At 66.8% G+C, this 55,825-nt stretch carries 60 protein-coding genes and 1 tRNA gene (1 of these 61 cut by a window edge); 38 read left to right on the top strand and 23 right to left on the bottom strand.

Going from position 1 to position 55,825, the window contains the following annotated elements; all coding sequences use genetic code 11:
* Positions 1-146: 146 nt before the first annotated feature.
* Both AU197_RS22400 and AU197_RS22395 read right to left on the bottom strand, forming a co-directional pair.
* Positions 147-650, bottom strand: coding sequence for a methylated-DNA--[protein]-cysteine S-methyltransferase (locus AU197_RS22400; RefSeq protein WP_064405618.1), 504 nt, complete (start codon positions 648-650; stop codon positions 147-149).
* Positions 650-2,134: a DNA-3-methyladenine glycosylase 2 family protein gene (locus AU197_RS22395; protein WP_064405553.1), complete on the bottom strand. Its 1,485-nt coding sequence runs from the start codon at positions 2,132-2,134 to the stop codon at positions 650-652. Before AU197_RS22395 ends, AU197_RS22400 begins: the two co-directional genes overlap by 1 nt.
* A gap of 168 nt (positions 2,135-2,302) precedes the next feature.
* On the opposite strand from AU197_RS22395, the gene AU197_RS22390 reads away from it, so the two are divergent.
* Positions 2,303-3,127, top strand: a complete 825-nt coding sequence (locus tag AU197_RS22390; protein ID WP_064405549.1) for a mycofactocin-coupled SDR family oxidoreductase — start codon at positions 2,303-2,305, stop codon at positions 3,125-3,127.
* Positions 3,128-3,151: 24 nt separating this feature from the next.
* Here AU197_RS22390 and AU197_RS22385 read toward each other — a convergent pair whose 3' ends face one another.
* The gene (locus AU197_RS22385) at positions 3,152-3,958 is read right to left on the bottom strand and encodes a FadR/GntR family transcriptional regulator (RefSeq protein WP_064405548.1); all 807 of its coding nucleotides are present in this window, start codon (positions 3,956-3,958) and stop codon (positions 3,152-3,154) included.
* A gap of 158 nt (positions 3,959-4,116) precedes the next feature.
* Here AU197_RS22385 and AU197_RS22380 point away from each other — a divergent pair, with 158 nt between their 5' ends.
* Entirely contained in the window at positions 4,117-5,289 is a 1,173-nt protein-coding gene (locus tag AU197_RS22380) for an amidohydrolase family protein (protein ID WP_064405545.1), read from the top strand.
* 12 nt (positions 5,290-5,301) lie between these two features.
* Here AU197_RS22380 and AU197_RS22375 read toward each other — a convergent pair whose 3' ends face one another.
* Genes AU197_RS22375 through AU197_RS22365 form a run of 3 tightly spaced genes read right to left on the bottom strand, consistent with a single transcriptional unit; the run spans position 5,302 to position 8,145 of the window.
* Positions 5,302-6,519 (bottom strand): CaiB/BaiF CoA transferase family protein, encoded by a 1,218-nt coding sequence (locus AU197_RS22375; RefSeq protein ID WP_064405543.1) that lies wholly within the window; start codon positions 6,517-6,519, stop codon positions 5,302-5,304.
* A gap of 1 nt (position 6,520) precedes the next feature.
* The gene (locus AU197_RS22370) at positions 6,521-6,940 is read right to left on the bottom strand and encodes a Zn-ribbon domain-containing OB-fold protein (protein ID WP_064405541.1); all 420 of its coding nucleotides are present in this window, start codon (positions 6,938-6,940) and stop codon (positions 6,521-6,523) included.
* 8 nt (positions 6,941-6,948) lie between these two features.
* Complete coding sequence (locus AU197_RS22365) at positions 6,949-8,145, bottom strand: thiolase C-terminal domain-containing protein (RefSeq protein WP_064405540.1); 1,197 nt, start codon at positions 8,143-8,145, stop codon at positions 6,949-6,951.
* A 110-nt stretch (positions 8,146-8,255) separates the two neighbouring features.
* On the opposite strand from AU197_RS22365, the gene AU197_RS22360 reads away from it, so the two are divergent.
* Together AU197_RS22360 and AU197_RS22355 are read left to right on the top strand one after the other, a co-directional pair.
* Positions 8,256-9,464, top strand: coding sequence for a cytochrome P450 (locus AU197_RS22360; RefSeq protein ID WP_064405538.1), 1,209 nt, complete (start codon positions 8,256-8,258; stop codon positions 9,462-9,464).
* Between the two features lie 85 nt (positions 9,465-9,549).
* On the top strand, positions 9,550-10,053 hold the full coding sequence (locus AU197_RS22355; RefSeq protein WP_064405536.1) for a hypothetical protein: 504 nt from the start codon (positions 9,550-9,552) through the stop codon (positions 10,051-10,053).
* Positions 10,054-10,139: 86 nt separating this feature from the next.
* Here AU197_RS22355 and AU197_RS22350 read toward each other — a convergent pair whose 3' ends face one another.
* Positions 10,140-10,805 carry a TetR/AcrR family transcriptional regulator gene (locus AU197_RS22350; protein ID WP_502687898.1) on the bottom strand — a complete coding sequence of 222 codons (666 nt, stop codon included), beginning with the start codon at positions 10,803-10,805 and terminating at the stop codon, positions 10,140-10,142.
* Positions 10,806-10,861: 56 nt separating this feature from the next.
* On the opposite strand from AU197_RS22350, the gene AU197_RS22345 reads away from it, so the two are divergent.
* A complete protein-coding gene (locus AU197_RS22345) occupies positions 10,862-12,295 on the top strand; it encodes a carotenoid oxygenase family protein (RefSeq protein WP_064405531.1) in 1,434 nt (477 codons plus the stop codon).
* 9 nt (positions 12,296-12,304) lie between these two features.
* A complete protein-coding gene (gene glsA, locus AU197_RS22340) occupies positions 12,305-13,597 on the top strand; it encodes a glutaminase A (RefSeq protein ID WP_064405529.1) in 1,293 nt (430 codons plus the stop codon).
* On the opposite strand, the gene AU197_RS22335 is transcribed toward glsA, so the two are convergent.
* Positions 13,586-15,187: an adenylate/guanylate cyclase domain-containing protein gene (locus AU197_RS22335; RefSeq protein WP_064405527.1), complete on the bottom strand. Its 1,602-nt coding sequence runs from the start codon at positions 15,185-15,187 to the stop codon at positions 13,586-13,588. The genes glsA and AU197_RS22335 overlap by 12 nt on opposite strands.
* Before the next feature lie 45 nt (positions 15,188-15,232).
* On the opposite strand from AU197_RS22335, the gene nucS reads away from it, so the two are divergent.
* Both nucS and AU197_RS26720 read left to right on the top strand, forming a co-directional pair.
* A complete protein-coding gene (nucS, locus tag AU197_RS22330) occupies positions 15,233-15,904 on the top strand; it encodes an endonuclease NucS (protein ID WP_064405525.1) in 672 nt (223 codons plus the stop codon).
* Complete coding sequence (locus AU197_RS26720; RefSeq protein ID WP_082696802.1) at positions 15,904-16,200, top strand: Rv1322 family protein; 297 nt, start codon at positions 15,904-15,906, stop codon at positions 16,198-16,200. Before nucS ends, AU197_RS26720 begins: the two co-directional genes overlap by 1 nt.
* Here AU197_RS26720 and mce read toward each other — a convergent pair.
* Positions 16,197-16,679, bottom strand: a complete 483-nt coding sequence (gene mce / locus AU197_RS22325; protein WP_064405523.1) for a methylmalonyl-CoA epimerase — start codon at positions 16,677-16,679, stop codon at positions 16,197-16,199. The genes AU197_RS26720 and mce overlap by 4 nt on opposite strands.
* 83 nt (positions 16,680-16,762) lie before the next feature.
* Here mce and AU197_RS22320 point away from each other — a divergent pair, with 83 nt between their 5' ends.
* Genes AU197_RS22320 through AU197_RS22310 form a run of 3 tightly spaced genes read left to right on the top strand, consistent with a single transcriptional unit; the run spans position 16,763 to position 19,279 of the window.
* Positions 16,763-17,944: an acetyl-CoA C-acetyltransferase gene (locus AU197_RS22320; protein WP_064405520.1), complete on the top strand. Its 1,182-nt coding sequence runs from the start codon at positions 16,763-16,765 to the stop codon at positions 17,942-17,944.
* Positions 17,945-17,988: 44 nt separating this feature from the next.
* Positions 17,989-18,372 carry a DUF3817 domain-containing protein gene (locus tag AU197_RS22315; RefSeq protein WP_156434515.1) on the top strand — a complete coding sequence of 128 codons (384 nt, stop codon included), beginning with the start codon at positions 17,989-17,991 and terminating at the stop codon, positions 18,370-18,372.
* A 13-nt stretch (positions 18,373-18,385) separates the two neighbouring features.
* Complete coding sequence (locus AU197_RS22310; protein ID WP_197415626.1) at positions 18,386-19,279, top strand: tetratricopeptide repeat protein; 894 nt, start codon at positions 18,386-18,388, stop codon at positions 19,277-19,279.
* Between the two features lie 85 nt (positions 19,280-19,364).
* Here AU197_RS22310 and glgB read toward each other — a convergent pair whose 3' ends face one another.
* A complete protein-coding gene (gene glgB / locus AU197_RS22305; protein ID WP_064405516.1) occupies positions 19,365-21,578 on the bottom strand; it encodes a 1,4-alpha-glucan branching protein GlgB in 2,214 nt (737 codons plus the stop codon).
* 4 nt (positions 21,579-21,582) lie between these two features.
* Entirely contained in the window at positions 21,583-23,667 is a 2,085-nt protein-coding gene (locus AU197_RS22300; protein WP_064405514.1) for an alpha-1,4-glucan--maltose-1-phosphate maltosyltransferase, read from the bottom strand.
* Between the two features lie 232 nt (positions 23,668-23,899).
* On the opposite strand from AU197_RS22300, the gene AU197_RS22295 reads away from it, so the two are divergent.
* The 3 genes from AU197_RS22295 to AU197_RS22285 all read left to right on the top strand — a co-directional run bounded on the left by AU197_RS22295 (position 23,900) and on the right by AU197_RS22285 (position 28,206).
* Positions 23,900-26,524: a glycosyltransferase family 1 protein gene (locus tag AU197_RS22295; RefSeq protein WP_064405512.1), complete on the top strand. Its 2,625-nt coding sequence runs from the start codon at positions 23,900-23,902 to the stop codon at positions 26,522-26,524.
* On the top strand, positions 26,521-27,369 hold the full coding sequence (locus AU197_RS22290) for a virginiamycin B lyase family protein (protein ID WP_064405511.1): 849 nt from the start codon (positions 26,521-26,523) through the stop codon (positions 27,367-27,369). Before AU197_RS22295 ends, AU197_RS22290 begins: the two co-directional genes overlap by 4 nt.
* A gap of 105 nt (positions 27,370-27,474) precedes the next feature.
* Entirely contained in the window at positions 27,475-28,206 is a 732-nt protein-coding gene (locus AU197_RS22285) for an MspA family porin (RefSeq protein WP_502687900.1), read from the top strand.
* Between the two features lie 7 nt (positions 28,207-28,213).
* On the opposite strand, the gene AU197_RS22280 is transcribed toward AU197_RS22285, so the two are convergent.
* The 3 genes from AU197_RS22280 to AU197_RS22270 form a co-directional block, all read right to left on the bottom strand.
* Complete coding sequence (locus tag AU197_RS22280; protein WP_064405507.1) at positions 28,214-29,653, bottom strand: neutral zinc metallopeptidase; 1,440 nt, start codon at positions 29,651-29,653, stop codon at positions 28,214-28,216.
* Between the two features lie 67 nt (positions 29,654-29,720).
* The gene (locus tag AU197_RS22275; RefSeq protein WP_064405506.1) at positions 29,721-31,712 is read right to left on the bottom strand and encodes an ATP-dependent DNA helicase; all 1,992 of its coding nucleotides are present in this window, start codon (positions 31,710-31,712) and stop codon (positions 29,721-29,723) included.
* A 2-nt stretch (positions 31,713-31,714) separates the two neighbouring features.
* Complete coding sequence (locus AU197_RS22270; protein WP_231745163.1) at positions 31,715-32,974, bottom strand: nicotinate phosphoribosyltransferase; 1,260 nt, start codon at positions 32,972-32,974, stop codon at positions 31,715-31,717.
* Positions 32,975-33,077: 103 nt separating this feature from the next.
* Here AU197_RS22270 and clpS point away from each other — a divergent pair, with 103 nt between their 5' ends.
* From clpS to AU197_RS22210, 12 genes are read left to right on the top strand one after another with little or no spacing between them, the layout of a single operon-like run.
* The gene (clpS, locus tag AU197_RS22265; protein ID WP_064405504.1) at positions 33,078-33,392 is read left to right on the top strand and encodes an ATP-dependent Clp protease adapter ClpS; all 315 of its coding nucleotides are present in this window, start codon (positions 33,078-33,080) and stop codon (positions 33,390-33,392) included.
* Between the two features lie 7 nt (positions 33,393-33,399).
* Positions 33,400-33,984 carry an oxidative stress transcriptional regulator AosR gene (gene aosR / locus AU197_RS22260; RefSeq protein ID WP_064405503.1) on the top strand — a complete coding sequence of 195 codons (585 nt, stop codon included), beginning with the start codon at positions 33,400-33,402 and terminating at the stop codon, positions 33,982-33,984.
* Positions 33,981-35,000: a P1 family peptidase gene (locus AU197_RS22255; protein ID WP_064405501.1), complete on the top strand. Its 1,020-nt coding sequence runs from the start codon at positions 33,981-33,983 to the stop codon at positions 34,998-35,000. Before aosR ends, AU197_RS22255 begins: the two co-directional genes overlap by 4 nt.
* A 60-nt stretch (positions 35,001-35,060) precedes the next feature.
* The gene (locus AU197_RS22250; RefSeq protein ID WP_286145569.1) at positions 35,061-35,495 is read left to right on the top strand and encodes a M67 family metallopeptidase; all 435 of its coding nucleotides are present in this window, start codon (positions 35,061-35,063) and stop codon (positions 35,493-35,495) included.
* A gap of 13 nt (positions 35,496-35,508) precedes the next feature.
* Positions 35,509-35,790 carry a MoaD/ThiS family protein gene (locus tag AU197_RS22245; protein WP_064405498.1) on the top strand — a complete coding sequence of 94 codons (282 nt, stop codon included), beginning with the start codon at positions 35,509-35,511 and terminating at the stop codon, positions 35,788-35,790.
* A 10-nt stretch (positions 35,791-35,800) separates the two neighbouring features.
* Positions 35,801-36,763, top strand: a complete 963-nt coding sequence (locus tag AU197_RS22240) for a cysteine synthase (protein ID WP_064405496.1) — start codon at positions 35,801-35,803, stop codon at positions 36,761-36,763.
* Complete coding sequence (locus AU197_RS22235) at positions 36,754-37,437, top strand: rhomboid family intramembrane serine protease (RefSeq protein ID WP_064405495.1); 684 nt, start codon at positions 36,754-36,756, stop codon at positions 37,435-37,437. The genes AU197_RS22240 and AU197_RS22235 overlap by 10 nt, the downstream gene beginning before the upstream one ends.
* An 8-nt stretch (positions 37,438-37,445) precedes the next feature.
* On the top strand, positions 37,446-38,267 hold the full coding sequence (gene murI / locus AU197_RS22230; protein WP_156434522.1) for a glutamate racemase: 822 nt from the start codon (positions 37,446-37,448) through the stop codon (positions 38,265-38,267).
* Between the two features lie 58 nt (positions 38,268-38,325).
* Complete coding sequence (locus AU197_RS22225; RefSeq protein WP_064405491.1) at positions 38,326-39,105, top strand: cyclic nucleotide-degrading phosphodiesterase; 780 nt, start codon at positions 38,326-38,328, stop codon at positions 39,103-39,105.
* 44 nt (positions 39,106-39,149) lie between these two features.
* On the top strand, positions 39,150-39,932 hold the full coding sequence (rph, locus tag AU197_RS22220; protein ID WP_064405490.1) for a ribonuclease PH: 783 nt from the start codon (positions 39,150-39,152) through the stop codon (positions 39,930-39,932).
* Positions 39,929-40,537: an RdgB/HAM1 family non-canonical purine NTP pyrophosphatase gene (gene rdgB / locus AU197_RS22215; RefSeq protein ID WP_064405487.1), complete on the top strand. Its 609-nt coding sequence runs from the start codon at positions 39,929-39,931 to the stop codon at positions 40,535-40,537. The genes rph and rdgB overlap by 4 nt, the downstream gene beginning before the upstream one ends.
* Positions 40,538-40,580: 43 nt before the next feature.
* Positions 40,581-42,041 carry an MFS transporter gene (locus AU197_RS22210; protein WP_064405485.1) on the top strand — a complete coding sequence of 487 codons (1,461 nt, stop codon included), beginning with the start codon at positions 40,581-40,583 and terminating at the stop codon, positions 42,039-42,041.
* Here the strand turns inward: AU197_RS22210 and AU197_RS22205 are convergent.
* On the bottom strand, positions 42,019-42,351 hold the full coding sequence (locus AU197_RS22205) for a DUF3817 domain-containing protein (protein ID WP_064346463.1): 333 nt from the start codon (positions 42,349-42,351) through the stop codon (positions 42,019-42,021). The two genes, AU197_RS22210 and AU197_RS22205, sit on opposite strands and share 23 nt — an antisense overlap.
* Positions 42,348-42,725, bottom strand: coding sequence for a hypothetical protein (locus AU197_RS22200; protein ID WP_064405484.1), 378 nt, complete (start codon positions 42,723-42,725; stop codon positions 42,348-42,350). Before AU197_RS22200 ends, AU197_RS22205 begins: the two co-directional genes overlap by 4 nt.
* A 94-nt stretch (positions 42,726-42,819) precedes the next feature.
* Between AU197_RS22200 and AU197_RS22195 the strand changes: the two genes are divergently transcribed.
* A tRNA-Leu gene (locus AU197_RS22195) sits at positions 42,820-42,903 on the top strand.
* Between the two features lie 5 nt (positions 42,904-42,908).
* Here AU197_RS22195 and AU197_RS22190 read toward each other — a convergent pair.
* The 3 genes from AU197_RS22190 to AU197_RS22180 all read right to left on the bottom strand — a co-directional run bounded on the left by AU197_RS22190 (position 42,909) and on the right by AU197_RS22180 (position 44,056).
* On the bottom strand, positions 42,909-43,400 hold the full coding sequence (locus AU197_RS22190; protein WP_064405482.1) for an SRPBCC family protein: 492 nt from the start codon (positions 43,398-43,400) through the stop codon (positions 42,909-42,911).
* 35 nt (positions 43,401-43,435) lie between these two features.
* Positions 43,436-43,654, bottom strand: a complete 219-nt coding sequence (locus AU197_RS22185; protein ID WP_064346466.1) for a hypothetical protein — start codon at positions 43,652-43,654, stop codon at positions 43,436-43,438.
* An 87-nt stretch (positions 43,655-43,741) separates the two neighbouring features.
* Entirely contained in the window at positions 43,742-44,056 is a 315-nt protein-coding gene (locus AU197_RS22180) for a WhiB family transcriptional regulator (protein ID WP_064405614.1), read from the bottom strand.
* Positions 44,057-44,180: 124 nt separating this feature from the next.
* Here AU197_RS22180 and AU197_RS22175 point away from each other — a divergent pair, with 124 nt between their 5' ends.
* Positions 44,181-44,810, top strand: coding sequence for a TetR/AcrR family transcriptional regulator (locus tag AU197_RS22175; protein ID WP_064405480.1), 630 nt, complete (start codon positions 44,181-44,183; stop codon positions 44,808-44,810).
* Positions 44,811-44,819: 9 nt separating this feature from the next.
* Here AU197_RS22175 and AU197_RS22170 read toward each other — a convergent pair whose 3' ends face one another.
* On the bottom strand, positions 44,820-45,671 hold the full coding sequence (locus AU197_RS22170; protein WP_064346468.1) for an AraC family transcriptional regulator: 852 nt from the start codon (positions 45,669-45,671) through the stop codon (positions 44,820-44,822).
* A 24-nt stretch (positions 45,672-45,695) separates the two neighbouring features.
* On the opposite strand from AU197_RS22170, the gene AU197_RS22165 reads away from it, so the two are divergent.
* Positions 45,696-46,958, top strand: a complete 1,263-nt coding sequence (locus AU197_RS22165; protein ID WP_064405479.1) for an amidohydrolase family protein — start codon at positions 45,696-45,698, stop codon at positions 46,956-46,958.
* A gap of 33 nt (positions 46,959-46,991) precedes the next feature.
* Here the strand turns inward: AU197_RS22165 and AU197_RS22160 are convergent, their stop codons facing one another.
* The 3 genes from AU197_RS22160 to AU197_RS22150 are packed head-to-tail and all read right to left on the bottom strand — an operon-like array spanning position 46,992 to position 49,127.
* Positions 46,992-47,225: a hypothetical protein gene (locus AU197_RS22160; RefSeq protein ID WP_064405477.1), complete on the bottom strand. Its 234-nt coding sequence runs from the start codon at positions 47,223-47,225 to the stop codon at positions 46,992-46,994.
* Between the two features lie 23 nt (positions 47,226-47,248).
* Positions 47,249-48,322 carry an NAD(P)H-dependent amine dehydrogenase family protein gene (locus AU197_RS22155; protein ID WP_064405475.1) on the bottom strand — a complete coding sequence of 358 codons (1,074 nt, stop codon included), beginning with the start codon at positions 48,320-48,322 and terminating at the stop codon, positions 47,249-47,251.
* A 16-nt stretch (positions 48,323-48,338) separates the two neighbouring features.
* Positions 48,339-49,127, bottom strand: coding sequence for an SDR family NAD(P)-dependent oxidoreductase (locus tag AU197_RS22150; protein ID WP_064405471.1), 789 nt, complete (start codon positions 49,125-49,127; stop codon positions 48,339-48,341).
* 74 nt (positions 49,128-49,201) lie between these two features.
* Between AU197_RS22150 and AU197_RS22145 the strand changes: the two genes are divergently transcribed.
* The 9 genes from AU197_RS22145 to AU197_RS22110 all read left to right on the top strand — a co-directional run.
* On the top strand, positions 49,202-49,801 hold the full coding sequence (locus AU197_RS22145) for a TetR family transcriptional regulator (RefSeq protein ID WP_064405469.1): 600 nt from the start codon (positions 49,202-49,204) through the stop codon (positions 49,799-49,801).
* Between the two features lie 109 nt (positions 49,802-49,910).
* Entirely contained in the window at positions 49,911-50,558 is a 648-nt protein-coding gene (locus AU197_RS22140) for a hypothetical protein (protein WP_231745160.1), read from the top strand.
* Between the two features lie 59 nt (positions 50,559-50,617).
* Positions 50,618-51,220: a TetR family transcriptional regulator gene (locus AU197_RS22135; protein ID WP_064405465.1), complete on the top strand. Its 603-nt coding sequence runs from the start codon at positions 50,618-50,620 to the stop codon at positions 51,218-51,220.
* Between the two features lie 154 nt (positions 51,221-51,374).
* On the top strand, positions 51,375-52,907 hold the full coding sequence (locus tag AU197_RS22130) for a nitric oxide reductase activation protein NorD (RefSeq protein ID WP_064405464.1): 1,533 nt from the start codon (positions 51,375-51,377) through the stop codon (positions 52,905-52,907).
* A gap of 28 nt (positions 52,908-52,935) precedes the next feature.
* The gene (locus AU197_RS22125) at positions 52,936-53,739 is read left to right on the top strand and encodes a CbbQ/NirQ/NorQ/GpvN family protein (protein ID WP_064405462.1); all 804 of its coding nucleotides are present in this window, start codon (positions 52,936-52,938) and stop codon (positions 53,737-53,739) included.
* 13 nt (positions 53,740-53,752) lie between these two features.
* The gene (locus tag AU197_RS26790) at positions 53,753-53,881 is read left to right on the top strand and encodes a hypothetical protein (protein ID WP_255361544.1); all 129 of its coding nucleotides are present in this window, start codon (positions 53,753-53,755) and stop codon (positions 53,879-53,881) included.
* Positions 53,869-54,561, top strand: a complete 693-nt coding sequence (locus AU197_RS22120) for a hypothetical protein (protein WP_064405613.1) — start codon at positions 53,869-53,871, stop codon at positions 54,559-54,561. Before AU197_RS26790 ends, AU197_RS22120 begins: the two co-directional genes overlap by 13 nt.
* 16 nt (positions 54,562-54,577) lie before the next feature.
* Positions 54,578-55,015 carry a hypothetical protein gene (locus tag AU197_RS22115; RefSeq protein ID WP_064405460.1) on the top strand — a complete coding sequence of 146 codons (438 nt, stop codon included), beginning with the start codon at positions 54,578-54,580 and terminating at the stop codon, positions 55,013-55,015.
* Positions 55,012-55,825, top strand: partial view of a cytochrome P450 gene (locus tag AU197_RS22110; RefSeq protein ID WP_064405458.1) — the 5' portion only. 410 nt of this gene lie beyond the right edge of the window; 814 of the gene's 1,224 nt are visible here — the first part of the coding sequence; the start codon lies at positions 55,012-55,014; its stop codon lies off the right edge, out of view. Before AU197_RS22115 ends, AU197_RS22110 begins: the two co-directional genes overlap by 4 nt.

Genomic DNA, 55,825 nt, shown 5'->3' with positions numbered 1-55,825 from the left:
CCGGAAGCTAAGCCTGCCAGCGCCAATGATACTGCCCAACCCGGGCGGAAAAGTAGGACACCGCCGAACACAAATTAAGCTCTGTGGCCCCCAATTCGATTGGGGGCCACAGGCATTTGTGCGTCTGACTCCGGCGGCGAACGATGTCAGTCGAAGAGCGTCAGCGCGGGCGCGACCCGGCTCTTCTCCATCTCCAGCAATGCTCTCTTTCTGTCGAGGCCACCGCCGTACCCCGTGAGGCTGCCGTTGGCGCCGATCACCCGATGGCACGGCACGATGATCCCAATCGGATTGTGTCCGTTGGCCAACCCCACGGCCCGGAATGCGCCGGGCGTGCCGATCTGGCGGGCGATCTCGCCGTACGACCGCGTTTCCCCGTAGGGGATGGTCAGCAGCGCTGCCCAGACCTTTCGCTGGAACGCCGTACCAACCAGGTCGAGTTCGAGATCGAAGTCGGTGAGCTCACCGGCAAAGTACGCCTCGAGCTGTTCGACGGCCTCCGGGAATGCGCTTTCGTCGGCAACCCAACCTTCGCGACTCGGCTCATACGTTTGATCCACCATCCGCAGATGCATGAGCCGACCATCGCGACCTGCTAATGTCAATTGACCGACCGGGCTCGGCATCGTGCGAAATCGCAAGGCAGTCATCACTTCTCCTTCGGCGGCCAGTCGTTGACCGCATGATCGAGCGCGGTCCACAGATGCTGTGTCACGTACGAACGCCACGGTCGCCAGCGGACGCTGTGTTCGGCGAGCGAGCGCGCATCGGCGGGCAACCCGAGCTGTTCGGCGGCAAGCCGCACGCCAAGGTCGGTCACCGGGAATGCGTCGGGGTCTCCCAACCCGCGCATGGCGATGATCTCCGCGGTCCACGGGCCGATTCCGGGTAGCGCCTGCAATTGGTCACGCGCGCGGTCCCAATCGCAGCCCGCATCCAGCACCACGTCACCGTTGGCCAGCGCGCGGATCAGCGACATCAAGGACCGTTGCCGGGACTTCGGGAATGCCAGATGGGCGGGGTCGATCTCGGCGAGATGCTCGACCGGTGGGAGGACGTGTGTCAGACCGCCATTCGCATCGGTGATCGGTTGACCGTACGCACTCGCGAGGCGGCCGGCATGAGTGCGCGCCGCCTTCACCGACACCTGTTGGCCGAGTACCGCCCGTACCGCCAGTTCCTGTTCGTCGACGGTGCGGGGGATGCGTTGTCCCGGAGCCTTGGCGACCAGGGCGCTCAAGTCCGCGTCGGCGCCCAGGGCATCGACCACCACCTCCGGGTCCGCATCGAGGTCAAGCAGCCGCCGGCAGCGGGCGATCGTCGTGGCCAGATCACGGAAGTCGTCGAGGGCAACGCGGCATTGGACATGGTCCGGTTGCGGTGTGAGAGCGACGATTCCGCTGCCGTTGGGCAGGCGCAATGTCCGCCGATAGGTGCCGTCGCGCACCTCTTCGACGCCCGGCACCGCACTGGCAGCGAGGTGGCCGAACAATCCCTCGTAGGCGAACGGGGTGCGGACCGGCAGTCGCAGCGAGATGACCCCGGCACCGTCGTCGTTGCGGCCCAGGCGCGTTCGCGCGCGCTGGCGGAGTGCGGTCGGAGGAAGGTCATACACCGTTCGGACGGTGTCGTTGAACTGGCGGATGCTGGAGAAGCCTGATGCGAATGCGACGTCACTGAAGGGCAATTCGGTGGTTTCGATGAGCACACGTGCCGTCTGCGAACGCTGTGCCCGCGCCAACGCGAGCGGATTGGCGCCGACCTCTGCCTGTAGGAGCCGCTCGACCTGGCGGGTGGTGTATCCGAGTCTGGCGGCCAGTCCGGTCACCCCTTCGCGGTCGACGACGCCGTCGGCGATCAGCCGCATGGCCCGCGCAACGACATCGCCGCGGACATTCCACTCCGGCGAGCCCGGCGAGGCGTCGGGCCGGCACCGCTTACATGCGCGGAATCCGGCCTTCTGAGCGGCCGCCGCCGTCGGGTAGAACCGCATATTGCGCGCGTACGGCGGGCGGACCGGGCAGCTTGGTCGGCAATAGATCTTCGTGGTCAGCACCGCGGTGACGAACCAACCGTCGAACCGGGCGTCCTTGGACTGGACGGCCCGGTAGCAGCGGTCGAAATCGTCGTACATGTCTCTCACGATTACACGAGGCCACCGACAAGGCTGGCGGAAAACCGACATGGTCGTCGGGGGCCGACCGGGTACTGCCATGCCGCGCGGAACGGAATGCTTGACGGCGGAGTCGCGCCCGCCGTACGTTGATCCAAATAGTCGAACGTTCGAAACCCACGGAGACCGATGACGGGCGCGCAGCGGGTCGCAATGATCACGGGGGCGGCTCGCGGGCAGGGCAGGGCCCACGCCGTGCGCCTGGCCGCCGACGGCATCGACGTGATCGCGGTCGACATCTGTGCCGACATCGAGACCATTCCCTACCCCATGGGCACGCGCGAAGAACTCGAGGAAACCTGCCGTCTGGTCGAGGAGGCCGGGCAGCGGGCCAGTCCCCAGGTTGCCGACGTCCGCGAGTTCGACCAAGTCCGACAAGCGTTTTCGGCCGGTACCCATGACCTCGGCGTCGATTGTGCCGACATCGTGATCGCCAACGCCGGCGGGTGTGCCTACCCTTCCGACGTCGACGAGGCCCGCGCCTTCAAGGACGCGATCGACATCATGCTCGCCGGCGTGTGGAACACCGTGAAGGCCACCACCCCAGCACTCGTCGAGGCCGGTCGTCCCGGATCGGTGGTACTGACGAGCTCCACGGCCGCGGTCAAGGGTTTCACCGGCGGCTGGGGTGGCCTCGACGGCTACACGGCCGCGAAGTCGGGCATCCTCGGATTGATGCGCGTGTTCGCAAATGCGCTTGGGCCGCACAACATTCGCGTCAACGCCATACTGCCCACCGGCGTCGACTCCGGGATGACCCGCAACGAAGCGTTCTCCAGTTGGATCGCAACCGTCGCCGAGCGGCCGCTGGCCAACCTTCGCAACCTGCTGCCGAACGTCAACATCCTTCAGCCCGAGGACATCGCCGACGCGGTGGCATGGCTGGTCTCCGAGCGGGGCCGCTACATCACCGGCGTGTGCCTGCCCGTCGACGCCGGATTCTGCAACGTGTGAAGCGCGGCCCTTCCCGCGGGCCCGTCACTGCCAGTCGACCAGGTTATCCGCCAAGTCCGGCGCAACCTCGAAGATCGCCTGCGACGCAGTGGTCATGTGCTCACGCATGAGTTCGCGCGCCGCGTCCGGATCGCCGGCTTCGATGGCATCGGCAATGCGGATGTGATCGAAGTGCAGGCGGGTTCTCGTCATGTCACTGAAGAGGTTGGCGCCGCCTTGCGCGGTGCGGCTCGAGAAGATGTGGCTCACCGACTCGGTGAGAAGGTCGAGCGCCGGGTTCGGGCAGATGTCGCGGACCACGATGTGGAAGCGGCTGCCCGAGTCGACGTAGTCGTGGCTGGACAGCTTCTGCTCGGTCACCCGGGCCATCCCGCGGCGGCTCTCCTCGACCATCTGCGCGATCAGGTGCGGATCGGCCGAGCCCTCACGAACTCGCAGTGCGGCCCGTTCGGCCGCCAGCGGCTCGAGATAGATCATTGACTCGTTGACGTCGCGCATCGTCGCGTGGGCCAGCTGCAGATGCATCGTCATCGTCTCGCCGAAGCGTTGCGGCCCGCGGTGACCGACAACCGGACCGCCGCCGTTGCCCCGGCGGATCTCGACGATTCCCTGCAGCTCCAGCACCCGCAGCGCTTCGCGGATCGAGGCCCGGCCGACGCCGAACTCGGCGGCCATCGCCTGTTCGGTGGGAAGCGGGCTCCCGACCGACAGCTGATCCAGTGCGATGCGCCGAACGATGTCCTGGGCGATACCCAACGAGAGCTTGCCGCGACGGATCCGGGCAACCAGCTCCTGACGGGGACCGTCGGCCCGCCAGTCGTCAACCGTCATCGCTGATACCGCCTTGCCCGCAAACGCGTGAATACTCGGACATTCAGCGTACTCGTCGCAGCTCGGAAAGCTTGTGCGTCATCCAAATATAGGTATATTTGAGCAGTCGCCGTCACGACGGACATGGACGCCGTCGACGCCGGCATCGGGAGGATGCCATGCCGCTACAGGACCAGCACCAGATCATCTCCGTCGACGACCATCTGGTGGAGCACCCCCGCGTGTGGGTGGATCGCCTGCCCACGCGGTGGCACGAGGACGCACCGCAGATCAGGGACGTCAACGGCAGCCAGTTGTGGCACTACAACGGCGAGCGGTTCCCCACCATCGGACTCAACGCCGTAGCCGGTAAGCCTCGCGAGCAGTGGGGTGTGGACCCCGTGCGTTACGAGGACATGATCCCCGGGTGCTACGACCCCGCGATGCGGGTCAAGGACATGGACGTTGACGGCGTCCATGCCGCTTTGTGCTTCCCCTCGTTTCCCGGTTTCGCGGGAAGCACGTTCTTCCGCGGCAAGGACAAAGAGCTTGCGCGGCTGTGTATTCAAGCGTGGAACGACTTCCACATCGACGAATGGTGCGCCACGGCGCCAGACCGGTACATCCCGCTGGGGATGGTGCCGTTCTGGGATATCGACGCGGCGGTGGCCGAAGCCGAACGCCTCGTCGCGAAGGGCGCGCGGACGCTTTCGTTCCCCGACACCACATCGGTTTTCGGCCTCCCGTCATTCCACACCGATCACTGGGATCCGCTGTGGCAGCTCTGTTCGGACGCCGACCTTCCGGTGTCGCTGCACTTCGGTGCCGGCGGCTATGTGCCCGGCTTCTCGTTTTCCGGTGCGCCGTTCGCGCCCAAGACCATGAAAAGCAAAGCGGCCCCCTTCGCCGTGGCGATCGCCGTGTTCGCCACGAACTCCTGGTGGACGACGGTCGATCTGCTGTTGTCCGGCAAGCTCCAGCAGTTCCCAAACCTGAAGTTCTCCCTTGCCGAAGGCGGCATCGGCTGGGTTCCGTACATGCTCGAACGAACCGATTTCACCTGGGAACGGCACCGCTACTACCAGGACATCGACTTCGACGCCCGCCCCTCGGAGTTATTCCACCAACACTTCTGGACGTGTTTCATCGACGACGACCACGGGGTGGAGAGCCGGCACAAGATCGGCATCGATCGCATCATGCTGGAAAGCGACTTCCCGCACTCGGATTCCAACTGGCCGAACTGCCGTAAACGCGCCGCCGAAGCCCTGGCCGACGTCCCCGACGACGAAGTGGCGATGATCGCCGAAACGAACGCGCGCAACCTGTTTCACTTTCCGCGTTCGGCCTGATCCGGGCCGGGGTCAGGTGATGGCGCCGGCGATCTTCAGGTTCATGATCGTCTCGTCGTCGTACCCGCACGCGCGGAGCAGGTCGTCTGTGTGCTGTCCGTGTCCAGGGGCCGGCCGGAGTTCCCCGGGCGCCTCGTCGAACTGAACGGGGGCGGGCACCAACGGCAACCGGGCGCCGTTGTCGTAGTTCACCATCGTGAAGAATCCGTTGTCCCAGGCCTGCTGGTCGCTGAGCGTCTCGCGGGGTGACTGGACGATGCTCCACTGCCCTTCCTGGCTGTCGAGCACAGTCTTCCAATGCTCCAGTGGTTGTTCGGCGAACAACTCGTCCAGGAGTTCGACGCAGCGCTCGATGTTCTTGCGCCGGCACGAGGCGGTCGCGAATTGCGGATCGTCGATCCACTCGGGCCGACCGACGGCGCGGCAGAATCCCGGCCAGTACCGATCCGCTTCGAGCATGGCGAGGAAGACGAAACGGCCATCAGCGGTCCGGTAGACGTTGGCCAGGGGATTGCCGGGACGGCGGCGATCGCCCTTGACCAGTTGGTCGCGATCGGTGACATAGCTGCCCGCGATGCTCGATTGCATGGCCCACAGGCCCGCCGACAACAGCGACGCATCCACGACGGCACCCTCACCCGTGCGCTCGCGGTGGTACAGCGCGGCAGTGATACCGCCCGCGAGGTTCAGCCCCGCCTGGATGTCACCAACTGCGGGGCCGGGGAGATTGATGGGGTAGTCGTAATCGGCCGGCATGGCGGCCGTCGCCAAACCGGCACGCGCCCAGTAGGAGATGCCGTCGAAGCCGCCACGGTCAGCGTCGGGGCCCCGGACACCGTGACCGGTTCCTCTGGCGTAGATGATGCGCGGGTTCCGGGCCCGGACGTGTTCGGCGTCGATGCGCAGGCGCTGTCGGGCCGGCCCGAGGAAGTTCGTCAAGAAGACGTCCGACTGGTCGACGAGAGTCATCAACGCCTCGTATCCGTCGGGATGGGCGATGTCGATTCCCGCGCAACGCTTTCCGCGATTGAGCACCTCCCACAGCATGGTCACCCCGCCGTCGCCGGGCTTGACCCCGAACGCTGCGAGGCCGCGGATGGGGTCACCGGTCTCGGGGTGCTCGACCTTGATCACGTCGGCTCCCCAGTCGGCCAGTGCGCTGGCCGCGGCCGGGACGAAGCCGTACAGGGCCACCTCCAGCACCCGCACACCCTGCAGCACCTGGGTCACGTCAGACTCCTTCCGCACTGTCGGTGATCGGCGCCCAATGTGGCAGCAGCACCCCCGTCGCGTCGGCGCGCGTGAAGAACCGCATGCGCTGCCCCTCCCGCAGGGGCGGCGCCCCGTCGAGGTGCGCGATCAGCCGGACCGTGGGGTGTGCGGCGAGCGCGACCAGCGCGACGGTGTAGGGAACCGAGAATGCGCGGTGCACCGGATGATGCACGACCGCCCAGGAATACACGGTCGCCTCACCGTCGACCTCGCGCCAAGCCAGGCTGTCGGAAGCGCATCGCGGGCACATCGGCCGCGGCAGGTGGACCGGCCCATCGCAGGCGTCACACCACTGGACCGCGAGTATTCCGCGTTGTGCTGCTTGCCAGAATCCACCCGTGTCCGGGTCGTCGACGACAGGGGAGGGCGCATCGGTCATGGGGCGTCCTATGCGGTGGCGGTCAGCATCAGGGCGCCGGTCGCGGTCGGTAGTCCGGATGTCACGAGGCACACCTCGGCGCCGGACACCTGACTGGTCGAATCCCCACGGATCTGCCGCACTCCTTCGACCACGTGGTTGAGCCCGTGAATGTAGCCTTCGGACAAGTTGCCGCCCGCCGTGTTGATGGGCAGGCTGCCGCCGACACGCAGTGCGCCGGTCGCGGCGAACCGGCCGCCCTCGCCCTTGGCAGCGAAGCCGTAGTCCTCCAACTGGAGCAGCACGGTGATGGTGAAGCAGTCGTAGAACTGCGCGACGTCGACATCATCGGGTCCCAGACCTGCTCTGGCATACAAGGTTTCGGCGGTCCGGTTCGAAGGCTGTTCGACCAGGCTTTCTCGCATCAGCGCCGGGAAGACCAGGCCGGGTTGTTGGTGGGCATCGGCGCCCTGGGCCACCGCGCGGATCGACACCGGCGTCGAGGCCGTATCGCGCGCCCGTTCGCTGGAGGTCACCACGACGGCGCACGCGCCGTCTGTCTCCAGGCAGTAGTCGTAGAGCCGAAGCGGCTCGGTCACCGGCCGGGACTCCAGGTAGTCGGCCAAGGTCATCGGCTTGCCGTGCATCTGCGCGGCGGGATTGGCGTTGGCGTGCTCGCGACAGGCGAGTGCGATGGCACCCAGATGCTCGGGCTCGGTGCCGAATTCGATCATGTGACGACGGGCGATCAACGCGAACATCTGCCCGGGGGCCATCAGGCCGTAGGGAAGGAAGAACTCGTCGTACGAGCCGTTCCCACCGACGGGTGCGTTCTGGCGCCGCCCCCGGCCGAAGCGGGCGCCCGAACGCCCGTTGAGCGAGCGGAACACCAACACGGACCGCGCCAGCCCGGAGGCGATCGCCGCGCAAGCCTGCGCCACCATCCCGGCCGGGGCCGAACCCCCGGTGCCGGTCGATCCCCAGTAGGTCAACGCGGGCAGGCCCAGGACATCGGCGAGGTCGTTATGGCGCACGGTGTCCTGTTCGCAGCGCACGATGCCGTCGATATCGGCCGGTGACAGTCCGGCGTCAGCGATCGCTGCGGTGCACGCCCGGGCGGCCAGCGCCAGTTCGGTTCGCCCGGACTTTCTGCTGAAGTCGGTGGCGCCGATCCCGACGATCGCGCAGCGGTCACGCAGCGGATGCGGTGCCGGCGGGGCGGACATGAAAGCACCCTAGCGTCAAACACCTCAAATATGACAGTATTCGGGCTGGCCGTCGGAGTCGGCTGATACGCGACGCACACCGGCGGCACCCCCAGACTCGGAGGTTGCAGATGACCGACACCCTCGACGCCGCCGCGCCGGAGATCCCCATCGATCTGTACTCGGCGAAGTCGTTCAGCAACGGCCACCCCTTCGAGCAGTACCGGTGGCTACGGGCCAACGCACCCATCTACAAACACCCGGCCCCGGACGGCGGCTTCTTCTGGGCGGTGACGCGCAATGCCGACATCCGCCACATAGAGCACCATCCCGAGCTGTTTCAATCCTCACCGTCGGTCGGCATCGTGGACGCGGAGATCGAGGTCGGGTTCCTGTCGATGGACGCACCACGACACGCGCACTTCCGGAAAGTTATTGCCCCACGGTTGATTCCGGCACGGGTGAAGCACATGCTCCCGGACCTGCAGCGGTTGGCCTCCGGGATCGTCGACGAGGTGGCCGGTGTCGGCGAGTGTGACGTGGTGGAGCTGGCCGGTCAGATGGCCGGCTACACGGCGGCGGCGCTGCTGGGCATACCCCGCGAGCACGGCCATCGCCTCCACGAGTTGTTCATGATCACGCACAGCTCCCCGGACATCGTGGGGGAGGAGGCGTTTCACGCGGCGTTCATCGAGATGGCCGGTATGGGCTTCGAGGCGTTCGCCGCCAAGAGGGAGAATCCCGCCGATGACGTGTTGAGCGCCTACGCGAACATGGAAGTCGACGGTCGCCCCATCACTGATATGGAGTTCATCGGCAACTTCATACTCCTCACCGACGGCAGCCTCGACACGTCGCGCAATCTCATCTCGGGCGGGATGAAGCTGTTGTTCGATCATCCGGAGGTGCGCCGACGCCTGGTCGAGGATCTCGACGCGCTCCTGCCGGGTGCGATCGAGGAGATGCTGCGATTGCTCTCGCCGGTGGTCTACATCCGCCGCCTGGCCACCGAGGACACCGAGCTGGCCGGTCAGCCGATCGCCAAAGGTGAGCGCGTGGTGATGTACTACGGGTCCGGCAATCGCGACGAGAGCGTCTATGAGGACCCGGAAGCCTTCGACATCGACCGTAAACGCAGCGAACACATCGCATTCGGTGGCGGCGGTCCACATTTCTGCGTCGGCTCGCATCTGGGCCGGGCGGAAGGCGCGGTGATGATCCGTGAGCTGCTCACGCGTCTACCCGACATCGAGCAGGCCGGCCCCGAGACATGGGCGGCGACCAGTCTCACCTCCGGCCTGTCATCCCTCCCCGTGCGCTTTACGCCGAGGCCCACCTAACGAGCCGGTTTCGGCCTGCTAACGATTCGCACTTGTCTCCCATTGTCAGGTGCGCAGATGGCGATGTCGTGGTGTCGTGGAAGCAATGTCGAATCGAGGTTGGTTTCTGCTCGGTGCCGTGGCCGCGTGTTCGGCCGCGGCCGCGTTCACCCTGCCCTCCGCGGCCGCCGCGCCGGCGACGGACGCCCGCGGCTACGTCGACTCGACCGCGCGGTGTGCGGCGCCCTATTCGGTGGTCGTGTTCGGCAGCACCGCGTCGTCGCGCGTGGCGATCTGCGAGACACCCAACGGCGGATACGAGTACCGCGGGGTGCGGTTGCGCGACGGCGCGAAGCTGATCAAAACCGCTGAGAAATCAGGCAACACGTTCACGGTGGACAACAACGGGATCACCTACACCGTGTCCGAGGAGTCGCTGGTCCTGGCCGAAGGGTCGCGGGTCATCCGCGACGAGGCGATGGTGGATTTCCACGAGGTCTCCGCGTCGAGCCCGGGGATGTCGCCGCCCGAGGCGAGTTCGGCACCCACGACATCGCAGAAGCCGCTGCCGCCACCGCTGCCCGCCGAGGTGGGGCACGACGAGAGCTGACGGGACCGGACCCACACCCGCCGACTCGCTGCCGATTGAACTCGAAACGCTCGGTTGAGATTTCGGTCCTACACGGTGGTGAAGGCCTACGATCCGGACAGGGTCGCCATGGCGGTCGTCAGCGACTGCATCGTGCGGTCGCGCTCGTCGCCCATTCCGACGAGGGTGTCGACGATCAACGGTCCGAGTATCTGAGTCAGGCCATGCCCCTCGTGTCCGAAGAATCCGGCGACCTCCAGCAGCACCGCACCGTGGCTGATGCTCCACAGCCGCCCCGCGACGGCCGCCTCCCCGTCGTCGCGGATGCGCCCGGCCGCGATCATCCGGCGCACACCGTTGAGCAGTGCACTGAACGACACCGCCCACTCGCTTCGGGCGCTGGCACTGCCGGTCACCGTGAGATCGGCGTGGTACCGGTTCAACGACTCGGCCGCGGTGCCGAACATCAACTGGTAGCGCTGCGGGTTCTGCAGCGCGAACTCCCGGTAGCGGGCGCCCATCACGAAGAAGTCCGCGACCGGATCCTCGGTCGGTGTGATCTCGGTCAGTGCCCGTGCGAAGCGGGTGAACGATTCGCCGGCGATCGCATCGATCAGACCCGACATGCCCCCGAAGTGGGTGTACACCGCCATCGTTGAGGTGCCGGTTTCGGCGGCGAGCTTGCGCGCGCTCAACGCGGCCAGGCCGTCGCGCTCGAGGACGCGGATGCCTGCGTCGACCAATTGCTCTCGAGCGTCGCTCACCCTTGCCATGCTTCCATAACGGTGTTATACAGGGAACGTCATAACACTGTTATAGGGATGTTCCGATGACGAACCGTTACCTCGAAGGCCCCTTCGCGCCGATCCACGACGAGCACACCCTGACCGACCTCGAGGTCACCGGGACGATTCCCGAGCACCTCGACGGCCGTTATCTGCGCAACGGCCCGAACCCGATCGGCGAGCTCGACCCCGAGCTGTATCACTGGTTCATCGGAGACGGGATGGTGCACGGGATCCGGATTCGCGACGGCAGGGCCGAGTGGTATCGCAACCGGTGGGTCCGTGGCCCGCAGACCGCGCGGGCTCTGGGAGAACAGCCGCCGAAGGGGCACTTCCCGATCTCGGGAATCGGCGCCAACACCAACGTCATCGGGCATGCCGGCAAGACGATCGCGCTGATCGAGTCCGGCGTCACCAACGTCGAACTCACCGACGAGCTCGACACCGTCGGCGCCTGCGATTTCGACGGGACGCTGACCGGCGGTTACACCGCGCATCCCAAGCGCGACCCCGACAGTGGTGAGTTGCACGCCGTCTCCTACAGCATGTATCGCGGCAACACGGTCGAGTACTCGGTGATCGACGCCGGCGGGCGCGCGCGGCGCACGGTCGACATCGAGGTGGCGGGTAGCCCGATGATGCACGACTTCTCGCTGACCGAGAACCACGTCGTGTTCTACGACCTGCCGGTGACGTTCGACACCGGTATGGCAGTCCAGATGACGGTTCCGCGCGGTCTTCGTTTCGTCTCCCGGCTGGCGTTGTCGGCCGTCATCGGTCGGGTGCGGATCCCCGATCCGATCAGTGCGCGGCAACCGCGGGGTGAGACGACCGATCGCCGGTTCCCGTACTCGTGGAACCCTCGGTATCCGGCGCGGGTCGGCGTGATGCCGCGTGAGGGCGGCAACGCCGATGTGCGCTGGTTCGACGTCGAGCCCTGTTACGTGTTTCATCCGATGAACGCCTACGACGACGGCGACACCATCGTGCTCGACGTCGTGCGTCACCCGAAGATGTTCGACACCAACCACCTTGGACCCGACGAGGGCCCCCCGACGCTCGACCGCTGGACGGTCGATCTCGCCGACGGCAAGGTCCGCGAATCGCGCATCGACGATCGCGGTCAGGAATTTCCCCGCGTCGACGAACGCCGCGTCGGTAAACGGCACCGCTACGGGTATGCGCCCAGCGTCGGCGAGGGCGAGGCCGCCGACGTCCTGATCAAGCACGATCTCATCGGCGGCAGAACCCAGTCGCGATCGTTCGGTGACGGAAAAGTGCTCGGGGAGTTCGTCTTCGAGCCATCGTCACCGGATGCCGCCGAGGACGACGGCGTGTTGATGGGCTATGTCTATGACCGCCGCACCGACCGCAGCGAGCTGGCGCTGCTCGACGCGCAGACTCTGGAAGACATCGCGAGCATCCACCTGCCGCACCGTGTGCCCGCGGGATTCCACGGAAACTGGGTACCGGCCTAGGATTGCGCCATGGCCGAACTGGTGCAGCGGTTCCTGGACCAGATCAGAGAGCAGCACGCTGACAACGACGAAGGGGCGCTGGCCGACTACATCCCCGAACTGAGACGCGCCGACCCCACGAAATTCGGCCTGTCGCTGTCCATGGCCGATGGCTATGTCTATGAATCCGGCGACACGGCAGTCGAATTCACCATCCAGTCGATATCGAAGCCGTTCACCTACGCGCTCGCGCTCGAGCGCATCGGCATGGACGCCGTCGACGCCAAGATCGGCGTCGAACCCTCCGGCGAGGCGTTTAACCAGATCAGCGTCGATGAAACCACCAAGACGCCGAAGAACCCGATGATCAACGCCGGTGCGATCGCCGCGGCCTCCCTGATACCGGGTGCCACCGCCGACGAGCGGTTCAACCAGATTCACGAGTTCTATTCGGCGTTCGCGGGCCGCGAACTCGCGATCGATCACGACGTCTACGGTTCAGAGCAGGCCACCGGGAGCCGCAACCGCGCGATCGCCTACATGCTGCAGAGTTTCGGCGTGCTCGACGGTGATCCCGACGAAACCCTCGACGTCTACTTCCGGCAGTGTTCGATCAAGGTGACCAGCACCGATCTGGCCGTCATGGCCGCGACGCTGGCCCGCGGTGGCGTCGAGCCGGTGGCTGGGCGGCAGGTGGCCAGCGCGGCGGTCGTGCAACGCACGCTGAGCGTGATGGTCACGTGCGGGATGTACGACGCGGCAGGGGATTGGGTGAGCGCCGTCGGCATGCCCGCCAAGAGCGGTGTCGGCGGCGGCATCGCCGCCGTGTTGCCCGGGCAGCTCGGAATCGGCGTCTATTCGCCCCGTTTGGACACCAAGGGCAACAGCGTGCGGGGGACCGAGGTGTGTCGCAGCCTGTCGGCGGATCTCGGCCTGCACTTCCTCGCCCACACCCGCGAGTCCCGCTCCACGATCCGCAACGCGTACGACGTCGAACCGGGCGTGCGGATTTTCGAGCTGCACGGCGACCTGTTGTTCGCCGGTGCCGAGCAGGTGCTGCGCAGGGTCTATTGCGAGCGCGACGCATTCGACGTCGCGGTTCTGGAGTTGTCACGGGTCGACGACATCGACGACGCGGCGCGTCGCATGTTCGCGGGCATGCGCGCATCGCTCGTCGCCGCGGGCAAGGAGGGCTACGTGGTCGACCCCGACGGGGTTCTGACCGCGAGCCACACCGAAGGCTTCGATGTCAAGGTGTACAGCACGCTCGAGGACGCGCTGCGCGCCACGGCGAACCCAAACCCCGGTGACTCAGGCGGGTAAGGCCAACCTCGTCGGCGCGTCGTGGCCCCGCAACGTCACCTCGTCGCCCAATCGCCAGTGCGCGCACTCGGTTTCGCTGGCGCCGGACAGCGCGTCGGAGCTGGCGAGAATGTGTCCGGGGGTTTCCTTGGCCAGTTCACACAAGCGTGCCGCCTCGTTGACGGGCTCGCCGATGACCGTGTACTCGAAACGTTCCCGGGCGCCGACGTTGCCGGCCACCGCTTCGCCGGCGGCCACCCCGATGCCGGCGTCGAACTCGGGCACCTCCTCGTGGAGACGCCGCGCGATCGCCCGTGCGGCGGCCAGCGCCGAATCCTCCGGTTTCTCCAGATGCACCGGCGCCCCGAACACCGCGAGTGCGCCGTCGCCCTCGAACTTGTTGACGAAGCCGTGGTGACGATCCACTTCCTCGACGACCAGCGCGAAGAACCGGTTGAGAAGGCCGACGACCTCGGTCGCGCGCTTGGCCGTGACCAGCTTCGTCGACCCGATGATGTCGACGAAGATCACCGCGACGTGCCGTTCCTCGCCGCCGAGCTTGGGCCGCTGTTTCTCCGCCTCGGCGGCGACCTCCCGGCCCACATGGCGTCCGAAGATGTCACGCAGGCGCTCGCGTTCCTTGAGCCCCTGCACCATCGAGTTGAACCCCCGCTGCAGCTCGCCGAGTTCGGTGCCGTCGAAAACAACGAGATTGCAGTCCAGATCGCCCTCCTCGACGTGCTTGAGGGCCGATCGCACGACCCGTACCGGGGTGGCGATGAGCCACGACAGCAGCCACATCAGGGTCAGCCCGAAGGCGAGCGCGATCACCGCGATGATCATCACGGCCACTGCGAATTGGGTGGCGGTGAGGTTCCGCAGCGCCAGCGCGAACACCGCGAGCAGAAGGATGCCCAGCACCGGCACCCCGGAACTGAGCAGCCAGACCGTCATGGTTCGGCCCATGACGCCGTGCGCCAACCGCCGCGGAGGGCGACCGGCCTCGAGCGCCTGGGCAGCGATCGGGCGCAGAGCGAACTCGGTGATCATGTAGCAGGCGGTGGCCACCACGATGCCGGGGAAGCCGACCGCGAGCAGGAACCGGGGAATGAACGCCGGGTCCTGCATGCCGTACAGCACGGTCAGGATCACCGTGCCGACGCCCCACAGCAGAAGGAGCTTCTTGGCAACCCGCCACGGCGCCAGGAAGACATTCCGCTGGTCTTCTCGGGTGGGTGCCCGCTCCTCGATGGCCCACCGCAGCGAGCCGACGGTGCGCGACGTGATCCAGGTCGTTCCGAAGACGAGCGCGACCACCATGTAGGCCGGCACGACGCCCCAGGTCAGCCAGGCAGGTGCGTCGGTGAAGACGCTGGGAACCGGGATGGCCACCCCGTTGAGCAGCAGCGAGACCGCGATACCGAGGATGTTGGTGAACAGAATGAAGAACGTCAGGATCACCTGAATACGCACGCGTCGGCGCGCCTGACTTTCTTGGGGCTTCCCGAGTAACCACGACCCGTATTCCGGGGTGCCCAAGCGTCCGCTCTGGCGGGTCACCGTCTCCAGGACGCGACCCAGCCGCTGCGCGACGCTCCTGTTAACGGTCATCGTCCCCTCAGCCTAAATCGCCCGGCGGCGGCCTAAGGTGGTCGGGTGCGTCTCGTGATCGCCCAGTGCACAGTCGACTACGTCGGACGCCTGACCGCACACCTGCCGTCAGCGCGGCGGCTGCTGCTGATCAAGGCGGATGGTTCGGTGAGCGTGCACGCCGACGACCGTGCCTACAAACCGCTGAACTGGATGACCCCGCCGTGTCGTCTCACCGAGGACACTTCCGGGCCGACGCCCGTGTGGGTGGTCGAGAACAAGGCGGGTGAGCAGCTGAGGATCACTGTCGAAGACATCGAACACGACTCGAGCCACGAGCTCGGCGTCGATCCCGGCCTGGTCAAGGATGGCGTGGAAGCGCATCTGCAGGAGCTGCTGGCCGAGCACGTCGAATTGCTGGGGGCGGGCTACACGCTGGTGCGGCGCGAGTACATGACCGCGATCGGCCCGGTCGACCTGCTGTGTCGCGACGCGAACGGCGGGTCGGTCGCGGTCGAGATCAAGCGCCGCGGCGAGATCGACGGGGTAGAGCAGCTCACCCGTTATCTCGAACTGCTCAACCGCGACAGCCTGCTGGCCCCGGTCGCCGGCGTCTTCGCCGCACAACAGATCAAGCCGCAGGCCCGCACGCTGGCCACCGACCGCGGCATTCGCTGCGTCACGTTGGATTACGACAAGATGCGCGGTATGGACAGCGACGAGTTCCGGCTGTTCTGATGGCCCGCAAGCGGCCCCGTCGGCGTTCCGAGCGGCCGCCGGCGCCGCTGCCTGCGTCCCGCCGTGTCGAGACGGGGCCCGACGGCTACGACTACGAGGTGCGTCCGATCGCCGCCGCACGTGCCACCAAGACGTACCGGTGTCCGGGGTGTGATCATGAAATCCGGCCCGGGACAGCGCATGTCGTGGTGCTTCCGGCCGATATGGGGGAGCGGGCGGTCGACGACCGTCGGCACTGGCACACGCCGTGCTGGGCGCACCGCGCTACTCGCGGTCCGACCCGCAGGTGGTCCTAGTGGTCGTCGTGCTTGTCGGAGGCCGGCTCGACGAGCTCGACGAGGACCCCGCCGGCATCCTTGGGATGGATGAAGTTGATCCGCGAGTTCGCGGTGCCGCGACGTGGGGCGTCGTAGAGCAGCCGAACGCCGTCAGCGCGCAAACGCTCGCTGAGCGCGTCGATGTCGCTGACGCGGTAGGCCAATTGCTGAAGACCGGGGCCGCGCTTGTCGATGAACTTGGCGATCGTCGAGGTCTCGTCCAGCGGCGCCATCAACTGAATCTGCGCGCTGCCGACGGGGGCGCCACGCACCGAGAGCATCGCCTCGCGCACACCCTGGTCCTCGTTGATCTCCTCGTGAAGGACGATCATGCCGAGGTGATCGTGGTACCACTTGATCGCGGCGTCGAGGTCCGGAACCGCGATCCCCACGTGGTCGATCGCCGTCACGAGTGCGCTGGCGAGCGCCGGACGTGCGTCTACGTGTTCGGTGGTCATAACGTAACGGTAACCTTGAGACAGATGTTTGCGGAATGTGTCATGGAACACACACCGCTATACCCACTTTTTGGAGGTAGTAAATGACCACGTCGGTGATCGTTGCCGGGGCACGTACACCCGTCGGCAAGCTGATGGGCTCGCTGAAGGACTTTTCCGGCAGCGATCTCGGCGCGATCGCGATCAAGGGGGCGCTGGAGAAGGCCAAGGTTCCCGCCTCCGCCGTCGAATACGTGATCATGGGCCAGGTCCTCACCGCGGGCGCCGGGCAGATGCCGGCCCGGCAGGCGGCCGTCGCGGCGGGCATCGGCTGGGACGTGCCCTCGCTGACGATCAACAAGATGTGCCTGTCAGGTATCGACGCGATCGCGCTGGCCGACCAGTTGATCCGCGCCGGTGAGTTCGACGTCGTCGTGGCCGGCGGCCAGGAGTCGATGACCCGGGCGCCGCACCTGCTGATGAACAGCCGGGCGGGCTACAAGTACGGCGACGTCACGGTGCTCGATCACATGGCATACGACGGTCTGCACGACGTGTTCACCGACCAGCCGATGGGCGCGCTCACCGAGCAGCGCAACGAGGTCGACCAGTTCACCCGCGCCGAACAGGACGAGTTCGCGGCCCGTTCGCACCAGAAGGCCGCTGCCGCATGGAAAGACGGCGTCTACGCCGATGAGGTGGTGCCGGTGCAGATCCCGCAGCGCAAGGGTGACCCGCTGGAGTTCTCCGAGGACGAAGGCATCCGCGCCAACACCACCGTCGAGTCGCTGGCCGGTCTGAAGCCGGCATTCCGCAAGGACGGAACCATCACCGCCGGGTCGGCCTCGCAAATCTCCGACGGTGCGTGCGCCGTGGTCGTGATGAACAAGGACAAGGCGCAGGAGCTGGGGCTGTCGTGGCTGTGTGAGATCGGTGCGCACGGCGTGGTCGCCGGCCCGGACTCCACGCTGCAGTCGCAACCGGCCAACGCCATCAAGAAGGCGGTTGCGCGCGAGGGCATCTCGGTCGATCAGCTCGACGTCATCGAGATCAACGAGGCGTTCTCCGCGGTCGCGCTGGCCTCGACGAAGGAGCTCGGAGTCGATCCCGAGAAGGTCAACGTCAACGGCGGCGCTATCGCCATCGGGCACCCGATCGGCATGTCGGGCGCCCGCATCACGCTGCATGCCGCGCTCGAGCTGGCCCGGCGGGGTTCGGGTTATGCCGTCGCGGCGCTGTGCGGTGCCGGCGGGCAGGGTGATGCGCTGATCCTCCGGGCGCCGTAAGCGTCTACGACGCCACGTAGTAATCGGCCCGGCTTTCGGGCACAATGGCGGCCATGACTCGCCTGCTCAACCAGCGCACCGTCGCGGGATGGTTTCGTTTCGTCGCCTTGCTCGAGGCGGTGAGCTGGGTCGGACTGCTGATCGGTATGTACTTCAAGTACCTCGGCGCCCCGCGCACCGAGATCGGCGTCAAGGTGTTCGGACCGGCCCACGGAGCCGTCTTCGTGGCATTCGTCGCTCTGGGGCTGCTGGCGGCCGTGATGTTCAGGTGGGCGACCGGTACGTGGTTGCTGGGCATCGTCGCGAGCATCGTGCCGCTCGCCAGCGTGGTCTTCCTCATATGGGTGGAGCGCACCGGCCGGTTGGGAGCCGAGTCCGCCGTCGCGCCCATCGCCCAACCAGGGCAGCCGGTTGCCGAAACGACGTGACAAACTTATGGACGTGAGTCGTCCACGCCCTTCCATCGCGGCCTCGATGGCCGGTGCGGTTGATCTGTCCGCCCTCAAGCAGCGCCCCTCGACCGGCGACGGCGAATCGTCGGCGCCCACCGGGGGAGTGGAAGTCACCGAGGCGAACCTCGAAGCCGAGGTGCTGGTCCGGTCCAGCCAGGTTCCCGTCGTGGTGCTGCTCTGGTCGCCCCGCAGCGACGCCAGCGTCCAATTGGGCGATGCCCTCGGTCAACTGGCCGCGTCCGACGGCGGCAAGTGGTCGTTGGCGACGGTCAACGTCGACGTCGTCCCCCGGGTGGCCCAGATGTTCGGTGTGCAGGCGATCCCGACCGTGGTGGCGCTGGCCGCCGGCCAACCGCTGTCGAGTTTCCAGGGCATGCAACCCCCCGAGCAGTTGCGCCGCTGGATCGATTCGCTGCTGAACGCGGTCGCGGGCAAGTTGCCCGGCGGCGCCGAGGAGGGAGAGGCCGAACAGGTCGATCCCGAACTCGCGCAGGCGCGTTCGCACCTGGACGCCGGCGACTTCGACGCCGCACGCACGGCATACCAGGCGATCCTCGACGCCAACCCCGGTCACGCCGAGGCCAAGGGCGCTGTGCGCCAAATCGATTTCCTGCAGCGCGCCACTACCCGGACGCCCGACGCGATCGCCGCCGCCGACGCCGACCGCGGCGATATCGAGCTGGCGTTCGCCGCCGCCGACGTGGAGGTTCTCCAGCAGAACGTCGGCGCGGCCTTCGACCGGCTCATCGACCTCGTCAAGCGGACGTCGGGCGACGACCGCACGACGGTGCGCACCCGCCTCGTCGAGCTGTTCGACCTGTTCGATCCGGCCGATCCCGAGGTCATCGCCGGTCGGCGCAAATTGGCCAACGCGCTGTACTAGCGCCCGGCGCTAGTGTGCGCACAGATCGACCATCGCCCCCAATCCGGCCGAAACGACGATCTGAGCGCACACTAGAGCGCCCCACCTACTCGGGCTCGTATTCGAACCACAGCGCGGACAGCGGCGGCAGCACCATGACCGCCGACGCCGGGCGCCCGTGCCACGGCTCGTCGGTTGCCTGCACCGCACCGTAGTTGCCGATGCCCGACCCGTTGTAGATGTCGGCGTCGGTGTTGAGCACCTCGCGCCAGGTGCCTGCGTGCGGTAGCCCCAGGCGATAGCGGGTGTGTTCGGCACCGGAGAAGTTGAACACGCATGCCAGCACGGTGCCGTCGTCGCCGTAGCGCAGGAAACTCAGCACGTTGTTGGCCGAGTCGTTGGCGTCGATCCAGCTGTAGCCCTCGGGGCGGGTGTCCTGGGACCACAGCGCCCGCCTGGTTCGGTAGACGGCGTTCATGTCGTGCACCATGCGCTGAATACCGGTCGAGAAGCTGTTCTCGTCGAGCTGGTACCAGTCGACGCCGCGCTCCTCGGACCACTCGGCGCGCTGGCCGAACTCCTGTCCCATGAACAGCAATTGCTTACCGGGATGCGCCCATTGGTACGCCAACAGGCTGCGCAGCCCGGCGGCCTTGTTGTGGTCGTTGCCCGGCATCCGGCCCCACAGTGTGCCTTTGCCGTGTACTACCTCGTCGTGGCTGATGGGCAGCACGTAGTTCTCGCTGAACGCGTAGAGCATCGAGAACGTGATCTCGTGGTGGTGGTAACTGCGGTGGATCGGATCGCGTTTGATGAACTCCAGCGTGTCGTTCATCCAGCCCATGTTCCACTTCATCGAGAAGCCAAGGCCGCCAAGGTTCGTCGGCCTGGTCACTCCGGGCCAGGAGGTGGACTCCTCGGCGACCGTGACGATGCCGGGGGCGGCCTTGTGCACGGTCGCGTTCATCTCCTGCAGGAACTGCACGGCTTCGAGGTTCTCGCGACCGCCGTAGATGTTCGGGGTCCACCCGCCTTCGGGGCGCGAGTAGTCGAGGTAGAGCATCGAGGCGACCGCGTCCACGCGCAGACCGTCGATGTGGAACTCCTGCAGCCAGTACAACGCGTTGGCCACCAAGAAGTTGCGCACCTCGGCGCGCCCGAAGTCGAAAACGTAGGTGCCCCAATCCAACTGTTCGCCGCGGCGGGGATCGGAATGCTCGTAGAGTGCGGTGCCGTCGAACCGACCGAGCGCCCACGCGTCCTTCGGGAAGTGGGCGGGCACCCAGTCCATGATCACGCCGATGCCGGCCTGGTGCAGCGTGTCGACGAGGTGGCGGAACTCGTCGGGTGAGCCCAGGCGTGACGTAGGCGCGTAATAGGAGGTGACCTGGTAACCCCAGGAGCCGCCGAACGGATGCTCGGCCACGGGCATCAGCTCGACGTGGGTGAAACCGTTCTCGACGACGTATTCGGTGAGCTGGGTAGCGAGTTCGCGATAGCTCAGGCCCGGGCGCCACGACATCAGATGCACCTCGAGGGTGCTCATCGGCTCGAACACCGGGTTCTGGGCCGCGCGGCGCGCCATCCACTCGTCGTCGGCCCACGTGTAGTCGCTCTGGGTCACCTTCGAGGCGGTCTTGGGCGGCACCTCGGTCGCGAACGCCATCGGGTCGGCGCGCTCGCTGACCGAACCGTCGGCGCCGTGGATGCGGAACTTGTAGAGCCCGCCGATCTCGAAGCCCGGCCAGAACACCTCCCACACGCCGGTCGACCCGAGCACACGCAACTGGGCTTCGTTGCCGTCCCAGTGGTTGAACTCGCCGATCAGGCTGACACCCTTGGCATTCGGGGCCCACACCGCAAACGAGACACCGTCGACGACACCGTCGGGGGTGGTGTAGCGGCGGGGATGCGCGCCCAGGATCTCCCACAGGCGCTCGTGGCGGCCCTCGGAGAACAGGTGCAGATCCATTTCGCCGAGCGTGGGAAGAAACCGGTACGCGTCGGCCACCGTGTGTACCTGGGTCGCGCCGTCGCCGCCCGGGTAGTGCACCTCGAGCCGATAGTCGGCCAGCTCGGTGAACGGCAGGGCGACGGCGAACAGTCCGGATTCGATGTGCTGGAACGTATACCGCTCACCGCCGACGACCGCGACCACCTCGACCGCATGCGGTCGGTAGGCGCGGATCACGGTGTGGTCGTCGTACTCGTGCGCGCCGAGCACCGAGTGCGGGTCGTGGTGTTCGCCGGCCAGCAGCCGGTTGAGGTCGGCGGTGTGCGGCCGCAGATGTGGGCTGCTCGATTGTTTGGTCTGCGTCATCTCGTCACTCCCTACGCAGCAGATTGAGTCGTTGGTCGGCGGGCACCTGCGGCATGTTCAAGACGTGTGCGACCGCCCGCACCGGGTCGAGACGCACGTAATTGGACTGCCCCCACTGGTATTCGTCGCCGGTGATCTCGTCGCGGACCCAGAACCGGTCGTAGGGCTCCATCCCGAGGGCGGGCATGTCCAGCCACAGCGTCGCCTCTTCGGGTCCGAACGGGTTGAGCGTGACCACCACCAGTACCTGATCACCGGTGGCGGGATCGAACTTGCTGTAGGCCAGGAGCGCGTCGTTGTCGACGTGGTGGAACCTGATGGTGCGCAACTGATGTAGAGCGGGATGAAGCCGACGGATCTCGTTGAGCCGGGTGATGAACGGCTCCAACGATTCACCGTCGGCCAGCGCGGCGTCGAAGTCGCGGGGCCTCAGCTCGTACTTCTCAGAGTTCAGGTACTCCTCGCTGCCTTCCCGGACGGCGCGGTGTTCGTACAGTTCGTATCCGGAATAGACACCCCACGCCGAACTCATCGTCGATGCCAGCACCGCGCGGATCGCGAACATCCCGGGGCCTCCGTGCTGCAGGCTCTCGTGCAGGATGTCGGGCGTGTTGACGAACAGGTTCGGGCACGCGTAGTCGGCGTGCTCGGCGATCTGCTGGCCGAACTCGGTGAGTTCCCATTTGGCGGTGCGCCAGGTGAAGTACGAATACGACTGTGTGAAACCCAGTTTGGCCAGTCCGTACAGCCGTGCGGGACGGGTGAAGGCCTCCGAGAGAAACAGCACATCGGGGTGCTCGTTCTTCACCTGACCGATCAGCCAGGCCCAGAAGTTCGGCGGTTTGGTGTGAGGGTTGTCAACCCGGAAGATCTTGACGCCGTGCGAGATCCAGTGCCGAACCACCCGCAGCACTTCCTCGTAGAGCCCGGCTGGGTCGTTGTCGAAGTTCAGCGGGTAGATGTCCTGGTACTTCTTGGGCGGGTTCTCCGCATAGGCGATCGTGCCGTCGGGCAGCACCGTGAACCACTCGGGGTGTTGCCTGGCCCACGGATGGTCGGGTGCGCACTGCAGCGCGAGGTCGAGCGCCACTTCCATGCCGTCGTCGCGGGCCGCGGCGACGAACTCGTCGAAGTCGTCGATCGTGCCCAGCTCCGGATGGACCGCGTCGTGGCCGCCCTCGTCGCTCCCGATCGCCCATGGTGAGCCGACGTCGTTGGGCGCGGCGGTGACGCTGTTGTTGGGGCCCTTGCGGTGCACCTTGCCGATCGGATGGATGGGCGGAAGGTAGACCACGTCGAAACCCATCCGAGCGATGCGGGGGAGCGCCTTGGTGGCGGTCGCGAAGGTGCCGTGCACCGGGTTGCCCTGGGCGTCCCAGCCGCCGGTCGAACGGGGGAAGAACTCGTACCACGCGCTGAACCGCGCCTCGGGGCGGTCGACCCAGACGCCGTACTGCTTGCCGCGGGTCACCAACTCGCGCAGCGGATAGTCGTCGAGCAGGCGGGTGACCTCCGGTGACAACGCGGCCCCGGCACGGCTGAACGGGTCGCCGGGTTGGCGCAGCCGCGCCGCCGCCTCGATGAGTGGATAACGGTGCTGACGTGGCACACCGGTCGAGGCGCGTTCCAGCAGATTGGCCCCGACCAACAGGTCGTTCGACAGCTCCGATTCGCTCTGACCGGCGTCGAGCTTGGCGGTCACGCTCTTACGCCAGGTCGCCACCGGATCGCCCCAGCCGTCCACCCGGAACGTCCACAGCCCGGCGCAGTCGGGGGTGAACGCACCGTGGAAGACATCGGGCGTACGCCCGGTCGACATGGGCAGATGCTGAGGCTTTTTGCGGGCCGTCGTGCCGAGCACTGTCTCGATCGGCACCGCTTCGGCGGATACCAACCCCGGCGGATCGTCGGCAAGCTGGGGATATGCCGCGCCGCGATAGCGCACCACCAACGTGGCCGCGACCGCGTCGTGGCCCTCTCGCCACACGGTCGCCGCGACCGGAACGATTTCTCCGACGACCCCCTTCGCCGGGTAGCGCCCCCCGGAGACGACCGGCGCGACGTCATCGATCTCGATTCGACCGGCCACCTACCACTCCTTCTCTGGTCCTACTTCTGGCTGCGGCCACCGATGTGCTCCGCCGGCACCGCCGACGTGGCCGCTGTGTCGTCGTGGTCCCGTTCACGGTCAGGATGAACAACCCTCGTCGCGCCCTATACCCACGTTAGTGCGCAGCCCAACCCGAAGTGGGCCAAGCAGTCCGACCGGGCACCCTGCGATCTGCCGGATTGTCAGTAATGTTGTCTCGCGTGATGGCCCGATGAAAGCGCTGAGAAGGTTCACCGTCCGAGCGCATCTGCCCGACCGGCTGGCCGCGCTCGAACGGTTGTCGATCAACCTGCGCTGGTCCTGGGATCGGCCGACGCAGGATCTGTTCGAGTCGATCGAACCCGAGCTCTGGAAGCGCGTCGGCTGTGATCCCGTGGGCCTGCTGGGGCAGGTCAGCCCGCAGCGCCTGGACACCCTGGCCGGCGACGAGGAGTTCCTGCGCCGCCTCGACGGGCTGGCCGCCGATCTCGACGACTACCTCAGCCGGCCGCTGTGGTACCAGCAGGAGGTCGAGCACGGGGCCCAGCTGCCCAACGGGATCGCGTACTTCTCGATGGAGTTCGGGGTGGCCGAGTCCCTCCCGAACTACTCGGGCGGTCTCGGCATCCTGGCCGGCGACCACCTCAAGGCGGCGTCGGATCTCGGCCTGCCGTTGATCGCCGTCGGGCTGCTCTACCGGTCGGGTTACTTTCGGCAGTCGCTGACCGCTGACGGCTGGCAGCATGAGAGCTATCCGGCCCTGGATCCGCAGGGTCTGCCGCTGCGGCTGCTCACCGACCATGACGGGCAACAGGTGCTCGTCTCGGTCGCGATGCCCAGCGAGAACGGCTATGACGCCCGGCTGCAGGCGCGGGTCTGGATCGCCCAGGTGGGCCGAATCCCGTTGCTGCTGCTGGATTCCGACGTCCCGGAAAACGACCACGATCTGCGTGGCGTGACCGACCGACTCTACGGCGGGGACCAGGAGCACCGGATCAAGCAGGAGATCCTCGCCGGTATCGGCGGGGTCCGGGCGATCCGCGCGTTCATCGAGCTGGAGGGCAGGCCCTCGCCCGAGGTGTTCCACATGAACGAGGGGCACGCCGGTTTTCTCGGTGTCGAGCGCATCCGGGAACTCATCGACGCGGGGCTCGATTTCGACACCGCGCTGACGGTGGTGCGGTCTTCGACGGTGTTCACCACGCACACTCCGGTTCCCGCGGGTATCGACCGGTTCCCGGTGGAGATGGTGCGGCGGTACTTCGGCGGCTCGACCGACGGCCCGTCGGGCGCGATGTCGCGGCTGCTGCCCGGCCTTCCGCTCGACCGCATCATCGCCTTCGGCGAGGAGGACGACCCGACCAAGTTCAACATGGCCCACATGGGTCTGCGCCTGGCGCAGCGCGCCAACGGTGTCTCAATGCTGCACGGCAACGTCAGCAGGCACATGTTCAACGAGCTGTGGCCGGGTTTCGATCCCGGCGAGGTGCCGATCGGGTCGATCACCAACGGTGTGCACGCGCCCACCTGGGCGGCGCCGCAGTGGATGGAACTCGGCCGCGAACTGCTCGGCAGCGAGGACCTCACCAGCGCGCGCGAACCCGCGGTGTGGAGCCGCCTGCAGCAGGTCGACACCGGCCACCTGTGGTGGATCCGCTCGCAACTGCGCGAGCAACTCGTCGAGGACGTGCGCGCGAGGCTGCGTAGGTCGTACCTGGAACGCGGCGCGGCAGAAGCCGAGTTGGGCTGGATCGCAACGGCTTTCGACCCCGCCGTGCTGACGATCGGATTCGCGCGACGGGTGCCGACCTACAAGCGCCTGACGTTGATGCTGCGTGACCCCGAGCGGTTGGAGCGGCTGCTGCTCAACGACGAACGGCCGATCCAGCTCATCGTCGCGGGCAAGTCCCATCCCGCCGACGACGGGGGCAAGGCCCTGATCCAGCAGGTGGTGAAATTCGCCGACCGGCCCGAGGTCCGGCACCGGATCGCCTTTCTGCCCGACTACGACATGTCGATGGCCCGCCAGCTGTACTGGGGATGTGACGTGTGGCTGAACAATCCGCTGCGGCCGCTGGAGGCATGCGGCACGTCGGGCATGAAGAGCGCGCTCAACGGTGGTCTGAACCTGTCGATCCGCGACGGGTGGTGGGACGAGTGGTACGACGGGGAGAACGGTTGGGAGATCCCGACCGCCGACGGTCTGGCCGACGAGAACCGGCGCGACGACCTCGAGGCCGCCGCACTGTATGACCTGCTGGAGACCTCGGTTGCGCCGAAGTTCTACGACCGCGACGAGCGCGGTGTCCCGGCGCGGTGGGTGGAGATGGTGCGGCACACGTTGATCGTGTTGGGGCCCAAGGTGCTGGCGTCGCGGATGGTGCGCGACTACACCGAGAAGTACTACGCACCGGCGGCGCAATCGCTGCGGCGGACCGTCGAACCCGGGGGTGACGGTGAACCGTTCGGCGCCGCAAGGGATCTGGCCAACTACCGGCTGCGTGCCCAGGAATCGTGGCCCAAGATCCAAATCACCGACGTCGACAGCTATGGTCTGCCGGACACGCCGCTGCTCGGTTCGGAGCTCACGCTGACCGCCACCGTGTATCTGGCGGGTCTGCGTCCCGAAGAGGTTGCCGTGCAAGCGGTGCTGGGCCGCGTCGACACGAGCGATCAACTCGTCGAACCGGTCACCGTGCCGATGGTGCACACCGGAAGCGCCGACGCGGGCAGGGAAGTCTTCTCCGCGACCGCACCGTTGCCCGTCGCGGGGCCGGTGGGCTACACGGTGCGTGTGCTGCCGCACCATCCGCTGTTGGCGGGCGACAACGAGCTCGGCCTCGTCACGCTCGCGTGACACGAGCTCGCAAGGTCGCGCTCGACGGCGGACCCTACGGGATCGCGGCAGGCCCGGACAGGGCGCTCTGGGTGACCCTCGTGCACGACGGCGCGATCGCGCGCGTGACTGACAACGGTGAGGTCGCGGTTCATCCCGTGGCACCGGAGTGTCGGCCCTCGATCATCACCGCCGGTCCTGACGGGGCGATGTGGTTCACCCGCAACGGCGATGACCGCATCGGCCGCATCACCAGCGCCGGCGAAGTGAGCGCATTCGAACTGCCTGCCGACAGCGCTCCGTACGGCATCACGACGGGTCCCGATGGGGCGCTGTGGTTCACGGCCATGGGCTCCGGCGTGGTCGCCCGGATGTCGGTGGACGGTGAGGTGTCGGAGATCCATCCGGTCGGCGGTGCGCCGTCGATGATCGTCACCGGCCCCGACGACGCGCTGTGGTTCACGTTGAACCAGGCGAGCGCCGTGGGCCGTCTTACGCTCGCCGGCGACCTGACGATCCGCGAAACACCAACTGCCGCCTCGGGTCCCGTCGGCATCACCGCAACCCACGACGATGCGCTGTGGTTCACCGAGATCCTCGCCGAACGCCTCGGCCGGATTCCGATCGACGATGCCATCCAGGAGATCGAACTGCCCGGCAAGCCGCACGCGGTGATCGCTGATCCCGGCGACGGCGTCTGGGTGACGCTGTGGGGGTCGAGCCAGCTCGCCCGCGTCAGCGGCGACGGTGACATCGTGACGATCGACCTCCCGCCGGGCAGCGAACCGCATGGCCTCGCGGTCGACGCCGAAGGCGCCGTCTGGGTCGCCCTGGAAGCGGGCCACGTCCTGCGAATGCCGACCTGAGCTGGGCGATCGGAACGATTCTCGGAGCATCCGCACGCGGCGCACAGCGGGCGCGGTAGGTTCCGAAGCGTTGCTAACGACGGAGGGTGGCCAGTGACGATTGGGATTGTGCTGCGGCGAGGCATCACCGTGATCGCGGTCGCGGGGGTACTCGGCAGTCTGGGCGCCGCATCCGCGGCGGCCGATCCGGAGGCCGACCCGGTCGTGGCCGAAGTGCCCGCTGAAGGGGCACCCCCGCCACCGCCTCCGGACGGCGCCGTCGAATCCACCCCGCCCGCGGTGACCGAGACGCCCGACGGGTGGACTCTGGAGATGGGCGCCGAGAAAGAGACCCAAGCACCGAGCCCTCCGCTGACGACTGCATTGTCGTCGCGTGAGTATGTCGTCGGCGGCACCTACAAGGGTCGGCTGACCGGCCCGGGGGACGGTGTAGCGCCGGAGGGCAGCCTCGAAGTCGGTTACGAAATCGGCTGCGGCATCGACATGAGCACCTCGAACGGCGTCACGCTGGCCGGTACCGCGGGCATCAACCCGTCCATCGGACTCCTGGGGCTCACCATCGTCGGTGGTGGAGAGGATTTCGGGATCCTGCCGAGCCTCGGCGGCAATGTCGGCGGCGGTATCACCGTCGGCCTCAAACCGGGTCTGGTCAACGTGGTCCCGGTGACGAAGAAGAAGTTCACCGGCGCCGAACCGTGGGTGATGGTGAGCAACTTCCGGGTCAAGATCGACGGCTGCGTCGGTGAGTCCTTCATCCGCTCGTATGCATACCTCAGCCACACCACAGATCAGTCGGAGGCGATCGTCGCCTGGTACGGCGTGACCAAGAAGATCTGAGCGGCGCTCAGTCGAAGCGCTTGAAGCAGCGTTCGGTGTCGCCGAGGACGCCGACGCGGAATGCGTCGATGCGCGAAAAGCCCGAGGGCACCGATTCGCCGTTGACGTCGCTGGCCACCAAGCCGTTCATCAGGATGCCCGACACGGCTTCGTCGACGTCGCCCGCTGTCAGCGCCACGGTGTTGCCGTCAGGGGTGGTCACGCTCTTCGAGAGCTTGGTGGTGGCGACACCGGTCAGGCACGCGGTGCGAAGCGCGGCCTCGGCGCTGTCGAGTGCGACGCCGCCGTGCTCCTTCTGGATCGCCTGCATGTACCGCGACACCAATACCGAGTAGGCGGTGTTGTCACCGGTGGCCAGGCTGACCGGGTCCTCGATGTCGGGCTGAGCACCCATCTGCGCCAGCTCGTCGAGCTCGACGGCGATCGTGTTGGTCGCCGGGCAGTAGGACACCGGAGGACTCGGTCGCGCATTCGTGCACTGCGGGGGGTCGAAGCTCAGCCGTGGTGGGTTGGCGGGTGTGAAGAGGATGTTCATCGCGTCCAGGACGGCGCGCACCGACTCTTCGGAGACGGCCCATTCACCCGTCTCGTCCTCTGCCAAGAGCACCGGCAGATCGCCCCGGCGTTGGCCGATCTCCCGCAAGTCGATGGCCGCGCAGGCCGAGGGGCCGTCGGTGAAGCCGAACTGAAAGGCCGACAGGCGTTCGAACGCCGAACCATGTTCGTCGACACCGACTTCGGGGTCGTCCTCGCTCAACAATGGGTCCCGGAACGCGATGACGGACGCCAACACGTTGTTGAGTCCTTCGCCGGTCGACAGCGTGAAGCGCGGCGAGTTGTCTTCTGCGACCCAGCGCATATAGGCGCCCGCGAGGCAGTCGGCCTGCTGTTCGGATACCAGCGTCGGGGTGTCGTCGTCGACAAGGCCGGCCAGCCTCTGCACCGCGTGGCCGTATTCGTGGGCGAGCACCATCGTGACACCCATGTCGCCGAACTCCTGTCGCAGGCTGGGCACAAGCTCGCCCCGATCCCACCCGATGGTGTTGTCGGTGGTGCAGTAGCCGGCGTTGACCAGACCGTACGTGTCGGTGTCACAGAATCCGGTGCTGTCGAATCCGTTGGCGTCCCAGGAATAGACGCGCTCGACCGGCTCGAACCGGCCGTCGAAGGCGGTGCCGTAGGCGCCTTCCCAGAACTCTTCGATATCGCTGATCGCCTGCCGGGCCAGTTCGTCGGAGTCGCTCCCGTCGGTGCCCAACACCACTCGCGCCGGACCCCGCGCGTCCGGCCGTAAACCGGTGGGGCCGTCGGTCGCCGGCATGCCCGCGACGCGGAACGGATCGTTGAACACCGATACGGGTTCGCCGCGCAGGGTGGTGGTGCATCCGGTGACGACAAGCACCGCCGATATCGCGGTCACGGCGCCGACCAGGAGTCGCCGATTCATGGACGCCGCCTTTCGCGTCGAGGCGGCCGCACGGCGCGCACTGAACCGTTGTCAGAATAGAAAACAATCACCGCGCGCGGAGACGTTCGAGCGCCTGACGCACGCGGTCGGAGTCGGTGGTCGCCCAGAACGGCGGCAGGGAGGCCCGAAGGAATCCCCCGTAGCGGGCCGTGGCCATGCGCGAGTCCAGCACGGCGACCACGCCGCGGTCGTCGACGGTGCGCAACAAACGTCCCGCACCTTGGGCCAACAGCAGTGCGGCGTGGCTGGCGGCCACGGCCATGAAGCCGTTGCCACCTCGGGCGGCCACTGCTCGTTGCCGGGCCGTCAGTAACGGATCGTCGGGGCGCGGAAACGGAATCCGATCGATGAGCACCAGTGACAAAGACGGGCCGGGCACGTCGACGCCCTGCCACAGCGACAGCGTGCCGAACAGCGACGTCTCGGGGTCGTCGGCGAACCGCTTGACCAACGCCGATGTGGTGTCCTCGCCCTGGCACAGCACCGGAGTGTCCAGCCGATCCCGCATGATCTCGGTGGCCGCCTTGGCCGCACGCATCGAGGAGAACAGCCCGAGGGTTCGGCCGCCGGCCGCGGTGATCAGCGCGGCGATTTCGTCGAGTTGTTCCGCGGAGCCCGTGCCATCGCGTCCCGGCGGAGGCAGATGTGCTGCGACGTAGAGGATGCCCGACTTCGTGTGCTCGAACGGGGATCCGACGTCGATGCCTTTCCACTCGGTCTCCCCGCCCGCGAGCCCCCACGCCGAAGCCATCGCGTCGAACGTGCCGCCGATCGTCAGCGTCGCCGACGTCAGGACGGTCGTGGTGGTCTCAAAAAGCCTGGTGCGCAACAGATGCGACACCGACAGCGGGGCGACGCGCAGTATGGTCCGCACCGATCCGCGGGTGTCCTCGCGTTCGATCCACACCACGTCGGTGCGGTCGGGGATGGCGGGCAAGAAGGAGTCGAGAACGCGCGAGGCGGTGTCACCGACATCGGTCAACGCGGTCACGGCTTCGGTGCGCGCGGATGCGGCCGCCGGGTCGCTGGGCGCGGTGTCGATTGCCGACCGGGCCCGGTACGCGGCGTCGCGCACCGCGGTCAGGTAGGTCGCCAGTTCGGCGTCGAGGACGTCGATGCGGCCCGGTTCCGTGTCGTGGATGGCCGACGACAGCGTCGCCGTCGCGGCTTCCAGCCGCTGGGCCAGTTCCTGGTCGACCAGGCGCGCGGCGCGGCGGTGGGCGATGCCGAGCGATGTCGCGGACAGCTCGCCGGTGGCCACCGAGGTCACGCGGTCGGCCAACTCGTGCGCCTCGTCGACGACGAGCAGATGGTGTTCGGGGAGTACGGCGGCGTCAGAAATCGCGTCGATGGCCAGCAGCGCGTGATTGGTGACGACGACATCGGCGCGGTCGGCCTTCTCCCGTGCCTTCTCGGCGAAACAGTCGGTGCCGAACGGGCACCGGGCCACCCCGATGCATTCGCGCGCCGAAACGCTGACCTGCGACCAGGACCGGTCGGGTACCCCCGGGGCCAGCTCGTCGCGGTCACCGGTCTCGGTGTCCGACGACCAGGCGATGAGCCGCTTCACGTCTCGGCCCAGAGCGCTGGTCACCACGGGTTCGAACAGGTCCTCCTGGGACCGGTCGTCGGGCTCGGTGACACCGCCTGCCGAACTACCGTTGTGAATCTTGTTCAGGCACAGATAATTTCCGCGACCCTTCAGGAGGGCGTACTCGGGCGCGCGCGCAAGTGCGTCGGCCAGCGACTCCGCCAGCCGCGGAAGGTCGCGGTCGACGAGTTGGCGTTGCAGCGCGATGGTGGCCGTGGACACCACGACGGGTTCGTCGGCGTCGACGGCACGTGCGAGCGACGGCACGAGGTAAGCCAGCGATTTGCCCGTGCCCGTCCCAGCCTGGACGGCGAGGTGCTCCCCGGTGTCGAAGGCGTTGGCGACGGCCTTGGCCATCTCGACCTGGCCGGCGCGTTCGCGCCCACCGAGCGCCGCGACCGCGGTGGCCAGCAACTGGGTGATGTCCGGCGCGTCCGACGTGGTCACCTCTACGCGCCGGGAGGAATCAGCCGCGTGGGCACCGCGGGTTCGCCGCGGGACAGTTTCAACCCGTCCCACGGCAGGCTCCTCAGACCGTCTCTGACCCGGGCGCGTGCCGCGTCGAGGCCCGTATCGGGGACCGGCTCACCTTGCTGCACCAGTGGAACGGTCAAGACCCGTCCAATGAGACCGTCGGGCTCTGCAGGCGGATGGCCATAGGGGTAGACGACCTCCTCGAGGATCGTGCCGGTCTTCTTGGCCAGCCGCAGCGCCTGCTTGCGGCCGCCGTGCGACTGTTTGCGGCTGCTGCGCTTCTCGACCGGAAGACCGTCCACCTCGGTCAGCTTGTACACCATTCCGGCGGTCGGGGCGCCGGAACCGGTGACCAGGGACGTGCCGACGCCGTAGATGTCGACCGGCTCGGCGCGCAGCGCGGCGATCGCGAACTCGTCGAGGTCGCCGGAGACGACGATCTTCGTCTCGGTGGCGCCGAGGTCGTCGAGCTGAGCGCGCACCTGACGCGCGAGCACCCCGAGATCTCCGGAATCGATCCGCACCGCACCGAGTTCCGGGCCGGCGACGTCGACGGCCGTTGCGACGCCCGCGGTGATGTCGTAGGTGTCGACCAGCAATGTCGTGTCCACACCGAGCGCCTCGACCTGAGCCCGGAACGCCGCGCGCTCGTCGGGGCCCTCGTGGGTGGTGTGGAGCAGCGTGAAAGCGTGCGCGCTGGTGCCCAGCGCCGGAACCCCGTAGTCGCGCTGGGCCGCCAGATTGGACGAGCCGGAGAAGCCGGCCAGATACGCCGCACGAGCGGCGGCGACCGCGGCGTACTCGTGGGTGCGCCGCGAGCCCATCTCGATCAGGGGCCGTCCCTGGGCCGCGCTGACCATGCGGGCGGCGGCGGAGGCGATCGCGGTGTCGTGGTTGAAGATCGACAACGCCAAGGTCTCCAACACGACACATTCGCCGAACGTGCCGTGCACCGACAGCACCGGTGAACCCGGGAAGTAGAGCTCGCCTTCCACGTATCCGTCGACATCTCCGCGGAACCGGTAGTCGGTCAGATAGGCGAGTGTCTTTTCGTCGAGGAAGTCCGCCAGCGCCGTGAGCGTCGCATCGTCGAATTCGAACTGCGCCAAGGCATCCACAAACCGCGCCGTGCCTGCCACCACCCCATAGCGGCGTCCTTCGGGCAGTCGGCGCGCGAAGATCTCGAATGTCGTGCGTCGGTGCGCGGTGCCGTCGCGCAGCGCGGCCGCGAGCATCGTCAGCTCATACTTGTCGGTGAGCAGGGCCGGGGATGCGGCGGTCACAGATGTCACCGTAGTAGTTCGAAGTGCCGGTTATGCGTTGGCTATCCTGAACGACATGGTTACGCCGGCGAAGGCTCGACCGGGGACTCGCGAAGAGCGGGGCGCCAAGTCTGTCGCGACGGAAGACGCCGCCGTCGACACACCCTGGGTGACCATCGTGTGGGACGACCCGGTGAACCTGATGACCTACGTGACCTACGTCTTCCAGAAGCTCTTCGGCTATCCGGAGGCGCACGCGACCAAATTGATGCTCCAGGTGCACAACGAGGGCAAGGCGGTGGTGTCGGCGGGCAGCCGTGAGGCGATGGAGATCGACGTGACCAAGCTCCACGCCGCCGGGCTGTGGGCCACCATGCAGCAGGACCGCTGACAGACACGTGCGTAAGTGGAAGCGGGTGGAGACTGCCGATGGAGCGCGTTTCCGGTCGGCCATCGCACCGCACGAGGCGGCCCTGTTGCGAAGCCTGGCCACCTCGGTGGTGGGCATGCTTCAGGAGCGCGAATCTTCGGCGCCCACAGACGAACTCGAAGCGATCACCGGGATGCGGACCGGCAACTCGACGCCTCCCGAAGACGACACGATGAAACGGCTGCTGCCGGACTTCTACCGGCCGCAGACAGAACATCCCGCCGGCTCCAGCGCCGCCGAGAGCCTCAACAGCGCACTGCGCGGCTTGCACGAGCCCGACATCATCGATGCGAAACGTCAAGCGGCACAGACACTTCTGGACACCATGCCGGAACAGGGCGGCAAGTTCGAACTGACCGAGGACGACGCGCATGCTTGGGCCGCCGCCGTCAACGACATGCGCCTGGCGCTGGGCACCATGCTCGCGATCTCACCGGACGGGCCCGACGAACTGCCGCCCGACCATCCGATGGCCGGGCACCTCGACGTCTACCAGTGGCTGACCGTGCTGCAGGAATACCTGGTGCTGGGACTGATGGGTAAGTCGAGATGAGTTCGATCACCGATGTGGCCGGTATCCGAGTGGGGCAGCACCATCGCCTCGATCCGGACGTGACGTTGGGTTCGGGGTGGGCCACCGGCACCACGGTCGTGCTGACGCCGCCGGGGACCGTGGGAGGCGTCGACGGCAGGGGCGGGGCCCCCGGCACCCGGGAGACCGACCTGCTCGACCCGATCAACTCCGTTCAGCACGTCGACGCCGTGGTCTTGAGTGGGGGCAGCGCCTACGGTCTGGCGACCGCCGACGGCGTGATGCGTTATCTCGAGGAGCAGGGGCGCGGCGTCGCACTGGACGGCGGAGTGGTACCGATCGTGCCCGCCGCGGTGGTGTTCGACCTTCCGGTCGGCGGGTGGCAGTGCAGGCCGACCGCCGAGTTCGGCTACGCCGCGGCCGCGAGCGCGGGGACCGAGGTGGCGATCGGCACTGTGGGTGCGGGTACGGGAGCGCGCGCCGGTGTGCTCAAGGGCGGTGTCGGCACGGCGTCGACGCAACTGGACTGCGGCGTCACGGTGGGCGCCCTCGTGATCGTCAACTCCGCGGGGGAGGTGTTCGACACTGCGACCGGCCTGCCCTGGCTGGCGTACCAGATCGAGGAGTTCGGGTTGATCCCGCCGCCGGCCGACCAGATCGCCGCCTACGCCGACCGCCATCGGGAGTACAGCCCGCTCAACACGACGATCGCGGTGGTGGCCACTGATGCCGCGATGAGCCCCGCGGCCTGCCGCCGGGTGGCCGTCGCCGCACATGACGGGTTGGCGCGCACTATCCGGCCGTGCCACACGCCGCACGACGGAGACACGGTGTTCGCACTGGCCACCGGGGCCGTGGAGGTGCCCCTCGATCCCACGACGCCGGCGTCGATGACCCCGGAGATGCCGCTGATCACACAGGTGGGCGCCGCCGCGGCGGACTGTCTGGCCCGCGCGGTGATGGTCGGGGTCCTGGCCGCCGAGTCGGTGGCCGGAATACCGGCGTACCGCGAGATGTTGCCCGGAGCGTTCGAGTAATCGCGAAACTGCACCCCAAGCAGCCGTTTACTCGATTTTTCGCTGCTGGAATACAGTTTCGTGCAGAAAGGGGTAGCTGCTGTGTTGGTGATCCGAGCGGATCTGGTCGACGCCATGGTCGCCCACGCCCGCGCCGACCATCCCGACGAGGCCTGCGGGGTGATCGCGGGGCCCGAGGGCTCGGACCGTCCGGAGCGCTTCATCGCGATGACCAACGCGGAGCGGTCGCCGACCTTCTACCGGTTCGACTCGATGGAGCAGTTGCGGGTGTGGCGGGAGATGGACGACGCCGACGAGGCCCCGGTCGTGATCTATCACTCGCACACCGGAACCGAGGCCTACCCGAGCCGCACCGACATCTCGCTGGCCCAAGAACCCGACGCCCACTACGTGCTGGTGTCCACCCGCGACCCCGATGAGCACGAACTACGCAGTTACCGCATCGTCGACGGCGTCGTCACCGAAGAACCCGTCAAGATCGTCGAGCAGTACTAGAAAGGCTTCACCGATGGCTGTCACCGTTTCCGTCCCGACCATCCTGCGCACCCACACCGGAGGGCAGAAGCGCGTCACCGCGTCCGGCGACACTCTCGCGGCGGTGATCAGCGACCTGGAGGCCAACTACAACGGCATCTCCGAGCGGCTGATGGACAAGGACAACCCCGGCAAGCTGAACCGATTCGTCAACATCTACGTCAACGACGAGGACGTGCGGTTCTCCGGCGGGCTCGACACCGCGGTCGCCGACGGCGACTCGGTGACGATCCTGCCCGCAGTGGCTGGAGGGTAACGGGCGTCTGATGGCGCGATACGACTCGCTGCTCGAAGCGCTGGGCGGCACACCGCTGGTGGGCCTGCGCCGGCTTTCGCCCCGGTGGGACGACGAGCCCCATGTGCGGCTGTGGGCCAAGCTCGAGGACCGCAATCCCACCGGGTCCATCAAGGACCGTCCGGCGCTGCGGATGATCGAGGAGGCCGAACGGCAGGGCCTGCTGAAACCCGGCGCGACGATCCTGGAGCCCACGAGCGGGAACACCGGCATCTCGCTGGCGATGGCGGCGCTGCTCAAGGGCTACCAGATGATCTGCGTGATGCCGGAGAACACCTCGATCGAGCGCCGTCAGCTGCTCGAGCTCTACGGCGCGCGAATCATCTACTCGCCGGCCGAGGGTGGGTCGAACACCGCCGTCGCCCACGCGAAAGAGCTTGCGCTGCAGAACCCTTCCTGGGTGATGCTCTATCAGTACGGCAACGAGGCCAACTCGTTGTCGCACTACGAGGGCACCGGCCCGGAGCTGCTCGCGGACCTGCCGGAGGTCACCCATTTCGTCGCGGGCCTCGGCACCACCGGCACCCTGATGGGGACCGGGCGGTTTCTGCGCGAGCGCAAGCCCGACGTCAAGATCGTGGCCGCCGAACCGCGGTACGGCGAGGGCGTCTACGCGCTGCGCAACATCGACGAGGGGTTCATCCCCGAGTTGTACGACCCCGAGGTGCTCACCACGCGGTTCTCGGTCGGTTCGTACGACGCGATCAGGCGCACCCGCGAGCTGGTTCAGGTGGAAGGGATCTTCGCAGGCATCTCCACCGGTGCGGTGCTGCACGCCGCGCTGGGCATGGCGGCCAAGGCGGTCAAGGCCGGCGAACAGGCAGACATCGCGTTCGTCGTCGCCGACGCGGGTTGGAAGTATCTGTCGACCGGTGCGTACGCCGGTAGCCTGGATGACGCCGAAGACGCGCTCGAAGGGCAGCTATGGGCATGACCGGGTACCCGGGAACCACACCGCCGCAACCGAGGAAGCGGCCCGCGTGGGTGGTCGGCGCCGTCACCGTCTTCAGCTTCGTCGTGCTGCTGTGGGTCATCGAACTGTTCGACTCGCTGTCGAACCATCGCCTCGACGACAACGGCATCCGGCCCATGGAGTCCGACGGGTTGGTGGGCATCCTGTTCGCCCCGCTGTTGCATTCGAACTGGGACCACCTCATCGCCAACACCGTTCCGGCGCTTGTGCTCGGCTTCCTGATGACGCTGGCGGGAATGTCGCGTTTCATCTTCGCGACCGCCATCGTGTGGATCCTCGGCGGGCTGGGCACGTGGCTCATCGGCAACGTCGGCATGCATTGCCCGTACGTGGGGGTGCGGTGCGAGGCCAACCACATCGGCGCTTCGGGGCTGATCTTCGGGTGGCTGGCGTTCCTCATCGTGTTCGGGTTCTTCACCCGCAAGGCGTGGGAGATCATCGTCGGCGTCATCGTGCTGCTGGTCTACGGCAGTGTCCTGCTCGGCGTGCTGCCGGGCACACCGGGGGTGTCGTGGCAGGGCCATCTGAGTGGGGCGGTCGCGGGCGTCATCGCCGCGTATCTGCTGTCCGGCCCGGAGCGTAAGGCTCGCGAGAAGCGCAGAAGCGTGGCGTCGAACCCGTACCTGCCGTCGTGAACCCGCCTGTGTCCGCCGACGCGCCCGTCGGCATCTTCGACTCGGGCGTCGGTGGCCTCACGGTCGCCCGCGCGATCATCGACCAGTTGCCCTCCGAGAACATCGTCTACGTCGGTGACACCGCCAACGGGCCGTACGGGCCGCTGTCCATCCCGGAGGTCCGGGCACATGCTCTGGCGATCGGTGACGATCTCGTCTCACGCGGAGTCAAGGCACTCGTCATCGCCTGTAACACGGCGTCGTCGGCGTGTCTGCGCGACGCCCGCGAACGCTATGCGCCGGTGCCCGTGATCGAGGTGATCCTGCCCGCGGTGCGCCGCGCGGTCGCGACCACCCGCAACGGTCGCATCGGTGTCATCGGCACCGCGGCGACGATCGCGTCCGGCGCGTACCAGGACGCATTCGCGGCGGCCCGCGACACCGAGGTGATCGGGGTGGCGTGCCCCCGGTTCGTCGACTTCGTCGAGCGGGGTGTGACCAGTGGGCGCCAGGTGCTCGGGCTCGCCGAGGGGTACCTCGAACCGCTTCAGCGCGCTCAGGTGGACACCCTCGTGCTGGGCTGCACCCACTACCCGATGTTGTCGGGTCTGATCCAGTTGGCGATGGGCGAGAACGTCGCGTTGGTGTCGAGCGCCGAGGAGACCGCCAAGGACTTGCTGAGGGTACTCACCGAACTCGATTTGCTGCGGCCGCACGACTCCCCGCCGCCCCAGCGGATCTTCGAGGCGACGGGCGACCCGGACGCCTTCACCGCCCTTGCCGCACGCTTTCTCGGCCCCACGCTCGACGGCGTTCGACCTGTTCAACGTCACGTCAGCGCGCCGAGATGATTTCGGTCGCTCAAACCGGCCATGTTTTCGTCACGGGGGGACGGGGCATGGCAAGCTAGTGAGCGTGCGAATCACCGTACTCGGTTGCTCCGGCAGTGTTGTCGGGCCTGATTCGCCGGCGTCCGGATATCTCGTCACCGCACCCGATACCCCGCCGTTGGTGCTCGACTTCGGCGGCGGCGTGCTCGGCGCGCTGCAGCGCCACGCCGATCCCAACGACGTGCACGTGTTGTTGTCGCATCTGCATGCCGACCACTGCCTGGATCTGCCGGGTCTGTTCGTGTGGCGGCGCTATCACCCGTCGCCGGCACAGGAGCGCGGCATCATGTACGGCCCCGCCAACACCTGGGCTCGGCTCGGTGCGGCGTCCTCGCCCGAGGGCGGGGAGATCGACGATTTCTCCGACGTCTTCGAGATCCGCCACTGGGTCGACAACGAAACCGTCACCATCGGCTCGCTCAGTGTGACCCCGAAACTGGTTTGCCATCCGACCGAGTCCTACGGCATGCGCATCACCGACCAGGACGGTGCAACGCTCGTCTACAGCGGCGACACCGGCTACTGCGACCAACTCATCGACTTGGCCCGCGACGCCGATGTCTTCTTGTGCGAGGCGTCGTGGACGCACTCGCCGGATCGGCCGCCCCGACTGCACCTGTCGGGTACGGAGGCGGGCCGGGCCGCCGCCGAGGCCGGCGTCGGCGAGCTGCTGCTGACCCACATTCCGCCGTGGACGTCGCGCGAGGACGTCATCAGCGAGGCCAAGGCCGAATTCGACGGCCCGGTGCACGCGGTGGTGTGCAACGAGTCGTTCGACATCGCGCGCGCGGCGGCCTGATGGTCTCCAGCAATGAGGTCGGAGCCAGCCGTTAGGGTTGGCTCGTGTCCCGAAGAGAAGACGGCCGGCTTGACGACGAGCTGAGGCCGGTCCGCATCACCCGTGGTTTCACCACCCATCCCGCCGGTTCGGTGCTGGTGGAGTTCGGCGAGACGCGCGTCATGTGCACCGCTAGCGTCACCGAGGGCGTACCGCGCTGGCGCAAGGGCTCTGGAAAGGGCTGGCTGACAGCCGAATACGCGATGCTGCCCGCCGCGACGCACGATCGGTCCGATCGCGAGTCGGTCAAGGGCCGCGTCGGTGGCCGCACCCAGGAGATCAGCCGGCTCGTCGGCCGGTCGTTGCGGGCGTGCATCGACCTCGCGGCGCTGGGCGAGAACACGATCGCGATCGACTGTGACGTGCTGCAGGCCGACGGGGGTACGCGAACGGCTGCTATCACCGGGGCCTACGTCGCACTGGCCGATGCGGTGACCTACCTGTCGGCCGCGGGCAAGCTGTCGGACCCGCGGCCGCTGTCGTGCGCGATCGCCGCGGTCAGCGTCGGCGTCGTCGACGGGCGCATTCGCACCGACCTGCCGTACACCGAGGACTCGCGCGCCGAGGTGGACATGAACGTCGTGGCCACCGACACCGGCACCCTCGTCGAGATCCAGGGCACCGGCGAGGGCGCGACGTTCCCACGCTCCACACTGGACAAGATGCTCGACGCGGCGATGGCGGCGTGTGAGCAGATCTTCGAGATTCAGCGCGAGGCATTGGCGCTGCCCTATCCCGGGGTGCTGCCCGAGCCGAAAGACCCGCCCAAGAAGGCGTTCGGAAGCTGACCGAGCTGCTGGTTGCCAGCCGCAACTCGAAGAAGCTGGCCGAGTTGCACCGGGTGCTCGCCGCGGCGGGGGTGTCGGGGCTGAGGCTGCTCTCGCTCGACGACGTGCCCGCCTTCGACGAGGCCCCCGAAACCGGGGCGACGTTCGAAGAGAACGCGTTGGCCAAGGCGCGCGATGCTCATCGCGCGACGGGCCTGGCGACGGTCGCCGACGACTCCGGTCTGGAAGTCGCGGCGTTGAACGGAATGCCCGGCGTGCTCTCGGCGCGGTGGGCCGGCCGGCACGGAGACGATGCCGCGAATACGGCGCTGCTGCTGGCACAACTGGCCGATGTACCCGACGAGCGGCGCAGCGCGGCGTTCGTGTCGGCCTGCGCGCTGGTGCACGAGGGGGGCGAAATCGTGGTGCGAGGGGAGTGGCCGGGCAGCATCACCCGCGCGCCACGTGGCGACGGCGGGTTCGGCTACGACCCGGTGTTCCTGCCCGCCGGATCGGAGCGGACCGCGGCCGAACTCGACGCGGCCGAGAAGGATGCGGCCTCGCACCGGGGGCGGGCGCTGACGGCGCTGCTTCCCGCGTTGCGTGAGTTGGCCGCGCGAACCTGAGCGCGAATTTTGTATAGATCAACTAAGCGGTAGCATCCCCGGGGTGCGCCGCGCCCCCGCCCAAGCCGATGTCGGCAGAACGCGGCACCCGGCGATCGTCGTGGCGGTGCTCGCGGCGGCGGGCATCAGCGTGTCCCTGATGCAGACGCTGGTCATCCCGCTCATTCCCGAACTGCCCACGCTGCTGGACACCAGCGCGTCCAACGCGTCGTGGGTGATCACCGCGACGTTGCTCACGGCGGCCGTCGCCACACCGATGTTCGGCAGGCTCGGCGACATGTACGGGCCCAAGCCCATTTTGATCATCTGCGCCGTACTGCTCACGGTCGGATCGTTGATCGCGGCGACGACGACGGCGCTGGTCCCGGTGATCATCGGTCGCGGGCTGCAGGGCTTCGGGATGCCGATCATCCCGCTGGGCATCAGCGTGATGCGCGCATCGGTGCCGGCTCATCGGGTCGGCACCGCGATGGGACTGATGAGCGCATCGCTGGGTGTGGGTGGGGCGCTTGGTCTTCCGCTGTCGGCGATGATCGCCGATCGCTTCGACTGGAGCGCGTTGTTCTGGTTCGGCGCCGCACTGGGGGTGATGTCGGCGGTGTCGTTCGCCGCGCTGGTACCGCGGCTGCCCTCGGTGTCGGCCGACCGCTTCGACGCGCTGGGCGCGATCGGTCTCGCCGGCGGGCTCGTCACGCTGCTGCTGGGCATCTCCAAGGGCGGAAGCTGGGGTTGGACCAGCGCGATCACCGTGACGATGTTCGGCTCGTCGGTGGTGATCTTCGGGTTGTTCGCGCTGTGGCAGTTCCGGACGGCTGCCCCGATCGTCGATCTTCGCACCACGCTGAAACGGCCGGTGCTGACGACGAATCTGGCGTCGATCGCGGTGGGCTTCTCGCTGTTCGCGATGTCGTTGATCGCGCCGCAGATCCTCGAGCTACCGGCGGGCTCGGGCTACGGACTCGGCCAGTCGCTGCTGCAGACGGGTCTGTGGATGGCGCCCGGCGGGTTGGCGATGATGTTGACGTCGCCGGTGGCGGCTCGGATCGCCGATGTGCGCGGGCCTCGGTTCACCTTGTTCGTCGGGTCGACCGTGGTGGCCGCCGGGTACCTGTCGGGGCTGGTGCTGATGAACAGTGCGTGGCAGCTGTGCGTGTTCAACGTGATGGTCAGCATCGGCGTGGGTTTCGCGTTCTCGTCGTTACCCGCGTTGATCAATGCCGCCGTGCCGGTGTCGGAAACGGCCGCTGCCAACGGAATCAACGCGCTCGCGCGCTCGCTGGGCACATCGATCTCCAGCGCGGTGATCGGTGCGGTGCTGACGGTGATGACCACGACGGTGGCCGGGCACGAGGTGCCGTCGTTGGCCGGTTTGCGGGTCGCGCTGCTGATCGCAGCCGGTGCGGCCGTCGTGGCCGCGCTCACTGCGCTCGCGATCCCGAAACTCGGTGAAATGAACGAATCAGAACCGGATCTGGCGCTGGCTACAGACCGTAGCGGTCTTTGATCTCCCTGGTCTGGACCTGCTCGACGATGATGCCGACGAGCGGAATGGTGCCCGCGAGCAGGACGCCGATGGTCTTTCCGATCGGCCAGCGCACCTTGACCGCGAGGTTGGCGGTGAAGAGCAGATACACGAAGTAGACCCAGCCGTGGACCACCGCGATCCAGTTCAGGCCTTCGACGTGGTAGACGTACTTCATCACCATCTCGTAGCAGAGCGCGATGAGCCAGATGCCCGTCGTCCAGGCCAGCACCCGGTAGCCCAGGAGTGCCTTGCGGACGTTTTCGGCGGAGGTGATCGGCGGTTCGGTCATGTGGCCGGGTGTTCCTTGTCCTTCTCGGCGAGCTCGGCCAGGTAGGCGTTGTACTCGCGCAGTGCGGGGTCGTCGACATCGTCGTCGAATCGGGTTGTCGCTGAGGGCTTTTGCGGGAGCAGATCCTCGGGGATCTCGGTGAGATCGCGTTTCGCGGGCTCGGGGGGAGCTTCCTCGTAGCGCACGAATTTGTAGTAGGCGTACACGACGAAGCCGGCGAACAGCGGCCACTGCATCGCGTAGCCGAGATTCTGGAAGCTGCCCGAGGCCGACTCGAAGCGGGTCCACTGCCACCACGCCAGCGCAAGGCAGCCGACGGCCCCGACGATCACCAAAGCGATGAGCGCCGGCCTCCTACGCCGTGTAGTGGACACCTTCCAACGGTACCGCGACGTCCTTGGGGCCGACGAACTCGTCGAGGCGGTCCGACAGGTGTGCGGGAGGCGCGGAGTAGCATCGACACTCGCTGCGGGCGTGGCGCAATTGGCTGACGCGCCGGCTTTAGGTGCCGGTGTTCGAAAGAACGTGTGGGTTCGAGTCCCACCGCCCGCACGAACTCACCTAGCGGCGAAGTACTTCTGCCCGTCGCTGGGAATGCGCCCGAAGCCTGCCTTGAGTAGCGGCGCCAATACTTTGACGGGCACGCTCATCGCGTTCTTCGGTTCGATCGCGACGACCCAGGTGAACCGTGTCTGCTCGCCGTCGGCCTCGACGATGTAATCCTCGGCGAAGCGTTTGAACAGCGGCAACGTCGACTCGTAGACGTAGAAGGACTTCTGATGGCCCTCGTCCCATTCGAAGAAGCGTTCACGTAGGACGGCGCCGCCGAGGGCGGTCACGTCACGGGTCGTCCCGACTCCGAACGGACGCGGTGAGGTCCAGGTGACGTTCTTGACCGCGGGCCCCCACGCCGCCAGCGACTCGTCCGAAGTCAGCGATTTCCACACCTGCTCCGGGGTCGCGGCGTAGCGCTTCTCGTAGCGGAAGACGTGGGGAGCCGACGCCAAGAAGTCAGCGTCAGCGGATGCCAGGGGATACCAGCGGGCCATAACCGGCCATCATCGCAGGCGTGTACCGGCGCGCGTCAGTCGTCTGCGCTCTGCTTGCCGAAGCACAGCAGGCTGGCAGTGAAGCTGACCACGGCCACGAGCCCCGCGGCGGCGGCCAACGGTGCGTCGGAGGCACCCCAACTCGACAGGCTCACGGCGACCGCGATGATTGCGGTGAAGATCAAAAAGAGGCCGGTGGTGGCGATCGCCTCGGCGGTCGGGTTGTCGGCGGGGGCGAGAGCGCGCTCGCGCATCGGGGTCTCCTGGTGGCTCACGGAATCGGTTGCGCTGAGGTTGCCCGCTGGCAACGCCAGTGAAACCCGCGGCCTGAAAGATGCGGTTCAGCCCGCCTTTCGGACGGTGAATCCATTGCGTTCGGCCAGCGACTGTAGTTGCCGCAACGCGAACTGGCGTGCCCGGCCGGTGTCCGGAATGTAGATGCCGGCCCACACCCCGACCGCTCCGGGTGTCTGACACGCCTCCTGGGCGCAGAGCCAACGGCGAGGACATGTCCGGCACAGCTCCTTGGCGCCCTCGTCGGCCCCGAGGGCCCACCGGTCGGGGTCCTGAATGCAGGCGCCGAGCGCCGTGTCCTGGGGCGCGTTGACCGCAACGGGGCGCGTCGTCCGGCCATTCAGCCGCTCGTCGACGGGCATCTGCGTTTCCTTTCGGTCGGGACGGTCCTCCGCCACGAGGGTGACAATACACGCGTATCGGTTTCCGACAATACATGCGTATTGGCTACTGTGTGGGGGTGAGCACTCAGACCTGCGGGTATCGATGACGGCGGCGTCGACGGGGCAACACGCCTCCGAGAAGCATCAGCGTTCGAGCGTCGAACGGATTCGCGATGCGGCGCTTCAGTGCTTTGCGGCTCGCGGCACGTCGGCGACGTCGCTTCGCGCAGTCGCGGCGGAAGCCGGCGTCTCGCTGGGGTTGGTCCAGCACCACTTCGAAACGAAAGCCAACCTGATCAAGGCCGTCGACGACCACGTGCTCGGGGTGATGAATACCGCACTCATGCAGCGCATGCCCGAATCAACGGTGGACTCCATCACCGACGTGGGGGACCGCGTGACGTCCTTGGTGGCCGACGAACCCGATGTGGTCGCATATGTCGTACGTGCGCTGACCGACGGGAGTTCGCTCGGCACGCAGGTGTTCGACTCGCTCGCCGCCGTCGGCGCTCAGCGCTGGCAGGCGCGCAGGGAAGCCGGGCTGACCCGCCCCGACCTCGACCCGACGTGGGGTGCACTCAACCCGCTGGTGTTGGCCCTGGGCGCCTGGATCCTGCGCGACCACATCGAGCGTCACCTCACCGAACCGTTCGACACCCCCGCCCAACTTCAGCGATGGGGGAGCGCGGTGAACGCGCTGCTTCGCGATGGCCAGATGCGCGACGAGTCGTGACGCTGCCTTTTACAGCGATGTGCCGCCCACCCGCTTGCGGTAGCTCGTCGGCGTCTCCCCGCAGAACTGAGTGAAGGCCCGGGTGAAGGAACTGAGGCTGTCGAAGCCGACCGCCGACGACGTCTCCTGCACCGACTGACCCGGCGCGGCCAGCAATGCCATGGCCTTCAGCATGCGGGCGTGCAGAAGGTATGTGCGCCAGGACAACCCGACCGAATCCTGGAACAGCCGCCGGAGCGTGCGTTCGGACACCGAAACGGCCCGGCTCACCTCTTCGGCGGTGACACCGTCGAGATGCTCCTTGGTGTAGGCCATTGCGGCGGCGACGATCGGATGCTCGGACGTGGGCAGGCTCAACGGCGCCTCGTGGTCGAGTGCCTCGGTCACGAGATTGGCCAGCGTGCGGAAGAACGCGTCGGAGATCTCGTCGCCTTCGGCGCGGTCGATGGGCCAGCGCAGCGCGTAGATCATCATTTCGCGGATCAGTGGGGACACCGCCAGGATGCGCGCCCGGTCGCCGGCATGCGGGATCAACTGCGGGTCGAACATCACCGCGACGGTCCGGACGTCGGGGTTCATGGTCGCCTGATGGTCGAGACCCACGGGAATCCATGCGGCCTGCTGCGGCGGCAGAAGGTAGTGCGCCGAGTCGGTTTCCACCTCGACGACCCCGCCGAGCGCGTACTCGATCTGGTGCACGTCGTGCGAGTGCCAACCGGTGATCAGCGCATCGCCCTCATATAGATAGCTGCCGCCCAGCGCTCGACCGCCTCGCCGCAGGTCGATGACGCGTCGGTTCGCGCCGGCCGCCATGTTGGCCGGTTGGGCAAAACCTCTGTCCGATAGCGCAGAGACGGTCATGGGGCTAGACGGTACTACTGGGGTATGAACGTTGACGACCTGATCCTGGTGAGCATCGATGACCACGTCGTGGAACCGCCCGACATGTTCCTGCGGCATGTCCCGGCCAAGTACAAGGACGAGGCGCCGATCGTGGTGACCGACGACAAGGGCGTCGATCAGTGGATGTATCAGGGCCGCCCGCAGGGTGTCAGCGGGCTGAACGCGGTGGTGTCGTGGCCGGCCGAGGAGTGGGGCCGGGATCCGGCCGGGTTCGCCGAGATGCGGCCGGGTGTGTACGACGTGCACGAGCGGGTCCGCGACATGAACCGCAACGGCATCCTGGCCTCGATGTGCTTCCCGACGTTCACCGGGTTTTCCGCACGCCATCTCAACATGACCCGCGAAGACGTCACCCTGGTGATGGTGTCGGCCTACAACGACTGGCACATCGACGAGTGGGCCGGGTCCTATCCGGACCGCTTCATCCCGATCGCGATCCTGCCGACGTGGACGCCGGAGGGGATGTGCAACGAGATCCGCAGGGTCGCGGCCAAGGGGTGTCGAGCGGTGACCATGCCGGAACTGCCCCACCTCGAAGGCCTTCCGAGCTATCACGACGAAGAGTACTGGGGCCCGGTGTTCCGTACGCTCTCCGAAGAGAACGTGGTGATGTGCCTGCACATCGGGACCGGCTTCGGCGCGATCAGCATGGCGCCCAACGCCCCGATCGACAACCTGATCATCCTGGCCACCCAGGTCTCGGCGATGTGCGCACAGGACCTGTTGTGGGGTCCGGCGATGCGCAACTATCCGGACCTCAAATTCGCCTTCTCCGAAGGCGGTATCGGCTGGATCCCGTTCTACCTGGACCGCAGCGACCGCCACTACACCAACCAGAAGTGGCTGCGACGCGACTTCGGGGACAAGCTGCCGTCCGACGTGTTCCGCGAGCACTCGCTGGCCTGCTACGTCACCGACAAGACCTCGCTGAAGCTGCGCCACGAGATCGGTATCGACATCATCGCGTGGGAGTGCGATTACCCGCACTCAGACTGCTTCTGGCCCGACGCGCCCGAGCAGGTGCTGGCCGAGCTCGACGCCGTGGGGGCGTCGGATTCCGACATCAACAAGATCACGTGGGAGAACTCCTGCCGGTTCTTCAGTTGGGACCCGTTCAAACTTACCCTTAAGGAGCAGGCGACCGCGGGTGCGTTGCGCGCCAAGGCAACCGACGTCGACGTCTCGATCCGGCCGCGCAAGGAGTGGGCGCGGCTCTACGAGCAGAAGCAGCTCGCCAGGGCGTGAGACCTGACGTGCGCGTCGTTGGCTGACGCGCACTCAGGGGCGGCCGGCCGCGTCGCCACGCGGTGGGTCTCCGAGCCGGAGTCGTTGCACCGAGGCAAGAATCGATGCCACGCCGATGCTCAGGAAAAGCACACCCAGCACGAGGAAAATCAGGCCGCCGTGCGCGAAGAAGGTGTAGCCGCGCACGATGCCGAGCGCGATGGCGACGACTCCGCCGAGGATCAGCCAGCGGGCCTGGCCGACGGTGGTCGGAACGAGACTGTTCATCACTGGTGGCTGCGACCCTGCGCTCACCACACCAGTCCGCGGACCATTTCGGCCGGCGGGATGTCCTCGACGGCGATGATGCCCTGCGGGGCGCGGCACACCCAGTCGATGACGTTGACGACGCGGGCCGCGGTTGAGACGCATCCGGCCTCGGTGACATCGAGTACCGGATGAGACAGCAGCGTATTCACTTCGATGCGCGGCTCGCCTTCCACGATCACCTTGTGGACGCCGGAGTGACCCTCGGGTGGGTATTCCCAGTCCGGCGCGGCCGCCGGTGTAAGCCGGGTGGTGTGCTCGACGGTGATCAGGGGCGCGCCACCGCGGATTCCCTCGGCGGCGAACCGCACCCCGGCGAGCCCCCCGGGTTCGACGGTCATCATCTTGCATTCGATGCGCCGGTCGGCGTACCAGGGCTCGAATCGCTGCGTGACATCGTCGAGTTCGACACCGAGGTGGTGGGCGATGTTTCGCACCAGCCCACCGAACATCGTGGTGATAACCCCGGGCTGGAATGCCATCGCGAGCTCGTCGTCGACAGTGGTGCCGAATCCCATTGCGGTACCGGTGTACTCGTAGTCGTCGTAGTTGCCGTAGTCGAAGACTTCCTGCACCGTGACCGATTCGGCACGGGTCACCAGGCTCAAGGCGGCCAGTACCGCGGTGTCACCGGAGTATCCCGGATCGATGCCGTTGACGTAGAGCGACGAATTGCCCGCCGCGCAAGCCTCTTCCAGCGGCACCCGCAGCCAGTCGTCGATCTGCCGAGGTGTCACCAGCCATACCAGCGATGTGCCGACCACGTTGATCCCGGCGGCCAGGAAGCGCGACATCTCCTCGATCGCCTCCATCGGCCGCGTCTCGCCCAAGGCGGTGTAGACGACGCAATCCGGTTTCAGCGCGATCAGCGCGTCGATGTCGTCGGTCGCGGTGACGCCGGTCGGATCGCTCAGTCCGCACAACTCGGCGGCGTCGCGGCCGATCTTGTCCGGGTTGGCGGCGTGTACCCCGACAAGCTCGAGATCGGGCCGCCCGAGGAGCGCCCGCAACGAGTGCTGCCCGACGTTGCCGGTGGAAAATTGGACCACTCTGCGCATCTCGCGTCCGTTTCTATCAGTAGTCGGGTATGGGCAGTGGCAGGTTGTTCGAGTCGATTCCGCCGTCGACGTGGAAGATGGCGTTGGTCGCGTAGCAGTCCTTGGTCGATAGGTAGACACAGAGCCGACCGAGATCCTCGACGTCGCCGAGTCGATGCAGCGGCGTGAGCGAGAGCATCGTGTCCAGTGCCCCCGGCATCATATCGAGGCCGGATTGCAGTCCCTCGGTGGCGAACGAGCCGAGTGCGATGGCATTGACGCGGATCTTCGGTGCCAACTCCTGGGCCATCGCCCGGGTGAGCGCTTCGAGCCCACCCTTCGCGACGCAGTACGCGGTAAGCGCGCGGATACCGAAACGTGCTGAGCCCGAGGAGATGTTGACAATGTTGCCGTGGCCGGCCTCGATCATGTGACGGGCGGCGAGTTGACTCATGATGAACGCCGACGTTACACACCAGTCGAAGGTGTGCCGGAAGTCCTCGTCGGTGATGTCGAGAAACGACCCGAACGTCGAACCACCCACATTGTTGATGAGGATGTCGATACGCCCGAACTCTTTCATCGCCGTGTTCACCACGCGCTCACCGTCCGGTCGGCTCATCGCGTCGGCCACCAGGGCCAGCCCCTTGCCACCCGAATCCTCGATGCCCTTGATTGTTTCCACGATGTCTGATTCGGTACGTGCCGTGCCGACGACCGTGGCGCCCGCTTCCGCGAGCACCCTCGCGATACCCTCGCCGACTCCCTTGCCGGCTCCGGTGACGATCGCGACCTGCCCGGCGAGGTTGAACTGTTCCAGCGCCATCGCAGACTCCTTCCGAAATTGACTGCAGTCAATCACACATGTCAATACCCGACCGGTATTGCTATCGTCGGGTCATGGCCGTGGTGGACAAACCCTCAGCGCGCGAGGCGAAACGCCTGCAAACCCGCGAGCGGCTGATGGGAGCCGCCATCGCCGAGTTCAAGCGGTCGGGGATGGCCGAGGCCGACGTGGGAGCGATCGTGGCCGCCGCCGGGGTCGCGCACGGCACCTTCTTCTTCCACTTTCCCACCAAACAGCACGTACTGCTCGAGTTGGAGCGCAGGGAAGAAGAGCGCATCGCCAAGCAGCTCGGTCGGTATGCCGATTCCGCTCGCAGCCTGTCCGCTGTGCTCCAGGAGGCCGTCCGACTGGTGCTGGGACTCGAGCGCCGCCTGGGCGCGATGCTGTTCAAAGACTTTCTCGCGCTGCATTTCTCGCAGACACGGCCCACTGACGAGAGCGATGAGCACCCGGTCATCGTCAGGGTCGCTCACGAGATCGAACGGGCGCAGAAAGCGGGCCGGGTCGCAGCCGACGTCAACCCGACGAACAGCGCGGTGTTCTTCCTGCTCGGTCTGTATGCGTTGTTGACCACCACGCATGAGTGGCCGACGCAGAGCTCGATGCTCGACGACTACGTGGCGAGGACGTTGCGCGGCATCGAAGCCCGATGATGGTTGACTAAAGTCAGCCACACTGCAAAGCTCATGCGCTGAGCGATGCAGGAGGTGGCCCTTGACCATGCCCGCGAATGCTGCGACCACAAGCGGCCTCGACGAGCACATGGAGCGATCGCGCCAGGTGCAACGACAGGCCGACAAGTGGCTGATTGCGGGCAGCATTCTGATCGGCACGGCTGCGCTCGGCGTGTTCGGGCTGCCGCTCTTTCTGCGCGGTGTGTGGATCCTGCGCAATGCCGCCCGGGAGGGCCTCACCGTTCGGCCGATGTTGGTGACGCTGCTCGGCTATTGCGTCATCGTGGACGCCGCGATCAACGTCTTCGGATGGGCTCTGGATCTGGTGGCCCACCACACGTTGCTGGCTCGAGTCCTGTTGAACGGCTGGGGCGCGATGTTCGACGCCGGATATTTCTGGCACTACAACGAACTGTGGCTCGGCGGTGCGGCGGGCCCCGGCGAAAAGGCGCTCGAGGTCGGTCTCATCCTCACCGTCTTCTGTATGCGGATCGCTGCGGCGATCGGTTTTCTCCAGATGAAGCGGTGGGGGCACCAGTGGATGATCATCACCTGCTGGATGGGCGTGGTGATCTGGTGCGTGTACGTGTTCAACATGACGATGTACGCCGACGTACGCTACGCCGGGGTGATCCTGCCGGTGGTCGGCTGGTGGATCTACGACATCTTCTACATCACGCCGTTTCTGGCCATTCCGTACCTGCACTCGGTCAACCGGGAGATCTTCTCCGATTGAGCCTTAGACTGACTTAACTCATTGACTTCAGTCAGTAGGTGCGTTACAAATGGCGAATCATGACGGCACAGGCGAACGTGTCGACGCGTGAAGCGCGTCGGTTGCAGACGCGGGAGCGCATCCTCGCCGCGGCGATCGCCGAGTTCACGCGTGCCGGTATGGCCGGGGCGGACGTCAACTCGATCGCGAGGGCCGCAGAGGTCGCACACGGGACGTTCTTCTTCCATTTCCCGAGCAAGGAACATGTGCTCCTGGAGTTGGAGCGCCGTGAGGAGTCGCGGATCGCGGACGAGTTCGCCGGTTTCCTGCAGCAGCGTCATGATCTGGCCGCCACCCTGACCGAGCTGGTGGATCTGGTCACCGGCCTGGAGCAGCGGTTCGGATCGATACTGTTCAAAGAGGTGCTGGCGTTGCACTTCTCACCCACCCGGCCGCACAAGGACGAATGGACCGACCACCCGGTCATCGTCCTGCTCGTCCGCGAGCTGGAGCGGGCGCGCGGGGACGGCGAGGTGCATCTCGAGGTCGACGCCTTCTACAGCGCAACGTTCTTCCTGCTCGGCATCTACGGAGTGCTCACCACCACGGACAACCCCGGCACGCGCGACACGATGCTCGCCAAGCTGGTGGCGACCGCCGTTCATGGGCTGGAGGTGCGATGACCCGATCGCACAAGCAACGACACGACAGAGGAGTGCACAGTGTGGGCCTGGATCTGGGAGATATTGCGATACGTCGGAGCCTGGGGCGGAGCCGCCCTCGTCATCTGGTTCTGGTACTGGATGTTCTCGAGTCTCGGCACGTTCTAGGGTCACGATGACCGAACTGTCCGACGCGCACGCCATGGCGATCGAACGCAGCTGTGCCGTGACCGCCGTCGCGCTGAGCGACCAGCGTCGCGAGGGTGTGCGCCTGGTGACCGGTGAGCACCGCCAGTTCAGCCTGAGTGGATCGCTGGACTACGTGCAGGTGCCGTACCCCTCGCTGGGCCGCGACTGGACCCGCAGAACCCTGACCTGCGGTGTGGCGCTGCAATGTTCACCGTCCAAAGACCGGCTCGTCGAGTTCCGACTCAACGAGTTGTCCGCACGCGAGCTGCGGGCACTGACCCTCGTCGAAGCCGGCGTCGCGCTCGGGTGGGTCGGCGCCAACTGGCCGGGGCTGCTGGCCGAGCTGCGGCGGCTGATGCCCGATGCCGAGGCGCTGCCACAGGACACGACCGCCGAGTCCATGCTCAACCGCGCAATCTCGTTGGCGCGCAAGGGTGATCCACTGACGGTGCCGTCAGTGGTCGGAAGGTTGCCTGCGGCCTATACCGTGCCGCAGGGGTTGTCCGACAAGATGCGGCGCACTTTTGGCCGGATGCCGTGGACCACGACGCAGAAACGCCTGCCGCGCCCGTACTCGGTCCCCGTCGGCGGCGACGGCGGCGTGCGCAACCCGAACCTCCCCCCGCCGAGCCGGCCGCAGGACAACGATCTGGACCTCACCCCCGAGCACCGGCCCGGCATTCCGTATCCCGAGTGGAACGCATGGACCAAGAGCTTCATGCGAGACCACGTCGCAGTTCTCGAACGTGCCCATCCCAGCCAGGACCGCCGGCCGGGCGCGGCTTCTGCGGACCTGCGGAAATGGTTCACCGAGCACACCCATCGCGCAATGAAGAACCGCCTCGAGGACGGTTCCGATCTGGACGTCGAACAGTACGTGCGCCACTACATCGACCTGACCACCGGTGAGGCCATCGAACCGCGCATCTTCCGCGAACTCCTACCCAGCAGCCGCGACGTCACGACCGCGCTTCTCCTGGACGGCAGTTCGTCGCTGGGCGTGCACGGGGGCCGGGTCTTCAAGCTGGAGCTGGCATGTGCTGACGCGTTGTCGCGGGCGATGACGCACGCGCGGGAGCGTCACGGCATCTTCGTGTTCACCGGCAACACCCGCCACCGTGTCGAGGTGAACTGCCTCAAGGATTTCGAGGACCGACGGTTCGTGCCGCCGAGCCGGCTCGGACTGTCCACCGGTGGCTACACCAGGCTCGGCGCACCGCTGAGGCATCTCACGAGCCGGTTGCTCGCGCAGCCTTCCGAACGGCGACTGCTCATCGTCATAGGCGATGGCCTGATCTCCGACGAGGGCTACGAAGGGCGCTACGCATGGGCCGATGCCGCCCACGCGGTCGAAGAGGCCGCCGAAGCCGGAGTGTCGATCTACTACGTCGGCGTCGGGCCCACTCGGGTGGACCCGTTGCCAGAGGTCTTCGGACCGCGGCGATCCCAACGCATACGACGGGTCGAGGACCTCCCGCGCGTGCTGGCGCACGTCCACCGCGAACTGGTCGCCGCATGAACCATCACCTGAAGGAGCTGGATCCATCGTGACAACCGACACCTACTACTCGAACGGCAACGAGGTTCAGCTGTTCGAGCAGGCGTACCACCAGCGATTGCCGGTGATGCTGACCGGTCCGACCGGGTGCGGTAAGACGCGCTTGGTCGAACACATGGGGGCGCTGCTGCGCAGGCCCGTCGTCACGATCAGCTGCCATGACGACCTGACCAGCTCGGACCTCGTCGGGCGGTTCATGGTGACCGGGGGCGATGTGGTGTGGACCGACGGGCCGCTCACCCGGGGTGTGAAGGCCGGTGCGATCTGCTATCTCGACGAGGTGGTGGAGGCCCGCCACGACTCGTTGGCCATCCTGCATTCCCTGACCGATCACCGCCGGGCCCTCTATCTCGACCGCGCCGGTGAGGTGGTCCGAGCACCTGACACATTCATGCTGGTGTGCTCCTACAACCCGGCCTACCGCAGCTCGCTCAAGGAGCTCAAACCGTCGTTCCGCCAACGGTTCGTCACACTTCCGATGACATACCTTCCGCCGGACCGTGAGGCCGAGGTGATCGTCGCGGAGGCGGGTATCGAACTGGCGACCGCTCGACGGCTGGTCGCCTGCGCCACCGCGATCCGCACCGCCGACGATGCGTTCCACTTCGAGCCACCGTCGACGCGTGTTCTCGTCACCGCCGCGCAGCTGGTCGCCGCCGGCGCAACGGAACTGGATGCCGCCGAAGCGTGCATCCTCGCGCCGCTCTCCAGCGACGGGGCGGTCACCGACGGCTTACGTGAAGTGGCGGTGGCCAGCCTGACCACGGCTGACAACCCGAATTCGACACGTTAGGAAGGAGTCCCGCGTGGACCCGAAGGAGAAGCAGCGCAAGAAGGCGCTCATCATCCTGCAGATCGTCATCTACGGTTATCTGCTGGCGATGTTCCTCATCCAGCTCTACATGTCCTTCGACCGCGGGTGGTGGTCGCTGTGACCGCCACGGCGACAGTCAGTCTCGAAGACCACCACGAAGAATCCCGGCTCGCGCAACGGCGGGCAGACAAGTGGATGATCATCGGCGCCGCACTGATGGGCATGTGGGCGCCCGGCCTCATCGGCTTTCCCATTTTCATGCGGGGCGTGTGGCTACAACGGCAAGCAGCGCGCGCCGGACTGTCGGTCCGGCCGATGATCGTCACCCTCATCGGATACCTGGTGTTGATCGACGGCATGCTCAACAGCTTGGGCTGGGCCCTGGATCTGGTGGCCAACCACACGCTGATCAACCGCGTGCTGATGATCGGCTGGGGCCACATGTTCGACGCCGCGTACTTCTGGCACTACAACGAGCCCTGGGTCGGCGGATCCGCGGTCCCCGGCGAGAAGGCCTACGTCGCCGGTCTGATCCTCACCGTCTTCGCCATGCGCTGTGCGGCGGCGATCGGATTCCTGCAGATGAAGCGGTGGGGGCACCAGTGGATGATCATCACCTGCTGGATGGGCGTGGTGATCTGGTGTGCCTACGTGTTCAACATGACCATGTACGCCGACGCCCGCTACGCCGGCGTGCTGTTCCCCGTCATCGGCTGGTGGATCTACGACATCTTCTACATCACCCCATTTCTCGCGATCCCGTACCTGCACACGGTCAACCGCGAAATCTTCTCCGACTGAACGCCAGGAGCACACCATGACGACCACCCCGTCCTCGTCCACCGACGAAAAAGACCCCGCAGAGGATCTACCCCCGGGCACCACGCCCTACTACGCGCGCATGCACAAGTACATCAAGCGCGCGGTGCTCGTCTGCCTCATCGCCCTTGTCATCGAGGGAGCCTTCACGCTGCCGTTCATGGCCGTGTGGTACGGCTACCCGACCCTGAGCTTGACCGAGATCTGCAGCGGTCTGCTCAAGGTCCGCTATTCCGACGACACGCTCGAGTGCAAGGTGCCTTATCCGATGCTCGGTCCGCCGGAAGGCGCCGAAGGCAAGGACACTGCGCGCGACGAGTGGGGCATCCAACCGGTTCCCAAGTACGACCGGATCGGGTTCCGCGAACTGGTGCGTATCCACGAAGAGAGCGAGGCTCGCAAAGCCGCGCAACAGCAGCAGGATTCGGCCCCGTGAGTCGAAGGTCGCCGGAGCAGCACGCGGAGAACTGGGATCTGCGCCACGAGGATTTCAACGATGAGGAGTTCCTCTACGACGTGTACGCGGTGATGCGGCAGCGGGGGCCGTTCGTCCACACCGACACCCCGTTTCTCACCACCATGCCGGACAGCGCATGGGTCGCGGGGCGATACGCCGAGTGCTACCGCATCCTGCAGGACTGGCAGCACTTCTCCAGCAATCCGACACCAGACGCGACCGAGGCCTTTGGCGGGGATCTGGTGATCACGCTCGACCCGCCCCGGCAGCAGAAGTTCCGCAAGGTGCTCAACCCGTACTTCTCGCCCGCGCGAATGAAGGCGCTACGACCGCAGATCCGTGACGAAACCGACCGTCTGATCGACGATTTCATCACCACCGGCTGTGGCGATCTCGCGCAGGTGGCGTGGCGGCAGCCGGGCATTGTGTTCTTCAAGTATGTGCTGGGCATGCCGGTCGAGGACGTCCCGTTGTGCATCGAACTCACCGACACTGCGCTCAACGGCGCGACAGAAGAGGAGCGGGCGTCGGCCTGGGGTGGGCTGTATCAGCACATCCACGACGCGGTGACCGCGCGCATCGACGCACCGCCCCGCGACGACATGATCGACGTGCTGCGCAACGCCGAGATCGACGGGGAGCGGCTGCCGTTCAACGACGTGGTGGCCAACGCGATGCTGCTTGTCCAGGCCGGTCTGGAGACCACCGCCAGCGCGATGTCGTGGTCCTTCCACTATCTGGCGACCCACCCCACCGACCGGGACCGGCTGATCGGCGAGCCGGAGCTGC

This window comes from Mycobacterium sp. IS-1590 (assembly GCF_001500025.1).
Lineage (GTDB): Bacteria > Actinomycetota > Actinomycetes > Mycobacteriales > Mycobacteriaceae > Mycobacterium.
The sequence above is the reverse complement of the archived record's forward strand: the minus strand, read 5'-3'. Positions and strand labels throughout refer to the sequence as shown.

Excerpts from the sequence above, each read along its gene's own strand:
- AU197_RS22400 (WP_064405618.1), bottom strand. The coding sequence starts at position 650 with ATGACTGCCTTGCGATTTCGCACGATGCCGAGCCCGGTCGGTCAATTG.
- AU197_RS22395 (WP_064405553.1), bottom strand. The coding sequence starts at position 2,134 with ATGTACGACGATTTCGACCGCTGCTACCGGGCCGTCCAGTCCAAGGAC.
- AU197_RS22390 (WP_064405549.1), top strand. The coding sequence starts at position 2,303 with ATGACGGGCGCGCAGCGGGTCGCAATGATCACGGGGGCGGCTCGCGGG.
- AU197_RS22385 (WP_064405548.1), bottom strand. The coding sequence starts at position 3,958 with ATGACGGTTGACGACTGGCGGGCCGACGGTCCCCGTCAGGAGCTGGTT.
- AU197_RS22380 (WP_064405545.1), top strand. The coding sequence starts at position 4,117 with ATGCCGCTACAGGACCAGCACCAGATCATCTCCGTCGACGACCATCTG.
- AU197_RS22370 (WP_064405541.1), bottom strand. The coding sequence starts at position 6,940 with ATGACCGATGCGCCCTCCCCTGTCGTCGACGACCCGGACACGGGTGGA.
- AU197_RS22365 (WP_064405540.1), bottom strand. The coding sequence starts at position 8,145 with ATGTCCGCCCCGCCGGCACCGCATCCGCTGCGTGACCGCTGCGCGATC.
- AU197_RS22360 (WP_064405538.1), top strand. The coding sequence starts at position 8,256 with ATGACCGACACCCTCGACGCCGCCGCGCCGGAGATCCCCATCGATCTG.
- AU197_RS22355 (WP_064405536.1), top strand. The coding sequence starts at position 9,550 with ATGTCGAATCGAGGTTGGTTTCTGCTCGGTGCCGTGGCCGCGTGTTCG.
- AU197_RS22350 (WP_502687898.1), bottom strand. The coding sequence starts at position 10,805 with ATGGCAAGGGTGAGCGACGCTCGAGAGCAATTGGTCGACGCAGGCATC.
- AU197_RS22345 (WP_064405531.1), top strand. The coding sequence starts at position 10,862 with ATGACGAACCGTTACCTCGAAGGCCCCTTCGCGCCGATCCACGACGAG.
- glsA (WP_064405529.1), top strand. The coding sequence starts at position 12,305 with ATGGCCGAACTGGTGCAGCGGTTCCTGGACCAGATCAGAGAGCAGCAC.
- AU197_RS22335 (WP_064405527.1), bottom strand. The coding sequence starts at position 15,187 with ATGACCGTTAACAGGAGCGTCGCGCAGCGGCTGGGTCGCGTCCTGGAG.
- AU197_RS26720 (WP_082696802.1), top strand. The coding sequence starts at position 15,904 with ATGGCCCGCAAGCGGCCCCGTCGGCGTTCCGAGCGGCCGCCGGCGCCG.
- mce (WP_064405523.1), bottom strand. The coding sequence starts at position 16,679 with ATGACCACCGAACACGTAGACGCACGTCCGGCGCTCGCCAGCGCACTC.
- AU197_RS22320 (WP_064405520.1), top strand. The coding sequence starts at position 16,763 with ATGACCACGTCGGTGATCGTTGCCGGGGCACGTACACCCGTCGGCAAG.
- AU197_RS22315 (WP_156434515.1), top strand. The coding sequence starts at position 17,989 with ATGGCGGCCATGACTCGCCTGCTCAACCAGCGCACCGTCGCGGGATGG.
- glgB (WP_064405516.1), bottom strand. The coding sequence starts at position 21,578 with ATGACGCAGACCAAACAATCGAGCAGCCCACATCTGCGGCCGCACACC.
- AU197_RS22295 (WP_064405512.1), top strand. The coding sequence starts at position 23,900 with ATGAAAGCGCTGAGAAGGTTCACCGTCCGAGCGCATCTGCCCGACCGG.
- AU197_RS22280 (WP_064405507.1), bottom strand. The coding sequence starts at position 29,653 with ATGAATCGGCGACTCCTGGTCGGCGCCGTGACCGCGATATCGGCGGTG.
- AU197_RS22270 (WP_231745163.1), bottom strand. The coding sequence starts at position 32,974 with ATGCTCGCGGCCGCGCTGCGCGACGGCACCGCGCACCGACGCACGACA.
- clpS (WP_064405504.1), top strand. The coding sequence starts at position 33,078 with ATGGTTACGCCGGCGAAGGCTCGACCGGGGACTCGCGAAGAGCGGGGC.
- AU197_RS22255 (WP_064405501.1), top strand. The coding sequence starts at position 33,981 with ATGAGTTCGATCACCGATGTGGCCGGTATCCGAGTGGGGCAGCACCAT.
- AU197_RS22245 (WP_064405498.1), top strand. The coding sequence starts at position 35,509 with ATGGCTGTCACCGTTTCCGTCCCGACCATCCTGCGCACCCACACCGGA.
- AU197_RS22240 (WP_064405496.1), top strand. The coding sequence starts at position 35,801 with ATGGCGCGATACGACTCGCTGCTCGAAGCGCTGGGCGGCACACCGCTG.
- AU197_RS22235 (WP_064405495.1), top strand. The coding sequence starts at position 36,754 with ATGGGCATGACCGGGTACCCGGGAACCACACCGCCGCAACCGAGGAAG.
- AU197_RS22205 (WP_064346463.1), bottom strand. The coding sequence starts at position 42,351 with ATGACCGAACCGCCGATCACCTCCGCCGAAAACGTCCGCAAGGCACTC.
- AU197_RS22190 (WP_064405482.1), bottom strand. The coding sequence starts at position 43,400 with ATGGCCCGCTGGTATCCCCTGGCATCCGCTGACGCTGACTTCTTGGCG.
- AU197_RS22185 (WP_064346466.1), bottom strand. The coding sequence starts at position 43,654 with ATGCGCGAGCGCGCTCTCGCCCCCGCCGACAACCCGACCGCCGAGGCG.
- AU197_RS22180 (WP_064405614.1), bottom strand. The coding sequence starts at position 44,056 with ATGCCCGTCGACGAGCGGCTGAATGGCCGGACGACGCGCCCCGTTGCG.
- AU197_RS22175 (WP_064405480.1), top strand. The coding sequence starts at position 44,181 with ATGACGGCGGCGTCGACGGGGCAACACGCCTCCGAGAAGCATCAGCGT.
- AU197_RS22170 (WP_064346468.1), bottom strand. The coding sequence starts at position 45,671 with ATGACCGTCTCTGCGCTATCGGACAGAGGTTTTGCCCAACCGGCCAAC.
- AU197_RS22165 (WP_064405479.1), top strand. The coding sequence starts at position 45,696 with ATGAACGTTGACGACCTGATCCTGGTGAGCATCGATGACCACGTCGTG.
- AU197_RS22160 (WP_064405477.1), bottom strand. The coding sequence starts at position 47,225 with ATGAACAGTCTCGTTCCGACCACCGTCGGCCAGGCCCGCTGGCTGATC.
- AU197_RS22155 (WP_064405475.1), bottom strand. The coding sequence starts at position 48,322 with ATGCGCAGAGTGGTCCAATTTTCCACCGGCAACGTCGGGCAGCACTCG.
- AU197_RS22150 (WP_064405471.1), bottom strand. The coding sequence starts at position 49,127 with ATGGCGCTGGAACAGTTCAACCTCGCCGGGCAGGTCGCGATCGTCACC.
- AU197_RS22145 (WP_064405469.1), top strand. The coding sequence starts at position 49,202 with ATGGCCGTGGTGGACAAACCCTCAGCGCGCGAGGCGAAACGCCTGCAA.
- AU197_RS22140 (WP_231745160.1), top strand. The coding sequence starts at position 49,911 with ATGGAGCGATCGCGCCAGGTGCAACGACAGGCCGACAAGTGGCTGATT.
- AU197_RS22135 (WP_064405465.1), top strand. The coding sequence starts at position 50,618 with ATGACGGCACAGGCGAACGTGTCGACGCGTGAAGCGCGTCGGTTGCAG.
- AU197_RS22130 (WP_064405464.1), top strand. The coding sequence starts at position 51,375 with ATGACCGAACTGTCCGACGCGCACGCCATGGCGATCGAACGCAGCTGT.
- AU197_RS22115 (WP_064405460.1), top strand. The coding sequence starts at position 54,578 with ATGACGACCACCCCGTCCTCGTCCACCGACGAAAAAGACCCCGCAGAG.